A 57,671-nucleotide genomic window follows, 5' to 3' on the forward strand; every position below is an offset into this window, starting at 1 on the left:
GTGGGTGGGTGCCTACCGCCCGTACCCGGCCAACGGTCCGGGGTGGGGTGGGTGGGGCGGTTCCTCGCTTCTGCGGGTTCGTCGGTTGTTACGGGCCGCGCGGCCTGGCTCGCCGGCGCTGGGGCCTCGCTCTGTGAGTTTGCCGCCTCCCGTTCGTGCCTGGCTTGCTGCCGGTGGGGGGCGGCCCCCCTGTTTCTGGCGGCACGGGGGGTTTGTTCTTCGGAGTTTTCCACAGGCGGGAGCCGTCTGTCGGTGGGGCGGCCTAGACTCGGTGGGCGATGAGCAGCCTCTTTGACGACAGCTTCCTGGCGGACCTTGAGCCTTCGGGCGAGGAGCCCCCGCCGCCGCCCGAGGACGCCGCACCGGAGCCGGTGCCGGATGACCTCTTCGGGGGCGCTTTCGACGCGCCCGTACAGCGGTCCGGGCCGGCGGGCGGCGGGTATTACCGGGATGGCGCGCCGCGCGCCGTCATCGATCCCGCGGCGCTGCTGGAGGGGCTCAATGAGCAGCAGCGCGCGGCGGTGGTGCACAGCGGCGGGCCGCTGCTGATCGTCGCCGGGGCGGGGTCCGGCAAGACGCGGGTGCTGACGCACCGGATCGCGCATCTGCTGGGCGCGCGGGGCGTGCACCCTGGGCAGATCCTCGCGATCACCTTCACCAACAAGGCCGCGGGCGAGATGAAGGAGCGCGTCGGCGATCTGGTCGGTCCTCGGGCCAATGCCATGTGGGTGCTCACGTTCCACAGCGCTTGTGTGCGCATCCTGCGGCGCGAGTCGAAGAAGCTCGGCTTCACCTCGTCTTTTTCGATCTACGACGCCGCCGACTCGAAGCGGCTGATGGCGCTGGTGTGCCGGGATCTGGATCTTGATCCGAAGCGGTTCCCGCCGAAGTCCTTCAGCGCCAAGATCTCGAATCTGAAGAACGAGCTGATCGACGAGGAAGAGTTCGCCGGGCAAGCCGCCGATGGGTTCGAGAAGACGCTCGCCGAGGCGTACGCGATGTACCAGGCGCGGCTGCGCGAGGCGAACGCGCTGGACTTCGACGACATCATCATGACCACGGTCCACCTGCTCCAGGCGTTCCCGGACGTCGCGGACCACTACCGGCGCCGTTTCCGGCATGTGCTGGTCGACGAGTACCAGGACACCAACCACGCGCAGTACACGCTCGTGCGCGAGCTGGTGGGGCCGGGCACGGCGGAGGTGCCCGCCGCCGAGGTGTGCGTCGTGGGCGACGCCGACCAGTCGATCTACGCGTTCCGGGGCGCCACCATCCGCAACATCCTCCAGTTCGAGGAGGACTACCCGGACGCGACGACGATCCTGCTGGAGCAGAACTACCGCTCCACGCAGACCATCCTCAGCGCCGCCAACGCCGTCATCGAGCGCAACGAGAACCGCCGCCCCAAGAACCTGTGGACGGAGGCCGGGGCGGGCGCCACCATCACCGGGTACGTGGCCGATACCGAGCACGACGAGGCCCAGTTCGTCGCGGACGAGATCGACCGGCTCACGGACGCGGGCGAGGCCAAGGCCGGGGATGTCGCGGTCTTCTACCGCACCAACGCCCAGTCCCGTGTCTTCGAGGAGATCCTCATCCGGGTCGGGCTGCCCTACAAGGTCGTCGGCGGCGTGCGCTTCTACGAGCGCAAGGAGGTCCGCGACGTCCTCGCCTACCTGCGCGTTCTCGCCAACCCCGAGGACACGGTCCCGCTGCGCCGCATCCTCAACGTCCCCAAGCGCGGCATCGGCGACCGGGCCGAGGCGATGATCGACGCCCTGTCGCTGCGCGAGAAGATCACCTTCCCGCAGGCCCTGCGCCGCGTCGACGAGGCGTACGGCATGGCGGCGCGTTCCGCCAACGCCGTCAAGCGCTTCAACGTGCTCATGGAGGAGTTGCGCACGGTCGTCGAGTCGGGGGCCGGGCCCGCGACCGTACTGGAGGCGGTGCTGGAGCGTACGGGATATCTCGCGGAGCTCCAGGCGTCCACCGACCCGCAGGACGAGACCCGCATCGAGAACCTCCAGGAGCTGGCCGCCGTGGCCCTGGAGTTCGAGCAGGAGCGCGCCGAGGACAATCCGGGCACGCTGGCGGACTTCCTGGAGAAGGTCGCCCTGGTCGCCGACTCCGACCAGATCCCGGACGAGGACACCGACGGCGGCGGCGTCGTGACGCTCATGACGCTGCACACGGCGAAGGGCCTGGAGTTCCCGGTCGTCTTCCTGACCGGCCTGGAGGACGGCGTCTTCCCGCACATGCGGGCGCTCGGCCAGACCAAGGAGCTGGAGGAGGAGCGGCGGCTCGCCTATGTGGGCATCACGCGGGCGCGCGAGCGGCTGTATCTGACCCGGTCGACGATGCGCAGCGCCTGGGGCCAGCCGTCCTACAACCCCCCTTCGCGCTTCCTGGAGGAGATCCCCGAGGAGTACGTGCAGTGGAAGCGGACCGGGCCCGCGACGCCGTCGGCGTCGATGGGCGCGGTCGGCGGGTCCGGCCGGTCCGGTTCGGGCGGTTCCGGCGGCTCTGGCGGCGGGATCATGTCCTCGCGCTCCAAGGCGGGGCCGAGCGGCTTCGCCACGCGGCGCGCGGCCGACCGCCCGGTGGTCCAGCTCGCGGTCGGCGACCGGGTCACCCACGACTCGTTCGGGCTGGGCACGGTCGTGACGGTCAAGGGCAGCGGGGACAACGCGGAGGCCACGATCGACTTCGGCGAGGCCAAGCCGAAGCGGCTCCTGCTGCGGTACGCCCCGGTGGAGAAGTTGTAGCCGTCAGGGCGTTTCTGATGGATCTCTGTGGGTGAAGGAGCGACGTCCGGGGCGTGTGCCGGGCGTCGCGAGGCCGCGGAGATCTGTCAGAAACGCCCTACGTCGGGTCCAGGCCGTGTGAGCGGAGCCACGGCAGCGGGTCGATGGCCGCGCCGCTGCCGGGGCGGACCTCGAAGTGCATGTGCGGGCCGGTGGAGTTGCCGGTCTTGCCGGAGTAGGCGATGACGTCGCCCGCCTTGACCGTGCCGGACCGGATCTTGTTGCTGCTCAGGTGGCAGTACCAGGTCTCGGTGCCGTCGGGGGCGGTCACCATGGCCATGTTGCCGTAGGCGACGTTGAACTGCGTGCGTACGGTGCCGTCGGTCGCCGCCATCACGGGGGTGCCGAGGCCGACCGGGAAGTCGATGCCGGTGTGCACGGACATCCAGTTGACGCCCGCCTGCCCGAAGTAGGCGCTGAGCCCCTTCTGCTTCACCGGCAGGACGAACTTGGGGCGCTCGGCCTCCTTGCGGCGCGCTTCATCGGCTTTTCGTTTCTTCTCTTCGGCCTGGCGCGCCTTGAGGTCGAGCCGCTGCTGGGTGCGGCTGGCCCGGTCGGCGAAGTCGTCGGCGTCCCTGCTGACCCCGGCGAGCTGGGTGTCCAGCTTGCTGTTGGCGGCGGCCGGCGTGACGGTGGCCGGGTCGGGCGCCGACGCCTCGGTGTTCTTGGTGTCGCCGCCGCCCCCGGTCACGCTCGCCGCGGCGATTCCGGCGACCCCGATGGCCGCGACGGACGGGACCGCGATGGTCAGGAGCGCGGAACGGCGGGTGCGGTAGCCGCTACGGGCGGAGGCGCCCCGGCGCCGCCCGCGGTTCCCGCCGTCACGGCGGGGGCCGGGCAGGGGAGCGGGCGCCTCGTCGGGCGCCTCGTCGGTCACCACGGGTTCGAGCACCGACGTCTCTTCCGCGGACTGCCGCTCGGGAGCCGGGGGCTCTGGTGCGGTGTCTGGTTGAGCAGGCGGTACGGCCTCTGCGGCGATGCTCGTTTCCGCCTCGGCCTCGGCCCATTGGTCGGTCTCGCCCACCGCGCCGCCGATGGTGTCGTACGAGCCCGTCGTGCCGTACACCTCGTACGAACCGGTCGCGTTGCTCGCGCCGTACGCGCCCGTACCGCTCCAGGCCGTCGTGGACCACTGCCCGGTCTGCTGCTGCTCGTGGAGTCCGTGCGCCGCGTAGAGGGAGGTGTCCCAGGTCTGGGTGTGGCCGCCGGTCTCCCACTGGTCGGCCGCGGGCCACTGGCCGGTGGTGCCCCACTGGCCGGTCGTCTCGTACGTGCCGGTGTCGCCGTACGGGGCGGAGGTGTCGTAGGAGTCCGTTGTGCCGTACGTGGCGGTGGGTGCGTAAGTGTCGTACGGGCCGCTGTACGCGGCCCTTGTGTCCCACTGACCTGTGGTGTCCCACTGGCCCGAGTGGCCGGTGTCGTAACCGCTGTAGGCGATGCCGATGTTCTGGAACGTACCGGTGGAGTAGCCGTCGTACCCGGCATAACCCTGTTGTGCCGTCTGCTCCCCGTATGTCGCGCCGGGCGCGTAGGGGGCTTCTGGAGCGGGGGCGGCCGGAGTGGAGTTCCCCGACGGGTGACGGTCGTTCACCACCAACTTCTCTTTCGCCTAGGCAGCACGAGAATTAGCGGCGACTGTACCCGGCGGTATGCGGCAGCCACAATCTTCGGCGGTTATCGCCGCCTCAAGGACCGGTCATTTAGCCGCCTTTCGGTGGACTGGAGCCGATTCCTCGGCTCGGCGTTCGAATTATTTTCGATGAGAAATCGACCGGCTCACGCAACCGAAACGGCCCCCGACGCGTCGTCGGCCGCCTCCTCGGCCTCCAGCGCCTGCCGGATTCCGGCCGCCACCGCGCAGTGCACCGGCAGCGCGAGATGCCCCACCCCGCTGACCCGCACGCTGCGGCAGCGCAGGTCAGGATGGTCGAGCCGGGCGGTTTCGACCGGGATCATCAATTGGTCGAGATCGCTCCAGAAACTTACGAAGCGCGTACGGCAGCCTTTGGCGGGGCGTGCGAGTTCCGTGATGACCGGGGAATCCGGGCGCATCTGCCGAACGAGGGGATGCGCCGAAAGCAGCGGCACCGCGCGTGTCCCGCCATGCGGTGTGCCGAGCGTGACCAGCGTGCGGATACGGGCGTCCCCGCCGAGCCGCTGCGCGTAGTAACGGGCTATCAGGCCGCCCAGACTGTGCCCGACGACGTCCACCCGCGGGCTTCCCGTACGGGCGCACAACTCCTCGACATGACGGCCCAGCAGCTCCGCGGCCGTACGGATATCGCAGGTCAACGGCGAATAGTTGAGGGACTCGACGCGTCGCCGGCCGCGCTGGCGCAGATAGCGGCGCAGCAGGACGAAGACGGAGCGGTTGTCGATGAAGCCGTGCAGGAGGAGCACGGGAGGGTGCGGCGGGGGTGTGTCGCCGGCCGCCCCGGCCGGGGGCGCCGGGCCCTCGCGGGCGAGCGGCGCGCCGGGCGGGGGAGGGGCGGGCCGGCGCTCCTGGACGAGGCCCGTCGGGTAGAGGATCATGTGCCCGGCGAGTATCGCCAGCTCCAGCGCGCCGGCCCGGACGGCCTCGGCCGAGGAGCGGAGCAGTGAAAAAGGAAAGGGCAAGGCCACCATGGCCGACCTCCCGAATCGCACGCAGGAGACGGCTCTGACCCCCGTGTGCCCTCATGGGCAGCCGTGCCCGGCGCGCCCGCGCGGGCGGGTAGTGGCGTGACGCGCGGTAGCGGCGTACGGCCCGGCCTCGCGGCGGCCCCGGTACGGCGTCCCTCGCGACCGGGCCGACGGCTCCCCGGCGCGGGAATTCGGACACAGTGCGTAGCGAACGAATTGTCCCACGTGTGATTTCCCCCTCCCTCACCACCGTGAAACTGCCGGGTGCGGGATGCTGGCGATAACGTTCGTTCACACTTACGGCCGGTGACGGCAGTCGTACATGGAGGCAGTGATGGGAGTGACCGGTCCGATTCGCGTGGTGGTGGCCAAGCCGGGGCTCGACGGCCATGACCGCGGAGCCAAGGTCATCGCGCGTGCGCTGCGGGACGCCGGCATGGAGGTCATCTACACCGGACTCCACCAGACGCCCGAGCAGATCGTCGGTACCGCGATCCAGGAGGACGCCGACGCGATCGGCCTGTCCATCCTCTCCGGTGCGCACAACACCCTCTTCGCCAAGGTGATAGAGCTGCTGCGGGAGCGCGACGCCGAGGACATCAAGGTGTTTGGTGGCGGCATCATCCCTGAAGCGGATATCGCTCCGCTCAAGGAGTTGGGTGTGGCGGAGATTTTTACGCCGGGGGCTACTACGGCGTCCATCGTGGACTGGGTCCATGCCAATGTCCGGCAGGTGCCGGCCTGAGTCTTGGCCGGTCGGCCCCCACTTCGGCTGCGCCGTGCTGGTTGGGGCCTGCGGCCCCTTGACGGCGTAGCCGTCGCCTTTGGGCGGGTCGTCGGCCGGTGTTTCGGCTGCGGGTTGGTTGTGGTTGATCGCGCAGTTCCCCGCGCCCCTGGGGGGCTGGAGTTGTTGGTCCTCTGCGGCGTGATTGTGGCTTGTCGCGCAGTTCCCCGCGCCCCTGGGGGGGCTGGGGTTGTTGGTCCTCCGCGGGTTGGTTGTGGTTGATCGCGCAGTTCCTTGCGCCCCTCGGGGGCTGGGGCGGGATGGTGGCCGGCGTGTTCGTCGGAGTGGCGGGGCATCAGGGGCGTTGCCGGGGGGTGGGGGTGAGTTCGCGGCGCATGGTGGCGCGTAGGCGCAGGGTGCCGACGAGACGCTGGAAGGCTTCCGACCAGTAGCCGGCTGCTCCGGGGGAGCCGTTCTCGGGTTCGTCCGGCTGGGCGGTCAGGACCTCCAGCCGGTCGGCCTGTTCCGGGTCGAGGCAGCGTTCGGCCAACCCCATCACTCCGCTGAAACTCCATGGATAGCTCCCCGCGTCCCTGGCGATGTCAAGTGCGTCCACGACGGCCCTCCCCAGCGGCTCCGACCACGGCACCGCGCACACCCCGAGCAGGCGGAACGCCTCGGAGAGCCCGTGCACCGAGATGAACGCCGCGACCCATGCCGCCCGTTCACCGGGCGGCAGCGCGGAGAGCAGCTTCGCCGGGTCCTGCCAGGACGCCTCCTCGGCGGCGGGCGGCGAGGCCGGAGGGCCGAGCAGCGCCCGGGACCACTCGGCGTTCCGCTGCCGCACGGCCGCCCGGCACCAGGCGGCGTGCAGGTCGGGCCGCCAGCCGTCGGCGACCGGCAGCGCCACGATCTCGGCGGCGCTCCGGGACCCGAACCGCTCGCTCCACTGAGCCAATGGCGCCGCCTCCACCAACTGGCCGAGCCACCATGATCTTTCGCCGCGCCCGGATGGCGGCTTGGCCACGATGCCGTCGCGCTGCATGGCGCTGTCGCACTCGTGCGGGGCCTCGACGACGATGCGCGGCTCGTGGAAGTCCAGGGCGAGGCAGGACCGCGCCCGGCGGGCCATCCTGGCGGCGAGGGCGGAGCCCGGGAGCCCGGAGAGCAGTTCGGCCGAGGTGGCCCGTACATTGCGGCTGCGATCGGCGAGGGCCTGTTCCAGGAACGGCTCGTCCCGCGCCGACAGCCCCTCGCGCAAGGCGTCCACGAACATCAGCCGGTCCTCCGCCCGCTCCGTGGACCACGTGGTGGCGAGCAGGGCCCGCGCCGCGTCGGGGTCGCGGCGGCGCAGCGCTGTCAGCAGCGCCACGCGTTCCGCGAACAGCCCTTCCTGCCAGGTTCGTTCGGCCGCCTCGTCGTAGCCGGGGCCTGTGGGCAGGGCGGGTGCCGGTGTCCAGTCGACGGCCAGACCGCTCCGGAGGGCGAACTTCCACTGCGGGTTGAGCCGCGCCAGCCAGAGCGCGCGCGGCCCGGCCAGCGTCAGCGCCTCCGCCCGCAGGTCCGTACGGCCCCGGGCCGCGTCGAGCAGGGCGGGCAGCAGGGCGGCCGGGGCGCGGTAGCCGTGCTGGTTGGCGGCGGCCAGCCACTGCGGAAGCAGTTCCGTGAGGTCCGGCGCGGTGCCGCGTCGGCTGCCGCCGGCCGGTCCGGCACGGTCGGCGAGGAGCATGGCGAGCCGCGACCGCGCGGCGGGCGGCAGCGGGGGCCGCTGGTCCGTTGGGACGACGGGCGGGCGGTGGCGCACCACGGCGGGCAGCAGCCCGGCCCGGCGGCGCACCGTCTCGACGGCGGCGGCGTCCAGGAGCGCTGCCGCCCCGTCCTGGCCGGGGCGCGGTGGAACGGGCGGGGTGCGCCGTCCGGTGCCGAGCAGCGCGGCGGCGACGAGGTCCTCCCAGGTGGTGGCGGTCGTCGTGGTCTTGTCGGCCATATGCGAGTCCCTTCCGTGTACGGCCCGCCGGGGCCCGTGCGGCCGGCTGGGCGCGCTGGCGCGAGCCGGGGCCGCGGGCGCGGCTGGGGCGGATGGGGGGTGATGAGTGATGGGGGGTGATGAGTGGCTGATGAGGGCGTGTGGGGTGGCTGATGGGGCGAGTGGTGTGGAGGGGCGCGGCGGGGTTCCGGAGACGGCAGCGGTCCGGAGTGGCCGGGGGGTTGGTGCCGTGACCGGCAAAGCTTGCCGGGAGGCGCGCTAGAGCGGGACCGCCTCCGGTGCCCATGTGGTCAGCGGCGTGAAGCCGGCGTGGCCGCAGTCGCCGAAGACGGTGACCGGTTCACCGCCCGAGACCGCGGCGAGCTGCCACAGGCCCGTACGGTCCGCGCAGCGCGGGTCGACGGGCAGCGCCGATTCGGTGCGCGCGTCGGCCAACTGCCAGCCCAGCTCGGCGTCCGGGGCCGGTATCACGTCGTCCAGGACGACCGGCCAGGCGTCCAGCCAGGGGTCGTCGCGCAGCGCGTCCCCGTAGCGGGCGAGCGCGGTCGCGACATCCGTGCCGGGCGGCGGCCCGGCCGCGGCACGCGGTGGTGCGTGGCGGGTGGCGAGGGCGGCTCGCAGGGGGCGGGCGGCGGGGTAGTAGACGAGGTCGGCGTCGAGGGAGAGGCCGACGGGGAGGGAGAGTTCGGGGGCCCGGCCCGCGGCCCCGTAGGACAGCAGGAGCGCCATGCGGCCGGTGTTCCGGCCGTGCAGCCAGACGCGGCGGGTGGTGAGCCGGCCGTCGTCAGCGTCCCGCTGGGCGAGGATCAGCCAGTCGTCGCGGACGGGTTCGCCGGTGGCGAGCAGTTCGGCGGTGTCCGTGGTGAGTCCGACGCGCGAGCGGACCGTGGCGGCCAAGGGCTCCGGCAGCCCGTCGAGATGGAGGAAGCCCTGGGCGAGGGTGTGCAGCAGCGCGCACTCCGCCAGCATCCGGGACGGCCACCCGTCGCCGGACGCGGGGACGGCCGCCAATTCGCGTACGCGCGCGGCGAGGCCGGGGGCCTGCGCGTCGACCATGCGGGCCGCCGTCTCCTCCCACTGCCCGTAGCCGCCGCGGTCCGCCGAGGCCAGGCCCGCTCGCAGCAGGTCGGCGAGGCGGTGCTCCAACTCCCGCGCGCCGTCCGCCATGCGGCGCGCCCGCTGATCGGCCCGGCGGCGGGCCGCGGCCCGGCCCGCCTCGGCGCCGGCGGCCCCGGCCGCCTCCGCCTCCGCTTCTCCCTCTGCGGTCGCGGCACCTGGCTCCGCCTTGGCCGCGCGCTCGGCCCGCAGCCGTCGGCCGCTCAGCCAGCTCCGGGCCCACTCCGGCGGCTCGCCCCCGGCCCGTACGGCCGCCTCATCGGAGGCCCGCAGCAGGAGGAGGCCGAGCGCGTGCTTGCACGGGAACTTGCGGCTCGGGCAGGAGCAGTTGAAGGCGGGCCCGCTCGCGCCGGACAGATCGACGACCGTGCGGTACGGCGTGCTGCCGCTGCCCGCGCACAGACCCCACACCGCGCCCTCGCCGTCGCCCGTGTCCGACCACGGTCCGGGCGTCGCGAGCTTGCTGCCCGCCTTGCGTGATGGCGCGTCAGGTGCGAGCGCGAGCACCTGTTCAGCCGTCCGGAACTCCCCCTGCGGATTCATGTCGACGAAGCTACGGCCTACCACTGACAATCGCCCTGACCTGCGCCTTTGTTGGCCCCGAGGCGATCTTCGGACCGATTGTCAGTGGTGTGGTGCAGTGTGGGACCCGTAGCCCGAAGCCGCGTGACGAGGGGGGACCTATGACCGTGCCCGGATTCGAGAACGAGCCCGCGAGCGATGCCGTTTTCGCCGTAGGCGGGGGAGATGACGGCGGTGGGATCGGTACGGGCGCCGGGGTGGGTGCCGGGGCGAATGTCGGTGTGGACACCGGTGCGGGTGCCGGTGCGGATGCCGGTGTCGGGGCCGGTGCCGGCGATGAGCCGCTGCGGCCGCACGCCGAGGTCGCCTTCGCCGACGAACTCAAGGCGCTGGCCGCCGCCGACGACCGGCCGCGGCCCGTCAGGTGGCGGCTCTCGCCGTGGGCCGTGGCGACGTATCTCCTCGGCGGGGTGCTGCCCGACGGCACCGTCATCACGCCGAAGTACGTGGGGCCGCGGCGCATCGTCGAGGTCGCCGTCACCACGCTCGCGACCGACCGCGCTCTGCTGCTGCTCGGGGTGCCGGGCACGGCGAAGACCTGGGTGTCCGAACACCTCGCCGCCGCCGTCAGTGGGGACTCGACCCTGCTCGTGCAGGGCACGGCGGGCACGCCGGAGGAGGCCATCCGGTACGGCTGGAACTACGCGCAGTTGCTCGCGCACGGCCCGAGCCGGGACGCGCTCGTGCCCAGCCCCGTCATGCGGGCCATGGCCGGCGGCCTGACGGCGCGGGTCGAGGAACTGACCCGTATCCCCGCCGACGTGCAGGACACGCTCATCACCGTGCTGTCCGAAAAGACCCTGCCCATCCCCGAGCTGGGGCATGAGGTGCAGGCGGTCGGCGGCTTCAACCTGATCGCCACGGCCAACGACCGCGACCGGGGCGTCAACGAACTGTCGAGCGCCCTGCGCCGCCGCTTCAACACGGTCGTACTCCCGCTCCCGGCCACCCCGGAGGCCGAGGTCGACATCGTCGCCCGACGCGTCGACCAGATCGGCCGCTCGCTCGCCCTGCCAGCCGTGCCGGAGGGCGTGGACGAGATCCGACGGGTCGTCACGGTCTTCCGCGAACTCCGCGACGGCCTCACCGCCGACGGCCGCACCAAGCTCAAATCCCCCTCCGGAACTCTCTCCACCGCCGAGGCGATATCCGTGGTCACCGGTGGCCTCGCGCTCGCCGCCCACTTCGGCGACGGCACCCTGCGAGCCGGCGACGTCGCCGCCGGAATCCTCGGCGCGGTCGTCCGCGACCCGGCCGCCGACCGCGTCGTCTGGCAGGAGTACCTGGAGACGGTCGTCCGCGAGCGCGAGGGCTGGAAGGACTTCTACCGCGCTTGCCGCGAGGTCTCCGTGTGAGGGGAGGGGGCGGCGAGGCTGGTGCGCCTGGTGGGGAGGGCGTGCGGTAGGGGCATGGTGCGGGGCGGCGGAGGCTGGGGGCGTCGACGCGGGGGCGGGACTGGAGACGGCCGTGGAGGGGGCCGGAGGGGGAGTTGGGGGAGCCCATGACGGGGCGCGAGCGCGGGGCGGACGGCCTGCGCGGCGGCGGTCGAGTCGCCGCGGGGGAGGCCGGGTTGCTGGTGCGGTCGGCGACGGTGCGTACGGGGGAGGGCCGGCGGTGGCGAGTGGGTGGCGGGGGATGGTCGACAAGGTGGAGGCGATCGGTGTGAAGGCGCTCAAGAGGGCGGCGGGTGAGGTGGTGCTGTTGGGGGTACGGCATCACGGGCCCGGGTCGGCGCGAGCCGTGCGGGCGGCGCTGGACGCGTGCGAGCCGTCCGTCGTGCTCGTAGAAGGGCCGCCGGAGGCCGAGGCGGTCGTCGGCCTGGCGGGGGAAGAGGGCATGCGGCCGCCCGTGGCGCTGCTGGCCCACGCGGTGGACGATCCGGGCCGTGCCGCGTTCTGGCCGCTGGCCGGCTTCTCGCCTGAGTGGGTGGCGATCAGGTGGGCGCTCGCCCGAGGCGTCCCGGTGCGGTTCATCGACCTGCCCGCGGCCGTATCGCTGGCCATGGACGACGACGACCGACGGACGCGGGAGCGCCTATCCCCCGGCGCGCCCCGCGCCACGCCCCCCGACGCCGGCCACCTGCGCGTCGACCCCTTGGCCGTACTCGCCGAGACAGCCGGACACGACGACCCCGAGCGCTGGTGGGAGGACGTCATCGAGCACCGGGGCGGCGGCACCGGCGGCAGCGGGAACACCGGCGGCATCGGCACCACTGGAGGGGGCGGCGGCACTGGCCGCAGCAAGAACACCTGCGGCAGCGGCAGTACGGGCGGCAGCGGCGGGGCCGGCCGCACCGGCGGCAGTGGCATCGGCAGCAGTGGCGGGACTGGCAGCACCGGAGGCAGCGGCACCGGCAACATCGGTGGTGCTGGCGGGACCTGCGGCAGCGGCAGCACCCGAGGGGGCGGCGCCGGCAGGCTCGGCGGCACTGACGACACTGGAGGCATCGGCGGGACTGGCGGCAGCGGCGGGTCTAGCGGGATCTCCGGCACTAGCAGTACCGGAGGAGGGGGCACCGGCGGCACTGGAGGGAGCGGCCTCGGCGGTACTGGTGGCACCGGCAGTACCGAAGACGGCGGCACCGGCAGGCCCGTCGGCACTGACGGGCCTGGTGGCACCCGCGGCGTGGGCAACACCGGCAGCGCTGGAGGCATCAGCGGTACTGGCGAACTCGGCGGGTCTGGCGACACCTGCGGTAGCAGCACCACGGGCAGCGCTGGAGGCATCAGCGGTACTGGCGACAGCCGCAGTACCGGCAGCATCGGCGGCAATGGCGCGACGAGTGGCAGCGGAGGCGGCGGCACCGGCCACATTGGCGGTACTGGCGGCACCTATGGCAGCGGCGGCAGCGGCGGGGCCTGCGGCGCTGGCAGTACCGGAGGCGGCGGCACCGGCAGCAGCGGGGGGACTGGCGGATCTGGCGGCATCTGCGGCAGCAGCAACCCCGGCAGCACTGGCGGCACCGGCGGCACCGTCTGTGCTGTAGGAATCGGCGGCACCGACGGCACCGGGCCCACCGATGGGCCCCGTGGGTCCGATGGGCCCGGTGGGCCCGATCGACCCGGTGGGCCCGGGCGGCTCGGTGGGGCCGGGCGGCTCGGTGGGGCCGAGGGGGCCGGGGTCCGCGAGTCCGTGAGAGCGAGGGCGCTGGCGCCGTTTGAGGCGTTGGCCGAGGCTATGGGCGCGTTGCGGGCGGAGTACGGGCATGGGGGGCATGAGCGGGATCTGGTGCGGGAGGCGCATATGCGGCTCCGGTTGCGGGAGGCGCGGCGGGAGTTCGGCGATGGCGTGGCCGTCGTCTGCGGGGCGTGGCACGTGCCGGCGCTCGCGGAGGCGGTGCCCGTCTCCGCCGACCGGCAGCGGCTCAAGGGGCTCCCCAAGGTGAAGGCGGAACTGAGCTGGGTCCCGTGGACGCACCGCAGGCTCTCGCGCCACAGCGGTTACGGGGCCGGGATCGCCTCCCCCGGTTGGTACGGGCATCTCTTCGACGCCCCCGACCGCCCCATAGAGCGCTGGATGACCAAGGTCGCCGGGCTGTTGCGGGACGAGGACCAGCCCGTGTCGTCCGCGCACGTCATCGAGGCCGTACGGCTCGCCGACACCCTCGCCACGATGCGCGGGCGCCCCCTCGCGGGGCTCGCCGAGACCACCGATGCCATCCGGGCCGTGTTCTGCGAGGGCTCCGACGTCCCGCTCGCGCTCGTACAAGACCGGCTCGTGGTGGGCGACGTACTGGGCGAGGTGCCGGCGTCGGCCCCGGCCACGCCCCTGCAGCGCGACCTCGCCCGGGCCCAGCGCACCCTGCGCCTCAAACCGGAGGCCGCGGAGCGGAAGGTGGAACTGGACCTCCGCAAGGAGACCGATGCCGCCCGCAGCCGGCTGTTGCACCGGCTGTGTCTCCTCGGCGTCGACTGGGGCGAGCCGACCCGTTCGCGCGACGGCCTCGGCACCTTCCGTGAGACGTGGCTCCTCCGCTGGGAGCCGGAGTTGTCCGTCAAGGTCGCGGAGGCCGGGGTGTGGGGCACCACCGTGCTCGCCGCCGCCACCGCCAAGGCCGAGTCCCAGGCGACGAGGGCCCGGGCCCTGGCCGACGTCACCGACCTCGCCGAGCAGTGCCTGCTCGCCGAACTCCCCGACGCCCTCCCCGTGGTGCTGCGCGCCCTCGCCGACCGCGCCGCGCTCGACGCGGACGTCGGCAACCTGGCCCAGGCGCTCCCCGCGCTCGTCCGCTCGGTCCGTTACGGCGACGTACGGCGCACGGACGCGACCGCCCTCGCCGAGGTCGCCGCCGGGCTCGCCGAACGTGTCTTCGTCGGCCTGCCGCCCGCCTGCGCCGGCCTCGACGCGGACGCGTCGGCCGCCATGCGCGGCCACTTGGACGGCGTTCACACGGCGGTCGGCCTTCTGGCGGAAGCGACGGAGGGAGCGCCGGTACAGGCACCGGCGGCGCCAGCACCCCCAGCGCCGCCACAGGTACCGTCGCCACAGGCACCGGCGGCGCCAGCACCGGCAGCGCCGCCCCAGGCACCAGCGATACCGGAGACACAGTCGCCGCCGGTGCCGAAGGCCGCGCCGGGCGCAGGCCCAAGCGGCGCAGGCCCTGCGGGGGCCGGCCCGCCGATGGAGGCCGAGACCGAGACCGGGACCGAGTGGTCGCGGGGGCACGGCGAGGGCGGGCCGACAGCGGCGACCCCCGGGCTGCGGGAGCGCTGGTCCGCCGTTCTGCGGGGGCTCTCCCGGCGGGACGGGGTGCCGGGGCTGATACGCGGCCGGGCCGTGAGGCTGCTGCTCGACGACGGCCGGCTGGCGGACGGCGAGGCGGCCCGACTCATGGGCCTCGCCCTCTCGCCCGGCACCGAGCCGCCGGAGGCCGCGGCGTGGATCGAGGGGTTCGTCGGGAGCGGCGGCTCCGGCGGCATGCTCCTCGTCCACGATGAACGCCTCCTGGCGCTGGTCGACGGCTGGCTCACGCGCGTACCGGCCGACGCCTTCACGGGCGTACTGCCGCTGCTGCGCCGCACGTTCGGCTCGTACGAGGCCGGGGTCCGCCGCACCCTCGGCGAGCTGGTGCGCAGAGGCGGCCCGGACGCCCCGCCGCCGGGCCGCGCCGCGGGAGCGCCCGGCTTCGGCCCGGGGCTGGACGCCGAGCGCGCCGCGGCCGTACTGCCGACGCTGCACGCGCTGTTGGGGACGGGGGCAAGGCTGGGGGCGGGGGCGGGCCGCTGAGATCGCGGCGGCGGGAGGCCCGGCTCACACCGGCCCGTGCGCCGAGGCGCGCATCGCACGATCACGTACCAACTAACGGGAGGCGCAAGGCAGATGGGCGACACGAATGGCGCACGCGACCCGGACGGCGCGGGCGGGTCGGGCGGCGAGCGGTTGCGGCGGTGGCGGCTCGTGCTGGGCGGGGGGAGCGAGGGGGAGGGGACCGGGCGCGTCCTGGGCGGGAAGGACGCCGCCATGGACGCGGCGCTCGGCGCGCTCTACGGAAGGGACGGCGGCGACGCCAGGAGTGGTGACGGCAGGAGCGGCGACAGGTCCCGTACGGGCGGGCTGGGCGCGTCCGCGCCGAGCGTCGCGCGCTGGCTCGGGGACATCCGTACGTACTTCCCCGCCCCCGTGGTGCAGGTGATGCAGCGCGACGCGATCGACCGGCTCGGGCTGGCGGCGCTGCTGCTGGAGCCCGAGATGCTGGAGGCCGTCGAGGCGGACGCGCACCTGGTGGGGACGTTGCTGTCGCTCAACAAGGCGATGCCCGAGACGACGCGGAACACCGCGCGGGCCGTGGTGCGCAAGGTGGTCGAGGACCTGGAGAAGCGCCTGGCGACCCGGACGCGCGCCACGCTCACCGGCGCGCTCGACCGCTCCGCCCGCGTCAACCGCCCGCGCCACCACGACATCGACTGGAACCGGACGATACGGGCCAACCTCAAGCACTACGTGCCGGAGTACCGGACCGTCGTGCCGGAGCGGCTGATCGGGTACGGCCGGGCGGCGCAGGCCGTGAAGAAGGAGGCCATCCTCTGCGTCGACCAGTCGGGTTCGATGGCGTCGTCCGTCGTCTACGCGTCCGTGTTCGGCGCGGTGCTGGCCTCGATGCGTTCCCTCGCGACCAGGCTCGTCGTCTTCGACACGGCCGTCGTCGACCTCACGGAGGAACTCGCCGACCCGGTCGACGTGTTGTTCGGCACGCAGCTCGGCGGCGGTACGGACATCAACCGCGCGCTCGCCTACTGCCAGTCGCGCGTCACCCGCCCCGCGGACACCGTCGTCGTGCTGATCAGCGACCTCTACGAGGGCGGCATACGGAACGAGATGCTGGCGCGGGTCGCGGCGCTGCAGGCGTCGGGCGTGCGCTTCGTGACGCTGCTCGCGCTGTCGGACGAGGGCGCGCCCGCGTACGACCACGAGCACGCGGCGGCGCTGGCCGCGCTCGGCGCGCCGGCCTTCGCCTGCACCCCGGACCTGTTCCCGGAGGTGATGGCGGCGGCGATCGAGAAGCGGCCGCTGCCGGTCCCGGACGAGGCGGGACCCCGGGGCGCGGTGCGATGACAGTGAGTGACCGGGCTGGAGGTGAATCGGAGGCGGATCAGGGCGCGGCGCGATGACAACGAGTGACCGGGTCGGCGGGCGGATCAGGGCGCGGTCGGTGCGGCGACTCGTTCGAGCCCGGTCGGTCCGAGGAGGGGGTGGTCGGGGAGCGGCACCGAGCCGCGTGGCGTAGGCGGCCGTACGTATATACAAGCCGCCACGTAGCGATCTGTGAGGGTAATCACGGCTCCAGTGTGATCTGTGATTTAGGGACCTACCGCCCTCGGGGATAACCTGCGAGACGGACATGCCGCGTACCCGGCGCACGTGTGCCGCCCTCGTAAAAGATCGCGTCCTCACGCTGCTCCCGCGGCACGCCCGCGCAGACAACGAACCGCGATATCCATGGAAAAGGGACGGACGCGCGTGGACCTGTTCGAGTACCAGGCGAGGGACCTCTTCGCCAAGCACGGTGTACCGGTGCTGGCCGGTGAAGTCATTGACACGCCTGAGGCGGCGCGCGAGGTGACCGAGCGTCTGGGCGGCAAGGCCGTCGTCAAGGCGCAGGTCAAGGTCGGTGGCCGCGGTAAGGCCGGTGGCGTGAAGCTTGCCTCCGACGCCGACGACGCGGTCGAGAAGGCCGGTCAGATCCTGGGCATGGACATCAAGGGCCACACGGTCCACAAGGTGATGCTGGCCCAGACCGCGGACATCAAGGAGGAGTACTACGTCTCCTTCCTGCTGGACCGCACCAACCGCACCTTCCTCGCCATGGCGTCCGTGGAGGGCGGCGTGGAGATCGAGGTCGTCGCGGAGCAGAACCCCGACGCGCTCGCCAAGATCCCGGTGGACGCCAACGAGGGCTGCACCCCGGAGAAGGCCGCCGAGATCGTCGCGGCCGCCAAGTTCCCGGCCGAGATCGCGGACCAGGTCGCCGAGACGCTGCAGAAGCTGTGGACCGTCTTCATCAAGGAGGACGCCCTCCTCGTCGAGGTCAACCCGCTGGTCAAGACCGGTGACGGCAAGATCATCGCGCTGGACGGCAAGGTCTCCCTCGACGAGAACGCCGCCTTCCGCCAGCCCGAGCACGAGGCGCTGGAGGACAAGGCCGCGGCCAACCCGCTGGAGGCGGCGGCCAAGGCCAAGAACCTCAACTACGTCAAGCTCGACGGCCAGGTCGGCATCATCGGCAACGGCGCGGGCCTCGTGATGAGCACCCTCGACGTCGTCGCGTACGCCGGTGAGAAGCACGGCAACGTGAAGCCGGCCAACTTCCTCGACATCGGCGGCGGCGCGTCCGCCGAGGTGATGGCGAACGGCCTGGAGATCATCCTCGGCGACCCGGACGTCAAGTCCGTCTTCGTCAACGTCTTCGGCGGCATCACCGCCTGCGACGAGGTCGCCAACGGCATCGTCCAGGCGCTGGAGCTGCTGAAGTCCAAGGGCGAGGATGTCACGAAGCCGCTGGTCGTCCGCCTCGACGGCAACAACGCGGAGCTGGGTCGCAAGATCCTGTCCGACGCCAACCACCCGCTGGTGCAGCGCGTGGACACCATGGACGGCGCGGCCGACAAGGCCGCCGAGCTCGCGGCTGCGAAGTAAGGGACGAGGGACTCCAACACCATGGCTATCTTCCTCACCAAGGACAGCAAGGTCATCGTCCAGGGGATGACCGGCGCCACCGGCATGAAGCACACCAAGCTCATGCTGGCCGACGGCACCAACGTCGTCGGCGGCGTCAACCCGCGCAAGGCGGGCACGCAGGTCGACTTCGACGGCACCGAGGTCCCCGTCTTCGGCTCCGTCAAGGAGGCGATGGAGAAGACCGGCGCCGACGTATCGGTCATCTTCGTCCCGGAGAAGTTCACCAAGGACGCCGTCGTCGAGGCGATCGACGCCGAGATCCCGCTGGCCGTCGTGATCACCGAGGGCATCGCGGTGCACGACTCCGCGTCCTTCTGGGCGTACGCCGGCAAGAAGGGCAACAAGACCCGGATCATCGGCCCGAACTGCCCCGGCATCATCACCCCGGGCCAGTCGAACGTCGGCATCATCCCCGGCGACATCACCAAGCCCGGCCGCATCGGTCTCGTGTCGAAGTCCGGCACGCTGACCTACCAGATGATGTACGAGCTGCGCGACATCGGCTTCTCCACCGCCGTCGGCATCGGTGGCGACCCGGTCATCGGCACCACGCACATCGACGCCCTGGCCGCCTTCCAGGCCGACCCCGACACCGACCTGATCGTCATGATCGGCGAGATCGGCGGCGACGCGGAGGAGCGGGCCGCGGACTACATCAAGGCCAACGTCACCAAGCCGGTCGTCGGCTACGTGGCCGGCTTCACCGCGCCCGAGGGCAAGACGATGGGCCACGCCGGTGCGATCGTGTCCGGTTCGTCCGGCACCGCGCAGGCGAAGAAGGAGGCCCTTGAGGCCGCGGGCGTGAAGGTCGGCAAGACCCCGTCCGAGACGGCCCGCCTGGCGCGCGCCGCCCTCGCCGGCTGACACCGGCAGCGCCCACCGCGCCATACCGCGCCGCGGGGCCCGCACCCTCTACGGGGGTGCGGGCCCGCGTCGTTTCGGGGCGGGGGTGTTGGGGCGGGGGTGCTGGGACGGGCGCTCCGGTCGCCGTCGCGCTTCTGCTCGTACGGGCCGTACGGGCCGTACGAGGCGTACGAGGCGTACGAGGCGTACGAGGCGTACGAGGCGTACGAGCCGTACGGGCTGTTGGGGCTGTGCGGTCTGCGGGGCTGCGGTCGTACGGGACGGTCCGCAGGTCTGCGGTCGTACGCGGCGGGCCTCGAACCGGCAGGCGCGCGTACGCGCTCCGCCCCGCCACCCACTCGGGGGCCTCGGTCAGTGGGAGTCCGGGGCGAGTCGGCCCGTCGGGGGGAGGCCGGGCTGGTCGGGGGTGGTCTGGCGGGTGGCGGCCTTCTCGGCTTTGGCGCGGGAGGGGGAGGGCTTCGACGTCGCGGGGACGGAGGCGGCGGGCTGGACCTGCTTCGGCCGGGAGGGCGCCGGGCCCTGCGAGGTGAGCACGGTGAACGCCGTCGCCACCGCGATCAGCGCGGTGATCCCGAACGCCGCCCGGGTGGAGCGGCGGGTGAGGCGTTCGCCACCGGCCCGTACGAGCTGGGGAGCCGTCATGGTGACGGCCTGCGTGGCGGCGAGTGCGCCGAACCGTTCCCGCAGGGCCGCGCCCTGCTCGGCGGGGGCCAGGTCGCGCAGCTCCGGCAGCCGTTCGGCGACGGCGGCGCGGGCGTGCCGCAGCCGGTTCCGGGCGGCGGGGTCGGTCGCCTCCGTCTCGGCGGCGGTCTCGGCGAGGCCGAGCCCCACGCCGTCGTGGAGCAGCAGCGTGCGGCGGTACGGCCCGGGGAGGCTCACCATCGCGTGCAGCAGCGCGGCTTCCCGTTCCGTCTCCGGCGCCGCCAGCGGCTCGCCGCCGGGGCGCAGCCGGTGCCACGGCGACAGGGCCTGCTCGTACGCGGCCGCCCGCACCCAGCCCACCGGGTCCCGGTCCAGGGCGACGGCCGGCCACTGCTCCCACGCCAGTTGAAAGGCGCGCTCGACGGCGCGCCGCCCGTGCCCGGGCCGGCCGGTCAGCAGATAGGTCTGCCGGGCGAGCGACGCGGCATGGCGCTCGTAGAGGGCGTCGAATGCTTCGGCCGGGGTCAGGGAGGTCAGCCGGGTGGGGACCGTCTCGTTTCGGGTGGGGGCCTTGCTCCGGGCGGGAGCTGTGGTTCGGGCGGCCGCCGCGTCCCGCGCCCAGCTCGGCACCCGGCGCGTCTTCGGCCCGCGGCCCGAGCCGGCGAGCGTGTCGGTGAGTGTGGCGGTGAGGCTCACGACGGGGGCCGCTGTCGCGGGCCCTGCCGGTCTCGCTCCGCGGTCGGCCGGCTGTTCACGCGGGGACGGGCCGGAGGGCGGGCTGGGCGCGTCGGCTTCCGCGAGCGTCGGCGCGGGGGCGTTCGCTCCGCTCGCGGGAGGTTCCAGAGGGGAGAAGGCGGGGGAGCCGGGCGGGGCGGTGAAGGCTTGGATCAGGAGGCGCTGCACGGCGTGCGTCGCGGCCGAGGCGTCGGCCGGGAGGGGTGGCGGAGGCGTCTTCTCCCGGGAGGGCGAGGGTGTCTGCTCGCGTGTCGGCGGGGGAGTCTCCTCGGGTGCCGGCGAGGGGTCGTGCCTTGTCTCGGTGTCGGCCTTGGTGTCGCTACGGCCATGGGCGGCGGCACCATCACCAGCATCCGTACGGGCGCCAGCGTCTGTATGGGCGCCAGCATCCGTACGGGCATCAGCATCCGTACGGGCATCAGCGCCCGTACCCGCAGCCGCGCCCGTACCCGCGCCCGCTCCCGCGCTCAGGCCCGTACCGTCACTCCCCGCCGTACCCGCGTCCCCCGCTCCGCCCGCGTCCGCCCGGGGCGTTTCCAGCGGCGTTTCCAGCGGTAGTCCCGCCTCCAAGCGGGCCAGGGCCCGCGCGTACGCCTTGCGTTTGCGGCCGCGGGGGCTGGTGCGGCCGGTTTCCCAGGAGCGTACGGTCGCGGGGGTGACGCCGACCGCGGCCGCGAGCTGCTCGCGGGTCACCGAACGCGCCACGCGCAGCGCGCGGCCCTCGTACGCGGGCGGCAGGGTGGCACTGGATTCCTCGGGCCCCTCGGGGCCGGACCGTGTCATGCCTCTCCCCGCCTCTCCAGCCTGTTCAGCTAACAAAGCATCAAAAATGACATAACCATACATTGAGCGACACGGCGACCAAATGTCCGCTACAGGCAGGAATGGCGTGTTCTTGGCAGCATGACTACGTGATGCAATTGACCGAGCGCGGCGAGTCGCACCCGGCCCCCGGACGGGCCGCCGGGCAGGCTGCCCCCGGACAGACCGCCGCCGAACGGCCCGCCGTCACCACTCTTCCCATGTCCTCGCCCGGTGAACTCGCCTTCGGCGGAGCCGTCGCGGCCTGCCTCGGGCTCGGCGTGCTCGCCGTGGTCGTACTCCTGCTGTGGATCTCCTCGCCCTACCCCGGCGGCGGCCCCGGCACCGCCCTCCACCACGCCGCCGACCTGTGGCTTCTCGCGCACGGCGCAGACCTCGTACGGACCAGAACGCTGTCCGGCGTGCCCGCCCCCATCGGGCTCACGCCGCTGCTCCTGGCGGCCCTGCCGTGCTGGCTGCTCTACCGTGCGTCCTCGCACCTGCTCGGCGGGCGCGAGGACGCGCTCGCAGGCGAGGCCGAGGGCGACGCGTACGGAATGTACGACACATACGATACATACGACACGTACAACGGCGACGGCTGTGACGGCAGTGACGACTGTGACGACACCGCCGGCACCGCCGAAATTGATCACGCCGCTGAACAGCCGGGGTTCGTCGTCGAGCAGCAGCGGTTCGCCGCCGGGGCCCTGCTCGGCGGCTACCTCCTCGTCGGCCTGGGCGCGATCCTGTACTCCTGCTACGGCGCCCTGCACGTCTCGCCGCTCTCGGCGCTGTTCCACCTGCCGCTCGTGGCCGGGGCCGCCGTCGCGGCCGGCGCGTGGCGGGCCGCGTACCGGCTCGGCAACCCGTTCCCCCTGCTCGTCGGCCTCGTGGCGGCCTACGCCCCGCCGCGGCCGCGGGCCGTGCTCGCCCGCCTGTACCACAGCCCAGCGCTCCGCACCGCCCTCGACCGTGTGCGCTTCGGCCCCGTACTACGGGCCGGGGCCGCCGCCACCGCCGTCCTGCTCGGCGGCGGCGCCCTGCTCGTCGCGGTCTCCCTGATCGGGCACGCCGGCGCCGCGCGGGAATCGTTCGGGCAGCTCGCGGACGTGGCGTCCGGGCAGCTCGCGATCCTGCTGGTCAGCCTGGCGCTGCTGCCGAACGCCGCCGTCTGGGGCGCCGCGTACGGGCTTGGCCCCGGGTTCACGATCGGCGCGACCAGCGCGGTGAGCACGCAAGCCGCCTCCGGCTACCCCTCCTTGCCGCGCTTCCCGCTCCTCGCCGCCCTGCCGGGCGAAGGCGAGGCGGCGACGCTGACGTGTGTCGTGGCGGGGGCGATTCCCGTGGCCGCGGGGCTGGCGATCGCGTGGTTCGTGGCGGGGGAGTCGCTGCCGCGCCCGCTTCCGCCGTCGCCGCCGCGTTCCGGTGGCGGGAAAGGAGCGCCGGAACCAGCCACCGAGGCGGCTTGGCCCTGGTGGGACACCGCTCTCACGGCGGCCCTCGCTGCCGTCGCCTGCGGCATCGCGGTGGCCTTCCTCACCGCCGCCGCGTCCGGCCCGCTGGGCGATGGCTCCCTGGCCCGCTTCGGCCCCGACTGGCTGCTCACCGGGCCGTTCGCCACCGCGTGGACAGTGACGATCGCACCCCCGTTCGCGCTCGTATTCCGCTGGTGGCGAGCGCGCCGCGCGGCGTCGGCCGCCGCCAGGGCCCGGAGGGGGGCGGCGGGCCGGTGCCCCCGGGGGCTCGTCGGACGGCTCCGCCTGCGGCTCACCCGGCGGCTCACCGATTGGCTCGTTACGGTGGAGGGAGCGGTGGCCGCCCGGCGAGCCCCCCGCACCCCGTACGAGCCCCCGCCCACCGACGCACTCCTTGCCGAACGGGCTCCCGCCCCGTCCGTAGCGGCTCCGCCTCCGGTGGCTCCGCCTCCGGTCAGTTCGCCCCCGGCGGCCCCGCCCCGGGTGGAAACCTCCTCGGGCAGCTTGCCCCCGGTTGCCCCGGCTCCGGCTGCCCTGCCTCGGGTGGAGACCTCCTCGGGCAGTTCGTCGCCGGTTGTCCCGTCCCCGGCCACCCCATCCCCGATCACTCCGTCGCCGGCCGACCCACCTCCGGCCGACCCATCTCCGGCCGCCCCGTCCCCGGTGGCCCAGCCGCAGGTCGGCAACTTCTCGGGCGGCTCGGCTCCAGCCACCTCGCCCCCGGGCGTCCCGTCCCCGGACTCTCCAGCTCCGGCCGCCCCACCGCCGACCGTGCCGCCCTTGGTGGGCCCGCCCCTGGCCGGTCCGTCCCCGGCGGGCACCTCCTCCGCGGGCCCATCGCCCGTCGCCCCGTTCCCGGCCGGCCCGCCCCCTGCCGGCCCACTCCCGGCCCACATGACCTCGGCCGACCTGCCGCCAGCGGACAGCCTGCCGCCGTCGAACGCTCGGCCGCCGGCCGACGCGCCTCCCTCGGGCAGGCCCTCGGACCACTCGTCTCCGACCGCCACCCCGCCCCCACCGCCGACCGTTCCCCCGTCGGTCGGCGCGCCGCCGGGCGACTCCTCGCCCGGCACCGAGGCCGCGGGTCGGCAGCGGCAGCGGCCGCGGCGGGCTCGCGTCGGGGGCTGGGCCGGGGTACGGCGCTCCTGGAGCGGGCACGGCCCGGCCGTGCCGGCCGACGCGAAGCGGGGCGCGGCCACGCGCGCCCGGCACCGCCGGCCGGCCGCTGCCGCCACCCGCGCCGCCGAGGTCGCCCAGTGGTGGCGCGAGCGCCACCCGCGCCCCGACCACGACCACGAACACGGCTCTTCCGAACGCTGGCAGCTCACCCCGCATACGACCTGGAGCCCCCCGCCCGTGGGTCGGCCCCCGGAGGGTTCCTGGCACGCGACCGCGGCCCGCCAGACCCGTTGGGCAGCGCTCAAGACCTCCGGCGGCGGCCTGATGCCGGACTTCGAACCACTCGCCCCCACCACCCCAGACGACCCCGACTGACCCGCCCGTAGACGCCCCACCCGTACACGACCCGCCCCGTACGAAACCCCAGACGGCTGTACGAGCCCGGCCCGTACCCTCGCGAGGCTAAGCGCCGCGCTTGTACGAGCCCGGGTCCCGCGCACTGGGGCCGTACCAGCCCTACGCGCTCCGGGGTGTTCGGGCCCGGGACCTGCGCCCTCGGCTCGTACCTCCGAAGCCCGCGCTCAGGCCGTACGAGCCGCTAACCCTGCGCACTGAGGCCGCCTGAGCCACCGACCCCGCGCGCCCAGCTCGCAGGGCCCGCCCCCACACCCCTCAGTTCTGCGTGCTCAGCAGAGGACGGAGTTGCTTGGGGAGGAGGTCTTCGCAGGAGTGGCGGGAGGTTTGGGTGAGGGCGTCGTCGACGCAGGTGTAGTAGTCGCTGTAGACGGCCTGGAAGGCGAAGGTGGCGGCGACGATGGCCAGGGCTACCGCGCCCGCGACCAGGCCGCTGATCGCGGGGGCCGTCTGCGGCTTGCGGGTGGGGGCGGGGGCGGTGCCCGGACGCTCGGCGGCAGGCCGGGGAGCGTCGGGGTCGCCGGCCGGCGACTTCGGCTTCGCGCGGAGGGAGCTGATCGCCCAGTAGACCGACAGCGCGCCCAGCAACAGCGCCACCTGCGGAATGCTGAACAGAGCGAAGAAGAAGGCCCACATGCCGGCGAGCAGCGAGTACCGCGCGCGCCGCTGCGCCGGGTCGGTGGGGTCCCAGCGCAGGCCGCCGGGCCCGCCGCCCGGGCCGCCCTGGTTGCCCGGGCCTCCCGAGCCCTCCGGGCCCCCGCCCGGCCGCTGCTGCGGGCTGCCGCCGAAACCGCCGCCCTGGCGGCCCGGCTGGCGGCTGCTCCACTGGCTGCCCCACGCCGGCGGCTGCTCCCGCTGCCCGTCCCGGCCCTCTTCGCCCCCTTCGCCGGAGTCCTCTGAGCTGCCGGAGCCTTCCGGGGACGAGCCTTCCGCCGACGAGCCCTCGGACGAGGCAGGCGTGCGGCGGGGCTGCCACGGCTGGTCCGCGCTTCCCTCCGGCGGCGGTGCGAAGGGGTTGTCGTCCTGGGGCGAGGACGACGACGACTTCCGCTCCGACATGCGGGCGTGCCTCATCGCCGCCCTCCGGTCGATGCGGCGGGCAACAGGCGGCGGTGAGCCGCGGTGCGGCGTCGGTCCGGCATGTGGAGTGTGTCTTCCCCTTGTGTCGTCTTCCGGCTGGTCTCCCACCAAGTGTCGTGCCACTTCATGAGTCGTGCCCGGAACCCGGCCATGGATGCGCTGTGTCCAGACGCTACCTCCCGCGTCGGCCCCCGTCCCGTGGGGGCCGTTCGGTGTGCCGGTATCGTTGCTGACGGTCGGCGGCTTCGTAGAGTTCCCCGGTTCCGAGGGCGCCGGGCATTCGTACGACCATACAAACTCGCACCGCCCGCGAGCCCGGGTCTGTCGCCAGAAAGGGTCCCGCCGTGGCCTCCCCACCCCCCGCCCGCATCGTCGTGCTCGTCTCCGGCTCCGGTACGAACCTGCAGGCCCTCCTCGATGCCATCGCCGCCGACCCGGACGGCTACCGGGCCCGGATCGTGGCCGTGGGCGCCGACCGGACCGGCATCGCGGGGCTGGAGCGCGCCGAGCGCGCCGGGCTGCCGACGTTCGTCTGCCGGGTCCAGGACCACGCCCGGCGCGAGGAGTGGGACCGCGCGCTGGCCGAGGCGACGGCCGCGTACGAGCCGGACCTGGTGGTCTCCGCGGGGTTCATGAAGATCGTGGGCAAGGAGTTCCTGGCCCGCTTCGGGGGGCGGCTGATCAATACGCACCCCGCCTTGCTGCCCAGTTTTCCGGGCACCCATGGCGTACGCGACGCGCTCGCGTACGGCGTGAGGGTGACCGGCTGCACGGTCCACTTCGTCGACGACGGCGTCGACACCGGCCCGATCATCGCCCAGGGCGTGGTCGAGGTGCGGGACGAGGACGATGAATCCGCCCTGCACGAGCGGATCAAGGAAGTCGAGCGCACGCTGCTCGTCGATGTCGTGCGGCGCCTCGCGCGCGACGGCTATCGCATCGAGGGAAGAAAGGTACTGATCCCGTGACCGCCGAAGGTACGAAGCGGCCCATCCGCCGCGCTCTCATCAGCGTCTACGACAAGACGGGGCTTGAGGAGCTGGCCCAGGGCCTGCACGCGGCGGGCGTCCAGCTCGTCTCCACCGGCTCGACCGCCGGGCGGATCGCCGCCGCCGGCGTGCCGGTGACCAAGGTGGAGGAGCTGACCGGCTTCCCCGAGTGCCTCGACGGGCGCGTGAAGACCCTGCACCCCCGCGTGCACGCCGGCATCCTCGCCGACCAGCGGCTCGACGACCACCGCGCGCAACTCGCCGAACTGGGTGTGGACCCCTTCGAGCTGGTGGTCGTCAACCTCTACCCGTTCAGCGAGACCGTCGCCTCCGGCGCCTCCGCCGACGAGTGCGTGGAGCAGATCGACATCGGCGGCCCGTCGATGGTCCGCGCCGCCGCCAAGAACCACCCGTCCGTCGCGGTCGTCGTCAGCCCCGACCGTTACGCCGATGTCCTGGCGGCCGCCGCGGACGGCGGGTTCGACCTCGACGCCCGCAAGCGGCTGGCCGCCGAGGCGTTCCGGCACACCGCCGCGTACGACGTGGCCGTCGCGGGCTGGTTCGCGGGCGAGTACGCCGGTGACGGCGGGGACTTCCCGGAGTTCATCGGCGCCGCGTACGAGCGCAAGCACGTCCTGCGCTACGGCGAGAACCCGCACCAGGGCGCCGCCCTCTACACCGGCCGCCGCGGGGGCCTGGCCGAGGCCGAGCAGTTGCACGGCAAGGAGATGTCGTACAACAACTACACGGACACCGACGCCGCGCGCCGGGCCGCGTACGACCACGCCGAGCCGTGCGTCGCGATCATCAAGCACGCCAACCCGTGCGGCATCGCGATCGGTTCGGACGTCGCCGAGGCGCACCGCAAGGCGCACGCCTGCGACTCGCTCTCCGCCTTCGGCGGCGTGATCGCCGTCAACCGGCCGGTGTCGGTGGAGCTGGCCGAGCAGGTCGCGGAGATCTTCACCGAGGTCATCGTCGCGCCCGACTACGAGGACGGCGCGGTCGAGGTGCTGGCCCGCAAGAAGAACATCCGGGTGCTGCGCTGCCCCGGCGCGCCGCAGGCGCGGGGCGAGTTCAAGCCGATCGACGGCGGCGGGCTGGCCCAGGTCAAGGACGTCCTCCAGGCCGACGGGGACGACCCGGCCAACTGGACGCTGGCGGCCGGCGAGGCGCTGGCCGCCGACGAGCTGGCGGAGCTGGCCTTCGCGTGGCGCGCCTCGCGCGCCGTGAAGTCCAACGCCATTCTGCTGGCGCGGGGCGGGGCCACGGTGGGCGTCGGCATGGGGCAGGTCAACCGCGTCGACTCCGCCAAGCTGGCGGTGCAGCGGGCGGGGGAGGAGCGGGCGCGGGGCTCGTACGCCGCCTCCGATGCCTTTTTCCCATTCCCGGATGGGCTGGAGGTGCTGCTTGAGGCCGGTGTGAAGGCTGTGGTGCAGCCGGGCGGGTCGGTGCGGGATGAGGCGGTGGTGGCCGCGGCCAAGGCCGCCGGGGTGACGATGTACCTGACCGGTACGCGGCACTTCTTCCACTGACGGTGGGTGGGCTGCGGCCCGCCAGGCCCTCAAGCGCCGGGCGGGCTGTGTCCTCAAACGCCGTGTCCTCAAGCGCCGGACGGGCTGATTGGGCCGGGACGTGTCCTCAGGCGCCGGACCGGCTTTGTCCTCAAGCGTCGGACGGGCTTGATCCGGCTGCCCGTTGATGGCAGTTGGTGGAGAAGAGAGCGGCCGCTGCCCCCATCCACGTGGGCAGCGGCCGCGCTTCTGTTTCGTGCGGTTTCGTGCTGTCGGCCGGACGGCCCCAGGCTCCCCCGTTGTGGCCTGGGGGCGTCCGCCTTGGTCGTCTGCTTCCCCCGTTCAGCAGGCGATGGCTCTACTGTGGCCCCTCGCCCGGGCTTCCGCATACCTCGCACCTCTCAGGGTGGCGACAGCGGGAACCTCACACTTCTCAGGGTCACGAACTCGCCGCGGGGGTGTACTCCTTCAGATAGCGCGCGAGCCGGTCCGTGATCGGACGCTGCTTGGGCGGGACGCCGCCGGCGTTGTTCACCTTCGCGAACGACGTGAGGTAGGCGGCGGCGACGAGCACGCGGCGGTCGCCGGGAAGGGTGGTCCACAGCTGGGGTGCGATGGCGCAGAGGTAGCGGCCGACGGCGGGGATCGAGACGTCCGGCGGGAACGGCGGGCGCGGGTTGCCGGTCTTGGGGCGCTGCGCGTCCGGCAGGTAGTAGCGCAGGACGCGCGGGGTCCAGCGGGCGATCCCGTACTCGTCCTTCGCGGGGTCGGAGAGGTTCGGGTCGAAGTTGCTCTCGACCTTGAGGAGCGCGGCGATCAGCGCCGGGGTGACGGCGGATTCGGAGCAGTCATGGGCGGAGTCCACGATCAGCTTGCGGTACTCGACCGGAATGCCCTTGTCCGTACGGAGTTCGCTCGCGCCGTACGAGGCCGGGTCGACCCGCTTGCCCTTGCCGGCGTCGCCGGAGCCGGTGTCGGTCAGGGTGCTGACGCCGTAGCCGATGGAGGCGACGACGACCGCGGCGAGCGCCGTCGAGAGGATCTTGCCGGGTTTGCGGCGCGGGCGCAGCCGGGGGAGTTTGGGCGCGGGCTCCGTGCCGGCCGCCGCCTCCACCCGCCGCAGCAGGGCCGTACCGCTGTGCTCGGCGCGCTCCTCGTGCGTACGGGAGAGGCAGTCGGCGATGATCTCGCGCCAGGCGTCGGGGAGTTCGGGGGACAGGCGCAGCTCCTCGTCGCCGCGCGCGTACCGCAGCAGCGTTTCGCGGCGGGCGGCACGGCTCGCGCCGGGGAGCGGGAGGGCGCCGGTGAGCAGCAGGTGGGCGACGGTGCCGAAGGCCCAGATGTCGGCGGTGGGGCGGATGAGCTGACCGCGCTCGCCGACCTCGGACCACAGCAGCTCGGGCGGCGTGTAGTCGGGGGTGGAGAAGGCGGGGGAGTAGGCGTGGGTGCCCTCCATCTCGGCGGCGAGGTTGAAGTCGCCGAGCCGGACGCCGCCGTCGGGCATCAGCAGGACGTTGGCGGGTTTGAGGTCGCCGTGCACCCAGCCCGCGTGGTGGAGCTGGGTGAGCCCCTCGCAGATCTGGGCGAGGAGGGCGGGGGCGCCGGGGACGGGGCCGGGCGCGGAGCGCTCGACGAGCTGGTCGAGGGAGCCCTCGGCGCGTTCGAGTACGAGCACGGTGGCGCCGTCGAGCGCCGGGTTGCCGGGGTCGTCGACCGTGACGGCCTCGTACATGCGGATCAGGCGCGGGCGGCTGAGCTTGCGGTGCAGGGTCAGCTCGCGATGGGCGAGGTCCTTGAGGTGGCGGAGCTGGCGGGGCGTGCGGGTGCCCGTGGGGAGGAATTTGAGCGCCGCGCGCTCGGGCAGGTCGTCGGGGTCGCCCGGTTCGGGCGGCCCGACGCGCCGGGCCTCGTACACGCTGCCGAACGCGCCCGTGGCGAGCGGTTCGCGCACCTCCCAGCGGCCGACCCGGTAGCCGCGGCTGACTTGAACGGTGAAGGGCCGTGGCCCCTCTTCACTCACGGCTGCGGCCCCTTGTCGATGATGTCGAGTTCGTCTTCCCGTACGAGGTCGAAGCGTAGCGCGAGCGAGACGAGAGACTCCTTCTTGCCGTTCAACCTGCCGCCGGACAGGGCGACTTCGGGGGGTGGTTTGAGCCGCAGCTTCACCGCGAGGTAGTCGATGTTCCACTGCACGGAGGTGCGGCTGATGGCCGGCCAGATGGGGCGCAGCCGGTCTATGACCTGCTCAACGGTGGGCAGCGGCGCGTGCGGTTCGCCGCGCAGGCGCGGCTCGCAGAGCGCGGCCAGGACCAGGAAGTAGCGTTTGGAGCGGTCGAGCGGGAAGGAGAGCGCGGTCGGCTCGCCGGTGTCGGCCTCGTGGTCGTCGAGGTAGTCGTGGCGCGGCGCCCAGACGTCGAAGCCCAGCAGCTCGTCGCCGGCCGGTATCACCAGCCGCGAGAACTCGAACGGTACGGGCGCGTCGACGCGGCCGGGCGCGATCTTGATGTGCTCGCCGGCGCCCTCGGGGTTCTCCACCACGTACGTCTGGTGGCGGCTGAGATTGGTCAGCGTCCAGAAGGTCGCGGTGGCGGTGATCTGTCCCGCGGAGCGGGAGACTCCGGGGTGTGCGATGGCGAGGCCCGGCCCTTGACGGCCGAAGCGCAGGCTCTGACCGGGTTCCAGGCGGAACTGCCCGTCCGGACCACGACAATCGGCGGGTACGACGATGACGCTGAACACTTAGGGTTCCTCCCCCAGGATCGACCAGAATCGACCGCGTTCAGGCTACGTACGGAATGTAGCGCTCCGCAACGGACCGGCACACAGAGGCACGGGGAAGCGTCGACTCCGGCAACCGGCCGGCGTGGCCGCCCGGCGACGCCGCCGCGGCCGGGGACCTGATTGGAACGAGCGGCGCCCCATCCGCGAGGATGGCCCCATGACCGCCCAGATTCTCGATGGCAAGGCCACCGCATCCGCGATCAAATCCGAACTCGCCGTCCGCGTGGAGGCGCTGAAGGCCAAGGGCATCACGCCCGGCCTGGGCACTCTCCTCGTCGGCGACGACCCCGGCAGCAAGTGGTACGTCGCCGGAAAGCACCGCGACTGCGCCCAGGTCGGCATCGGCTCCATCCAGCGCGAGCTGCCCGACACCGCCACGCAGGAGGAGATCGAGGCGGTCGTACGGGAGCTCAACGACAACCCCGACTGCACCGGCTACATCGTCCAGTTGCCGCTCCCCAAGGGCATCGACACCAACCGCGTCCTGGAGCTGATGGACCCGGCCAAGGACGCCGACGGGCTGCACCCCGTCAGCCTCGGCCGGCTGGTGCTGAACGAGCGCGGCCCGCTGCCGTGCACCCCGTACGGCATCATCCAGCTCCTCCGCCACCACGGCGTGGAGATCAACGGCGCGCACGTGGTCGTGGTCGGCCGCGGCATCACCGTCGGCCGCTCCATCCCGCTGCTGCTGACGCGGAAGTCCGAGAACGCCACGGTCACGCAGTGCCACACCGGCACCCGCGACCTGGCCGCGCAGCTCCGGCAGGCCGACATCATCGTGGCCGCGGCGGGCGTGCCGCACATCATCAAGCCGGAGGACGTGAAGCCGGGCGCGGCCGTGCTCGACGTGGGCGTCAGCCGGGACGAGAACGGCAAGATCGTCGGGGATGTGCACCCGGGCGTGGCCGAGGTGGCCGGCTGGCTCTCCCCGAACCCGGGCGGCGTCGGCCCCATGACGCGGGCGCAGCTCCTGGTCAACGTGGTCGAGGCCGCCGAACTCGCCGCCGAGGCCGAGGCCGCTGACGCGGCCGGTACCGGCGCCGGAGAAGCGGCCGACGCCGCCGCCGCGGGCTGAGCGCCGAGTGGGAAGGGCTGTCCCCGTGTCGTCCGCCAGTGCTCGTACCCCTGCCGGCATCGGCGCGCTCGCTCTCGTACGGCCAGGGGCCGCTCTCGTACGGCCCGGGGTCAGGCTCGTACGACCTGGGGTCGCGTTCGTACGACCTGGGGTCGCGTTCGTCGAAACCCGGACCGCGGCGGCGGCCGGCGGTACCGCTTGTGAGAGGACGGCTGGTCATGGGCGCTGAGACCCATTCGGGGGCGGGGAAGGGCCCGGAGGCGGCTGCGGCCGAGGCTCCTGAGGGAACAGGGGCCGCCCCCGAGGCAGCGGAGCCCCCCGCGGCTTCGGGAAGTTCGTCGGTGGCAGGCGCGTCAGCGACTGGCGCGACTTCGGGAAGCGCGACTTCGGGAAGCGCCGTTTCCGGCGAGGCCGGGGCGGGCGCGGAGCCCGCGGACCGGCCGGTGAAGGCCGGGCCCCGGCTGGGCTCGACCCGCGTCGCGCGCCTCACGCGGCGCTTCCCCTCCCTGACGCGGGACACCGCCCGGCCCGAGGGCGGCGGGCGGGCCGCCGGCGGGGACGCTCCCGCCCCGGCGCGGCAGTGGCCGCTGCTCTCCGTGCTCGGCGGCACGGGCCTCGGGCTCCTGATCGTGTCGTTCGACGCCTTCCGGGCGGGGACGATCATCATCGGGCTGGCCCTGATCGCGGGCGCGGCCCTGCGCTGGGCGCTGCCGTCCGTCGGCATGCTGGCCGTACGGTCGCGCTTCACCGACATCGTGATCTACGGGGCGCTCGGCGCCGCCATCGTGCTGCTGGCGATGATGGCGCAGCCGCATCCGTGGCTGAAGATCCCGTTCCTGGAGGACCTGCTCCACTTCACGGTGAAGTGACCGACGCGCCAGCGGGGCCGCCCGGCATCCCGGGCGGCCCCGCACTGCTGTGGCGGACCCGTTGCGCGTGTGCGCCGAGGAGATGCGCGCCGAGGAGTCAGGGCTGTGCACCGGCAATGTGGACGTGGCGGGGGGATGTCCGGTCCCCCCGCTCCTCGGCGTAGTACGTCTTGCCTGATCAGGCCGGCAAGGTGATCAGAGGACGAGCACGAGCTTGCCGCCGGGCCGGCGGGACTGGCTGAGCTTGGCCGCGTCGTGGATCTGGTCGAGCGGATAGGTGCGGGCGACCGATACGGCCAGGACGCCTTCGCCGGCCAGCCGGGCGAACTCGGTCATCCGGTCGTAGCGCATCTCGATCTGGGTGATCCGGGTGCCCAGCTCGGCCGCCGCGGCGAAGTCCGAGATGGTGAGGACGCGGTCGGGGTCCCCGGTCAGGCCGATCAGGGTCGGCAGCGCGCCGCCGGCCGGGCTGGCCTGGTCGGCGCGGTCGATCCGGCCGCCGGTCGGGGCCGCGTCCAGGGCGCGGTCGACGCGGCCCGCGGCCAGCGCGCCGACGCGTTCGGCCATGCCGTCGCCGTAGCCGGTCACCCGGGCGCCGATCTTTTCGAGGGCGGCGGCCCGGGCCGGCCCGGCGGTGGCGATCACCCGGACACCCCGGTGCAGCGCCAGGCGCACCGCCGCCTCGCCCACGGTGGAGCCCGCGCCGTGGACGAGCAGCGACTCGCCCGGCTGGACGCCGAGATCGTCGAGCGCGTGCCACGCCGTCTCGGCCGCCATCGGCAGCGCGGCGGCCTGCTCGGCGGTGACCCCCTCGGGCGTGTGCGCCCAGGCCGTCATCAGCGCGTACTCGGCGGCGCCGGCCGTCGGGCCGTCGAGGGGCGCCGGGCCGAACACGCGATCGCCGACCCCGACGCCGGTGACGCCCTCGCCGAGCGCGTCGACGACGCCCGCGACCTCGGTGCCGAGCCCGCGCGGCAGGGGCGGCAACTGATCGGCGAAGAGGCCGTCGACCAGCGCCCAGTCGCCGGGCGTCAGGCCGCAGGCCCGTACAGCGACGCGGATCTGGCCGGGCCCCGGCTCCGGCTTCGGGACCTCGCGGACCACGATCACGTCCGGGGATCCGAACCGGTCGAACTGGAGAGCCTTCATGGCGACCTCTTGAGTGATCTGATGACAGCATCTGTTGTCATCGACCATAACACCGCGACGACAGCGTCTGCTGTCATATGCTGGCCGGTATGCCGAGATGGGAGTCAGACGCACAGGGCCGGCTGGAGCGCGCGGCGCTTGAGCTCTTCGAGACGCAGGGGTTCGAGCGCACCTCGGTCGCGCAGATCGCGCGTGCCGCGGGCCTGACCGAGCGCTCCTTCTACCGCTACTTCCCCGACAAGCGGGAAGTCCTCTTCGCCGGCTCCGAGCTGGAGGCCCATCTCGTCGCCCAGGTCGAGGCGGCCGACCCGGGCCTCACGCCGATCGAGGCGCTGCTGACCGCGCTGGGCACCGCCGACGAGGTCTTTCGCTCGCGCGAGTTCCTGCTGCGCCGCGTCAAGGTGATCGCCGCCAGCCCGGCGCTGGCCGAGCGCGATCTGATCAAGCTCGCCGACATCGCCGACGCGCTGGCACGAGCGCTTGAGCACCGCGGCGTCGAGCCCGGCGCAGCACGATTCATCATCGACGTGGCGATGGCGATCACCCGGCGCGCCACCTCCCGCTGGCTGGCCGACCCGGACGCGGCCTTCCCCGACCTCGTCGCCCAGGCCACCGCCGAACTGCGTGAAGCGCTCGCGCCGCCGGCGCCGAGGGTCCGCTGATTCCGCCGAGTCCGCTGATTCCGCCGAGTCCGCTGATTCCGCCGAGGCTCCGCTGATTCCGCCGAGGCTCCGCTGAGTCCGCCGAGTTCGCTCCAGAACGCGATGGAGGGCACCGTGCTCCACCTGCTCCACCTGCTCCGCCTCCGCTACACCGGGGCCGAAGACGAGGTCGCCCCCTACATCGCCGGTCACGTCGCCTACCTTGAGCGGCACCATGCCGCCGGGACCTTCCTGGTCTCCGGCCAGACCGTCCCCACCTCGGAAGGCGGCGCGATCATCGCCCACGGCGTCGACCGCGACGCGATCGAGCGGATCACCGCCGAGGACCCCTTCGTCACGAGCGGCGTCGCGGAGTACACCGTCACCACCATCGCCCCGGGCCGGGCCCACCCCGCCCTGGCCGATGTCCTCGCACCGGGTCTCTGATCGCTCGTCCGGGCCGCCGCGGGGCACCGCACATAGCGGCGGCCCCTCCTCTCCCCCGTGAGAGGAGGGACCGCCGCCGTTTGTTTCAGCCCCCCGGCCGCCTAGCGAGTGGTCAGCACTTGATGGACTGCATGGAGACGGAGGTGAAGTGCTGTCCGCGCGGCGCGGAGAGCCTGACCGGCGAGGAGTCCCCCTTCGGGCCGGCCCAATCACTGTCGACGTGACCGCCGCGGTTCAGGCGGCCCCGGACGAACGGGCAGCGGCCGTCGGACTTGGTGTCGTGGACGGTCCCCTTCACCTTGGTGTCGTTGTTGCACCACTTGCCGTTGGCATAGCCACGGCCGTCCTTGATGGACCAGTTGTTGGTGCAGGAGTCGGCTGCCGGGGCGGCGTGCGCCGCAGGGGCGACGGCCAGACCGGTGCCGAGGGCGGCGGTCGCGGCGGCGAGGGCGAAAGTCTTCCGTATGTTCACGGTTCGGGTTCCTTCCCAGTGGATGGCGGGCGGCGCGGGGTGGACCGCGCCGCCCGTTGGTGCTGAACCACAGGTTGCTCGGGGGGCCGCCGAACCCGCCAGAAAGATCGAGTAGTTGGGGAGACCCTGGGACGGGCCCCGCTCTGACCTGCTGGGATGCGGATGATCGTGGGATGTGTTGGGACGCGCCGGCACGGCGGGCGGGCCGGGAGGGGGTGATCGGTGCGCGGGAGGGGGCCGTGAAGACGTCGACGAAGATGGTGAATTACCGGGGACCGCCACCGGAAATCGGCCCATCATGGCTCTGAGGGAGGCCGTGACGCCTCGGGGGACAACAGGACGCGGATGGGGTGGACATGTCGCGTTGGAAGAAACTGCCGGAACCGCTCGACCAACGGGTTCGGCAACTCGTCGTGCAGATGCGGAGATTGAAGGACCACAGCGGGCTGAGCCTGGAGGCGTTAGCGGCGCGCACCGCGTACAGCAGCTCCTCGTGGGAGCGCTACCTCAACGGGAAAAAGCTTCCGCCACGGCAGGCGGTGGTGGAGCTGGCACAGATCGCGGAGACCGACCCGACGCGGCTGCTGGTCCTGCACGAACTGGCGGAGGAGGCATGGGGACGGCCGGACACGGCGACGGCCTCCGGCCCGGCATCGGCATCGGCATCCGAAGTGGGGGCGGGGGACGCGGGCACGGGTCCGGCTGCGGGTGCGGGCGACGGATCCGACCAGGCCCCGGGCCTGGTCTCGGGCCCGTCCGCGGGCGGCCCCGCCGAGCCTCGCCGCCGCCGGGCCGGGCTGCTGGTCGCCGCCGGGGTCGCCCTCGCGGCCGTACTCGCCGTCGTGCTCGTCGTCACCGAACCCTGGTCGAGCGGCGGGAGTTCGCACGCGAAGGACAGCCCCGCTCCCACCGTCACGGACGATGCCCCGCACTACGAGTGCGACGTGAAGCGCCAGGACGGCCGGCTGTACGCGGGCAACAGCCGGACCAGCGTCGCCATCATCCAGCTCGGCATGGTCGGGCCGGAGGTCGCCGAGGCGCAGTGCCTGCTCAAGCACGCCGGTTACGAACTCGGCAAGGTCGACGGGAGGTTCGGCAACATGACCGAACGAGCCGTCAAGCGCGCCCAGAAGAAGGGCGGCGTCGTGACCGACGGCAAGGTGGGCCCGGACACCTGGCCGGTGCTGCGCCGATGACCGGGCCGGAGCGGGGGCCGGGGTCGGGAGTGGGGTCAGGATCGGGAGTGGGGTCGGGAGCGGGCAAGGGTACGGGTGCGGGCGGGCGTATGGGTTCCGACGTGGGTACGGGGCCTGGCGCGCGTACGGGACCTGGCGTACGTACGGGGCCTGGTGTACGCACGGGGTCCGACGCGCGTACGGGGCCCGGTGGCCGTACGGGGGCCGACGCCCGTACGGGGCCCGGCGTACGTACGGGATCTGACGGGCGTACGGGACCCGGCGTTCGTACGGACGAGGGCGGGGGCAAGGGCGGTGGCGTCGGCGCCGTGCCCGGCGCTGCCCCGGAATGCGCGCGGCTCGCGGAGTCCCTGCGGCGGCTCAAGGAGCGTACGGGGCTGAGCCTGGCGGGGCTCGCGGCGAAGACGGCGTACAGCCGTTCCTCGTGGGAGCGGTATCTCAACGGGAAGAAGCTCCCGCCCCGGCAGGCCGTGGAGGCGCTGTGTCGGCTGGCGGGCGAGCCCTTGGGGCGCACGGTCGCGCTGTGGGAACTGGCGGACCTGGAGTGGAGCGGCCGGGCCGCGCGCGCGGAACCCGCGGCGGGTGCGGCGCGGGCCGATCCCGGCCCGCGGCGGCCGGCGGCCACGGAGGCCGAGCCGCCCGCCACCCGCCGTCGACGCCCGCTGGCGCGCCTGCTCCTGGGGGCGGCGGCCTGCGGTGTGCTCGGCTTCGCGGCCGTCGCCGCGTGGCCGACATCGCAGGAGGGCGGAACGGGTACGGGCGGGTCGGCGCGGGGCGGCGCGTCGGCCGCGAGCACGCTCCCGTACTCCGACGCCTTTCCCGACCCGGAGAAGGAGGCGCGCTGCCGGGGAGCGGCGTGCACCGGCCAGAATCCGGAGGCCATGGCGTGCGTGAGCCCCAGCACGGTCGGCACCTGGCGGGCCAGGAACGGCGAGCACGTGTCGATCCGCTACAGCAAGGCGTGCGGCGCGGGATGGGCCAAGATCTGGTCCTCACGGGTCGGGGACCGGATCTCGATCTCCTTGGTCAGCCGGCCCGCGGGGCGCTCGGGGAGCGATGAGCGGAGCGCCGCGCCCGGCGGAGAGGGGAGAGGGGCGGGGAGCGGGTCGGCCGCCGCCCGGCCGTCCGGAAGCCCCGCGACGAGCTCCGCGACAAGCCCCGCGACAAGCTCCGCGACCGGGCAAGCGGAGGGCGCCACTCAGCACGCCGTCGTGCAAGACGAGCTGGATTCATCGAATTATCTTTCAACTCCCATGGTCGCCACCAATGCGCCGTCCGACCTCCGGCTCTGCCTGGAGCCCGCGGGGGGCGGGGCGAAGGAGTGTTTCGGCCGGTGACGGCGGTGGTGGCGGTGGTGCGCGCGGCGACCGCGGTGCCGCGGCGCTCGGAGGCGAGGGGCGTACGGAGGGGGCGCATTCCTACCCCGGTTGCGCCCGCTCGGCGTCAACTCGGGAACTGACAGGGTGACTTGGGGCATCTCCATGGGTAGCCGGTACTGGCCGTAGCGGGGGCGGCGCGGTACTGCGCTCGGCGTCCGGTGCTTGATAACCATGGGGGACGACCGCAGTCCGTTCGGGGGGACAGGGGGAGGCAATGCCTCGTTGGAAAGCGCTTCCGGAGGAACTCGATCCGCAATTACGGGAGTTCGCGAACCAGTTGCGCAGGCTGGTGGAGCGGAGCGGGCTGAGCCTGGCCGCCATCGCGGACCGTACGGGCTACAGCAAAACGTCCTGGGAGCGCTATCTGAATGGGCGGCTCCTGCCGCCCCGAGGCGCCGTCGAGGCGCTGGCGGAGGCGACCGGGGCGAGCGTCGTCCACCTCGGGACGATGTGGGAGCTGGCGGAGCGGGCCTGGTCCCGGTCGGAGCTGCGGCACGACGTGACGATGGAGGCGATGCGGGTCGCCCAGGCCCGTGCCGCGCTGGGGGAGTTCGGCCCGCCACCGCCTAAACCGGCCAAGAACGGCGGCAAGCGTCAGGCATCGCCGCCACCGCCCGCCCCGCCGTCCGCGACGGAACGAACTCCTGGCTCCGCCGGGCCTTCTGGGTCTCCTGGGCCTTCTGGGTCTCCTGGACCTTCTGGGGCTGCTGGGCCTTCTGCGCTGGCTGGTTCTTCCGCCTCTCCCGGCTCCTCCGCCCCTCCCAGCTCCTCCAGTCCCGCTGCCCCCTCCAGCCACTCGGGCTACACGCCTCGCTCCGGCACCCCCCACCCCGGCCACTCGGACGATTCGAGCAGTTTTCCCGGCTCGTTGACCGGGCCTGGCTCCGACTCCCGTGCCCGCTCGGGCTCCGGCTCGGGCTCCGGTTCTGGTTCCGGCTTCGGTTCTGGTTCCGGCTCCGGCCCTGGTTCCGGCTTCGGCGCGGGCGCTCCGCCGGACGGTTCGCGCGGCGGGGGCTCGTACGGCAGCGGCTCGTACGGCGGCGGTTCGTATGGCGGAGACTCGTCGGGCGGCGACTCGTCGGGCGGCGGCTCGTCCGGGGGCGGTCCGGCCGGCAGCGGCCCGTACGGCAGTGGCTCGGCGCCCGCCGCCCCCGACGCGCAGCGGCGCCGCCGCCGGGTGTCGATGTTCCTCGCGGGTCTGGTCGGGACGCTGCTCATCATCGCCGCCGCCGTGCTCCTGATCGGCGTGGGCGGCAACAGCGGCGACGATGCGAAGAAGCCGGCCGACTCCGCCGCCTCGCCGAGCGCGAGCGGCAAGGCGAAGCCGCCGGCCGGGGTGAAGTGCGTCGGCCAGGACTGCACGGGGAAGGACCCGGAGGCCATGGGGTGCGGCGGCGCGTCCGCCACCTCGCCCGCCTCCGCGACGATCGGCTCCGCCTACGTCGAGGTCCGTTACAGCAAGGTGTGCGGCGCGTACTGGGCCCGTATCACGCAGGCGGCGCCGGGGGACGCCGTGCAGGTCGCGGCGGCTGGCGGGGACGCGGGGTCGGCCCGTACCGAGAACGGGAAGGTGGAGCGGGACGCCGACGCCTATACGCCCATGCTCGCGGCGAGCGCGCCGCTCCGGGTGAAGGCGTGCGCGACGCTGGCGACGGGGGAGAAGGGGTGCACTCCGGCGACTGCGGCACCCGCCTCACCTGCGGGTTCCCCGGTTGAGTAAAGAATCGGCAAATCCGTGGCATGGGGGCCGCCGCGGCGGGCAAGCGGAACTTCAACCCCCCACGGGTGTGGCGCACACCGGGCGGGTACCCGCGCTCCCCCTCCTGGAGCGGGTACCCGCCTGGTGCTGCGCCTGAAGCCGTTGGGGGGCGGGTTGGGGTCCGTTCGGGCGGCCGGTTCGGGGCCCGTTGGGACGCGGGCGGTCCCGGAGGCCGGTTCGGGGTCCGTTCGGGCAGCCGGACCCGGCGGGCGGTCCCGGCGGCCGGTTCGGGGCGGTGAGCAGCCACACACAGGGGCGGCGTACCGGGCTGGGCGGGGTCCGATAGCCTGACGCAGGGTCTCTTGACAACGAGAGATCTCGGATAAAAAAGGGCAGGGACGCCCACCGCCGCCTTGGGGGTCTGGGGACCCGCCCCCGGCAAACACTGCGCAGGAGATCGCCATGACCCGCACTCCCGTCAACGTCACCGTCACCGGCGCGGCCGGCCAGATCGGCTACGCCCTGCTCTTCCGCATCGCCTCGGGACACCTGCTCGGCGCGGACGTGCCCGTCAAGCTGCGACTGCTGGAGATCCCGCAGGCGGTCAAGGCCGCCGAGGGCACCGCCATGGAGCTCGACGACTGTGCCTTCCCGCTGCTCCAGGGCATCGACATCGCCGACGACCCGAACGTCGCCTTCGACGGCGCGAACATCGCCCTGCTCGTAGGCGCCCGCCCGCGCACCAAGGGCATGGAGCGCGGCGACCTGCTGGAGGCCAACGGCGGCATCTTCAAGCCGCAGGGCAAGGCCATCAACGACCACGCCGCCGACGACATCAAGGTCCTCGTGGTCGGCAACCCGGCCAACACCAACGCCCGCATCGCCCAGGCCGCCGCGCCGGACGTGCCGATCGAGCGCTTCACCGCCATGACGCGCCTCGACCACAACCGCGCCGTGACGCAGCTCGCGAAGAAGACCGGCGTCTCGGTCTCCGACGTCAAGAAGCTGACGATCTGGGGCAACCACTCGGCCACCCAGTACCCCGACATCTTCCACGCCGAGGTCGCGGGCAAGAACGCCGCCGAGGCCGTCAACGACGAGGCGTGGCTGGCCGACACGTTCATCCCGACCGTCGCCAAGCGCGGCGCCGCGATCATCGAGGCGCGCGGCGCGTCCTCCGCCGCCTCCGCCGCCAACGCCGCCATCGACCACGTCCACACCTGGGTCAACGGCACCGCCGCCGGCGACTGGACCTCGATGGGCATCCCGTCCGACGGCTCGTACGGCGTGCCGGAGGGCATCATCTCCTCCTTCCCCGTCACCACGAAGGACGGCAAGTACGAGATCGTCCAGGGCCTGGAGATCAACGACTTCTCGCGTCAGCGCATCGACGCCTCCGTCGCCGAACTCGTCGAGGAGCGCGAGGCCGTGAAGGGTCTCGGCCTCATCTGATCGGCTCTGCATCTGGTCGGCTCTGCATCTGACTGGCTCTGCCTGAGCCGGCACCGCCATTGGGCTCCGCCCCGACAGGACCTCCTGTCGGGGCGGAGCCTTTTTCGCTTCCCTCCACCTAGCAACGTGAATAGACGATTGCGCAAATAATCGATTCTTCGTGCTACGGTCGATTCATCAGGTGATAGCCGATAGCCGACGAGGACTCTCCTCGTCCGGAAGGAAACAACCGCATGCACGCCGACGACCTCTTCGTCAACGACCCCTTCGCCCGTCTCCCCGAGGCGGCGTCCTTCACCGTGACCAGCGCCAACGTCGCCGACGGCGCGGCCTGGCCGGCCGAGCAGCGCGCCTCCGGGACGCCCGGCGGGCAGGACCGTTCGCCCCAGCTTTCCTGGAGCGGCGCTCCGGAAGGCACCAAGAGCTACGCGGTCACCGTCTACGACCCCGACGCCCCCACCGGCTCCGGGTTCTGGCACTGGGCGGTCGCCGACATCCCCGCCACCGTCACCGAACTGCCCGCGGGCGCCGGCGACGACACCGGTTCCGGCCTGCCCGAAGGGGCCTACCAGCTCCCCAACGACGCCCGCGTGGCCCGCTACATCGGCGCCGCCCCACCGGCCGGGCACGGCCCGCACCGCTACTACACCGTGGTCCACGCCCTCGACGTCCCCGCCATCGGCGTCCCGGCCGACGCCACCCCGGCCGTACTCGGCTTCACCATGGCCGGCCACATCCTCGGCCGCGCGGTGCTGACCACCACCGCCGAAACCCGCGCATGACAGCGCTGCCCCAGCCCCGGAGAACAACCACGATGCACCAAGACAGCACCCCCGCGTCCGCCGATGCCGGCGAGGGCTCGATGGACCTGGAAGCCGTACGCGAGATCAGCCAGGCCATCAGCGCCGCGCACCTGTTCATCTACCTCGCCCCCGAGACGGCCCAGGAGGCGGCCGCTCTCGGCGTGACCGAGCGCGGGCCGGCGTACCTGGCCTTCCGGTCGGCCGCGATGGGGGCCGTACCGTGGCAGGTCACCCTCGCCGCCTTCTACAACTTCAGCCCCCGGGCCGTACGGGCCATGGACGGCGTGTGGGACGCCGCGCCGCCCGCGCGGTGGCAGGACGCCCGCTTCCGGGCCGCCGGACGGGCCATGCGCCGCGTCGGCGTGCGCCTCACGGACGGCGAACTCGCCGAAGCGCGCTCGCTCCTCGACCCGGTCGTCGCCGGAGCCGACTACGCCGGCAAGGTGCTGGCGGCCGCGAACGCCTCGGTCGCGCTGCCCGCCGACCCTCTCGTCGCGCTGTGGCAGCAGATAACGGTGGTGCGCGAGTGGCGCGGCGACGCCCACTCCGTCGTACTCGCCGACAACGGCCTCGGGCCGTGCGACTGCCTCGTCCTGCACACCGCGATGGGCCGCCTCCCCATAGCCCTCGCGCGCACGACCCGCCAGTGGAACGACGAGGAATGGGCCGCCGCGACGCAACGCCTCGTCGCACGCGGCTGGCTCGACGCCGACGGCCGTATCACCGCCGCCGGCACCGCCGCCCGCGAGCGCGTCGAAGCGCAGACGGACGAACACTGCGCCCCCCTCTGGTCCCCCCTCGGCCCCACATCCACCCGCCGCCTCGCCGCCCTCATCGCCCCCATCACCGAAGCCTTCACCGCCGCGGGAACCTTCGACGCCATCGGCGGCGGCTGACCGCACGCCGCCTGACAACCGGCCACTGCCCGACGCCTTCCGCGGCGCTCAGGCCGAAACCAACTGGCCGCGTTCACGCTGTCATCGGCCAGCGAAGCGATTCAGCGATTCAGGGGCGGGCCGATCGGCGAACCGCGCGAGTTCCTCGCCGCCGCCACGCGGCAACCCGTCGATCGCCGACTCGGGCAACTCCGCGATGGCGGAGCGCAGCCGCGCCTTGAGCCCCGGGTGCGGGGCCCAAGCCGCGGCGGGGAGCCCTACGACCGCGAGCAGCAAGTCCCCCTCGTAGAAGGCGGCGTCGAGGAGCGGGTCATCGAGCAGCAGACGCACCGCGAGCGGCACGACGTACGCCAGTGCCACCCGCTGGGCGACGAGGACGCGCAGCTCCGCCGGCCCGAGTTCACACAGGGGAACACGGCGCAAGCCGTGCACCTCGCGGGCCAGACGAGTGGCGTCAGGCGCGGGAGGCGCCCAACGGGGCGGGTCCAGCTCATCGAGCGTGCGGTCGAGGTGCGGAGGCATAGAGGCATTGTCGCGGCGGCGGGCTGTGCCGCTGGAACGATTGTCGTCGACAGAACGGTCGTCGCCACTGGAACGGGCTTCGTCATCGGCCCCCGGCGCGGACCGGGCGCACCGCGGCGCTCGGCCCAAGCGCTCAGCTCAGCGCGTCCAGCGCGATCAGCCCTGGCCGGCGCTTGGGTCGAGCCTCACTGACCCAGTGCGACCGTGCCCGTGGTGCCGTCGCCCGGGCGGGCTCTAGTCGGTGCCTCGGCAGGTGCGGCAGCGGCCGGGTTTGGGGGAGCGGAAGGCTCGGTCGCAGCCGTTGCAGTTCTGGAGGGGGTTGGGGTGGTGGGTGGGTTCGGGGGGCGGGAAGGCCTGGGTCGCCGCGTTCGGGTTTGGGGGGGGGGAAGGCCCGGGTCGCGCCGTTTGATGTTGGGGGGGGGGTGGGGGTGGGGGGGGGGTTGGGGGGGGGGGGGGCTGTAGGGGGTCTTGGGCAGGACTGGGGGAATCCATTCCCGCAGGCGGTGTTGAAGCATCCTCGATGGCCAGGGGATCGCGCCGGGCGGGAGAGAGCCGGAGAGCGTACGGAAGACCTGCTCGGGCGGTACGCCACGGTCCAGCCACTTCGCGACGCCGGGGACGAGGTACTTGACGTCGCGTTCGGACAGCAGCAGGCGGGCGTCCTTGGCGCGCAGACCGGCCAGGAGGGTGGTGGCGGTGCGGCGGAGGAGGGGGGAGATGGCGGGGGAGGCGGGAGGGATGGGCTTGGCCGGTGCCGGTGCCGGTGCCGGTGCCGGTGTTGAAGCCGTGGACGGAGCCGGGGGTGGTGGTGCGGGGCGTACGGGCTCCTTCGCCAGCGAGACAGGCGTCGGCACCAACGGCGGGCCCGGCGGCAGGGGCTCGGGAGCGGAAGGGCGCGGGGGGTGTGAGGGGCGGGGCTTGGGGGCGTGGGGGTGCTCGAAGTAGGTCGTGCGCGTCACGATGCGCTGCCCTGGGGCCCGTTCCTTCTTGCGGGACAGGTAGCCCGCCTGCTCCAACTCCCGCAAGGCCCGCGCGATGCGCGCCTCGCCCTCCGGGAACTGCGCCGCCAGGACCTTGACCCCGACCAGTGCCCCGTCCGGCAGCGACTGGATCCGTACGGCCAACCCGATCGCGACGGCGGACAGCGTCGGGTGCTGGGCGAGATGGTTACCGACCACGGTGAAGTGCGACTCATGGCGGTGTCGGCGGTGCGTCACTCCGGCGAGCGGACGGCGGACGACCGGGGGCCGGGTCAGTGGGCGTCGGGGGCGCGAAGTACGGCGCGCGCTAAACTGCCTTGAGGTCATTGGGAAGCTCTCTTCTTCCTGGTGATTAGGCCCTCGGAGTTGGGACTGCCATCCCGCCGGGGGCCGACGTCTATGTCGATGAATGTGCCGACGCGCGCGCCGATGTCTGGCGACGTGCATGCCGGGGCGTGCCTGGTGCTGCTGTGTGGTGCTGCTCGGCGCGACCGTACCCCGCCCGCTCGCATGCCTGCCACCTCGTCACCCGATGGAGTGACAAGGACAGTTGCGAGATTGGTCAGGTACTTTCCCCAATCCTGAGGAGGGCATCGAGCCCCACCGCGACGCGGCCCACCGGGTCGCGAAAACCACGATCCGGCGCACGTCATTTCGGACCCTGGCCCCGGGGTGACCGTCCCTTCGCCGGAATCGGCGAACCCGCCCTGGCCGTAGCCGATGAGCGGCGCGGGCTGCTCGCCGTGGCGGGGGCTCCAGCCCGGCGGGTCGTTCGTCGTTCGGCGCGAGGCGGCCACCGTCGTGCCGACCGCTCTCACGGTCACGGCCCCCGGCCGTCTCCTCATCGGTACGGACGACGGGCGTGTCCTCGCGTGCTCGACTGCGAAGTGACCCGCTTGAGCGGCACCCCCTGACCTCATCGAGACCGAATACCGCCGCCGTTGTCGTACCCCAGTGCGATGGTGGGGGAGTGGCAAGGGGAGGCGGCCGGAGCGGGGAGGGGACGGCGTGGGGGGATTGACGGGTGAGCTGCGGCTCAGCGTCGCAGGGATGATCAAGGCGTCGATGGGGATGGTCGACGTCGTCATGAAGGGGGCGCGGGACACCACGATCGCGTTGGGCCATGAACTCGGCCGGCAGAAGGGCATGGCCGGGGACGACGACGCGGGCCGCGCGTTCGCCAAGGCGTACGGGCCCGCCGCGGCCGCCGCGATCGACCAAATGGGGTTCAGCGCCTACGTGATGGGGGCCACCGGCAAGGCGCTGATGCGCACCGCGCGCGAGGTCATGGCCACCGACAAGCACATCGCCGCGCTCATGGGACAGCAGGACGACCTCACCGAGGGCATGGGCGACCCCGGGAAGGACTGCGCGGAGTCATTCCTGGGGCTGGGCGAGGAACTGCCCGAGGTCGTCGGGGACACGACCTGGTACCGGCAGTACGTGCCGGGCGGCGGCGACCGGTACCGCGGGGACGCGGGCCGCGTCCGCGAGGTCGCCGGGACGTGGCGGCACGCCGGGCGGCTGATGGCGCGGCTGCTGGAGGACGCGCAGGTGTACGCCACCACGGCCAACCAGGCCCACGCCGGTGAGGCGGCGACCGCCTTCGACCAGTACTTCAGGCGGACCGTGGGGTTCGGCGACCCTCCGGAACGGGCGCAGGAGGACGAACCCCTCGTCGCCAACCTGGTGGCCGCCTGCACCCAACTGGCCAAAGCCTGCGAGCAGTACGCCGACCACATCGACGCCGCACTGCGGGTGGCCCTCGCCCACAAGGCGGACTTCTTCCGCATCGACGCCCCCTGGGACGCGCCGATGTTCGGCGGCAACGGCGACGACGGAGGCTTGCACCTGGCCGTCACCGGAGACCCGCACATCCACGCGCTCGGCGACGTTGCCCACGCGCTGGACGCGTCGCGCGGGCGCGTCACGGTGCCGGGCGGCGGGCCGCCGTCGCCGTGGTGGCATCCGCCGATGATGCCGGCGCTGCCACCGCTGCGGCCGGTGCCGCTGCTGCTGGCCTCGGCCCCCGCCATGGTCCCCATGGGGAGCCGCGTCGATCCGTCGATCCCGTCGAGCGATCCGATACCACCGGAGCCGGGCACGACGACGCTTCTCGGCGCAGCCGACCAGGCCCGGTTCCGGGCCTGGCGCGACGCGTTGCCCGCGTCCGGCTTCATGGGCGGCGGTAACCACCTGGTCCCCGAGAACGCCTACCAGGTGCGCGTCGCCGGATACCCCGAGCGGGAAGTGCCGCTGCCTGCGGGTGTCGGCGCTCCGGGGAAGGGCATCACCGTGGACGGCTTGCGTCCGTCCGACGGCTATGCGATCGAGGCGAAATACGTCCGCGAGCCCGACTGCGAGAACCCGAAGACCTTTCGCCGGCTGTCCGTGGTCAACAGGATCTTGGCGACTCCGCCGAAGCTGGACGAGAAGGGCCGGACGAAGTTCGACCCGCACCGTGATGGCATGTTCGTCAAGGACGAGGGCGGGCTCATGCGTTATAAGGCGGCCCTGGAATACCCGCGGAACAATCAGATTCGCGGCTTTGAAATCATCACCAACGACAAAGAGTCCGCCCCCTATTGGCAGAGCATGATGCTCATGACCGGTGTCAAGGGCACCGCGCGATACGTACCGTGAGGAATGGGAACACCGTGACAGGACACAACCCGACCCACACCACCTTCAGCTTCGCGCCTCCCACGGACGATGCCCTGGCCTGGCACCTGCGGCTCGACGACCTGGCGGAGAAGATCACACAGAGTTTTCCGGGGGCTTTCACGCAATTGCAGCATGAACTCGGACCGCGTGACGCGGACGCGCTCTCCTTTGCTGTGCAGGTCTCCGACGGGGAGTGGCTGGAAGGGCTGGCGACCACGCCGTACGAGGGCATGGGGTCGGTGATGGTCCTCGACGCTTCGGCGGCCGAGGCTGCCGTATTCGCCGTGTGGCTGCGGGACTCCTTCATTCCCTCGCCCGAGCTGATCGAATTCACCAGTGAGTTCGCGTTGAACAACGGGGACACGTCGACGTGGAAGCTGCCGCGCAGCGGCCCCGCAGGGGAGATCGCCGAGGCGCTGCAGCAGCACATCGACTCGGTCGGAGCCTCCTAGACCGGGCGAACCACGCAGAGTCGGCATGGCGGGCCGGCCGCAGGCCGTATGGCTCAGGGCGCGTCCACGTCCACGTCCTCGAAGAGTTCCAGCATGCGCGTCAGGACCCTGACGCACGTGGCGACGTCCGCGTCCGTGAGGTCGCCGCCTACCTGGCGGAGGATGGCGTGTTCGCGGGTGGTGACGGCGGTGATGGCTGCCTTGCCGTCGGGGGTGAGGGTGATGAGGGGGGAGCGGCGGTGGGCCGGGTTGGGGGTGGGTTCGACCAGGTGCTGGGCGGCGGCGTCGTTGACCATGCGCTGGACGAACTGGCGGCTGAGGGCCTGGGCGCGGCCCATCTGGGGGACGGTCATGGGGCCGTGTTCGCGGAGCAGGTCGAGCACGGCGCGTACGCCGACGGACAGGCCCTCGACCGGCGCGGTCTCCTCCACCTTGCGCTGTACGCGCCGGTAGAGGGGGCCCACCAGGGCGAACACCTCCATCAGGCGGGGGCCCAGGGCGTCGGGCACAAGCGGGGCGTCGGGCGGGGTCGGGAGGGGGGAGTCGGTGGAGTCGGTGTCGTCGTTCACGGCACCAGGATGACATCCACAATGACAACCTAGTTGCCAACCCCGCCGTAAAGTGACACCTTGGTTGTCATGACTCAGGCTTCTGACGTGCACTACTTCGAGTCCGGGGACGGCCGCCTCGCCTACCGCGACATCGGCTCCGGCCGCCCGCTGGTGCTGCTGCACGGCGGCTACCTCGACCACCGCATGTGGGACGACCAGGTCGCCGTCCTCGCCCCCGTCTACCGGGTGATCGTGCCCGACGCGCGCGGCCACGGCCTGTCCGCCAACGCGAGCCGCCCCTACCGGCAGGCCGACGACCTCGCCGCCCTGCTGCGCCACCTCGGCACCGGGCCCGCCGTCCTCGTCGGGCTCTCGATGGGCGGCGGCATCGCCGTCGACACCGCGCTCGAACACCCCGACCTCGTACGCGCGCTGGTCGTCAGCGGCGTCGGGACCAGCGAGGCCGAGTTCCACGACCCCTGGGTCACCGGCATCCAGACCGAGCTGGCCCGCGCGGCGGCCGAGGCCGACGCCGAGGGCTTCGTCGACGCGTTCGTCCGCTACACCACCGGCCCGCACCGCACCCTCGACGATGTCGACGGCGAAGTCCTGCGCCGGATCAGGGAGATGACGCGGCGTACGGTCGCCAAGCACACCGGCGAGGCGGCTCCCGTGCTGCCTTCGCCCGTCACCGACACCTGGGCCCGCGCCGCGAAGATCGCGGTCCCGGTGCTGGCCATCAACGGCGGCCTCGACTCGGACGACTGCGTGGGAATGGCCGAACGCCTCGTCGCCACCGTCCCCGACGGCCGTACGGCCACCGTCGAAGGCACGGGCCACTACCCCAACATGGAGCGGCCCGGCCTCTTCAACGAATTCCTCTGGGAGTTCCTCTGCGACCTCTTCACCGAGCGGGGGTGAGAACGAGGCTCCTCACAGCCAGCGCTCCGCCGCCTCCACGCTCGTGTCGCCGCTCGTGTTGAAGGCGATGGCGGCCTGCGGCGCGTGCTTGCGCACCAAATTGACGATCCGCTCGAAGAACTCCAGCAACTGCTCCGGCTTGCGGATTCCGCCGCCGATCACCACCACGTCCCACGCGCGTCCGGCCAGCGCCTCGGCGGCCGTGGGCTCGGCCGTCCCGTCGATCTCCAGCAGCGTCATGGCCGCGTCGATGCCGCGCTCGGCGAAGCGGGCCAGCTCGTTGTCCAGGACCGCGTGGAAGGCGGGCACATCGGCACCGGGCACTACCTTGGGGTCAAATCCGGGTACAAGAACAGAAGGCATTCGATCAGATTACTTCGGCCGGCTGCTGGAGGGGCGGCAACCGTCGCCGGGCCGCCTCAGCCTGACACCGACACCGTTCGCGGCTCTCCCGCCCGTACCGTCAGCGTCGTGCCCGTACGCCCGCCCGCCGCCTCGAACGTGTCCGCCGGCAGCTCCGCCCCGTCGACCAGCACCCGGCGGTACGTACCGGGGAACCGCGCCTCCCACCGGTAATGCGTCCCGGGGGCCGCGCGCAGGGTGAGGGTGGTGCTGGTGTTGCCGTCGTGGCGCAGTGTGAAGCGGTCCTCTCCGATGGGGACGTCCGCCGCCTCCACCCACTGGACGCTCCCCTGCCCGTCCCCCTGCGCGCCGTCCCCCCGCGGGCCATCGCCCACGGGCAGCCGCGGCAGCGTGGTCAGGGCATGCCGGGGCGCGTCCGGTTCGACGCCCATCATCCCCTCGACGAGCTGGGAGATGAGGGTGAAGGACAGCTCGGGGTAGTCGCCGTTGACGAAGCGCCGGGTGGCGTGCCGCTTGTCGCGCTCCGCGTAGAGGTGCCGCATCCACTGCCACGCCCACTCGTTCCGGCCGTGCCGGAAGAAGACGTCGGGCAGATAGGTGAGGGCTTCGGCGTTCACGGGCCGGCCCTCGGCGGACAGCGCCTGGCGCTGTACGTAGTCGAGGTAGGCGTCGTTGTGCGCGCCGCTCTCCAGCACGCCCTTCAGCGGCATGAACCAACTGTTCTCCTTCCCCCACCCGGCCACTGCCGTGCCGTCCGCGTGATAGCCGCGGTTCATCGCCGCCCCCGAACCCGCCCCGGTCCAGCCGCCGTTGACGTACGCGCGCAGCCTCGCGGCGCGGGTGCGGTACGCCCGTACCAGCTCGGTGTCGTCCCGGGCGTCGGCCAGCGCGGCCACCGCCAGATAGGCCCGGTACTGCGTCGCCACGGCGTCCCCCGCCTCGACCAGCCGCTCGCCGCTCTCGTTGTACGTGGCCACCTCGTCGAAGATGTGCGTGCCCGCCGCCCCCGCGACCGGCACCGGCCGGCCCGCCAGCCGGCCCGCCTGCTGGGCCACGAACTCCTCCGCCGTCCGGCGGCAGAAGTCCCACAGCACGCCGTCGAGATAGCGGCGGTCCCCGCTCCAGCGGAAGGCCGCCGCGCACTTCTCGACCAGCTCGAAGGGGGCCGGCAGCTCCCGTACGAACTCCCGCGCGCTGTGGTAGTCGATGCTCAGCGGCGTACGCGCGTCGAAGTTGACGGCCCACACCGGCCAGCGCCGGTGCTCCGCGGTCGCCGACGCCGCGAAGGACCGCAGCATCGTGAGGTTCTCGGCGTCCAGGCCCAGGATGTGGGCCCCGCCGACCTGGTGGGCGGTGTCCCGCGCGTAATAGCCCGTACGGTCCGGATAGCCCGCCCAGTACGACGCGGCGTACGCGGCCTCGGCGGTGGGCGGGCGGTGGCTGGTCTCGTCCATGTTCAGCGGGCCCGGCGCGCCGCACTGCTGGACCCAGCCCGCGGCCTTGCCCCGCGCCCATTCGAAGATCTCGACCACCTCGCGGCTGGACGAGGTGATCCTCGGGCGGGCGGGCAGCCCCGGCGAGACCATGACGCCGTCCACGGCGACCCACCCCGCGTCCGTGTCGCCGCCGTACGCCTCGAACGCGATCTCCAGCCGGTCCCCGGCGCGCAGCTCCACATCGGTCAGGGTCCAGCGGCGGTAGTCGCCGTCGAAGACGGGGGCGACGGCGGCCACGGGTCTGCCGTCGCGGCGCAGCACGAAGCGGGCGTCCGCGTCCTGGCCGGCCACCCAGGCGGAGAGGGAGTAGACGCCGTTCGCGGGGGCGGTCACCGTCTGGGCGACCGACGTCATCCCGCGCTGGCCGATACGGGCGTCCAGGAACGCGTGCAGCGCGCCGCCGAACGGTCTGCTCCGGCCGACCCCACTGCGCGCCTCGCCGCCGCCCTCGACCGGGGCCCCCTTGAACGTCCAGCCCTCGGTGCCCTTCTCGAAACCGGGATTGACGACGATGAGCGGAGCGGTCTGCCGGCCCATGAGTTCCCCCTTGCCCACACCCCGCGCCCGGCCACGGAGGCCGGGCTCCTAGGAGCAAGCTAAGAGCGATCCCCATGGAGCGAAAGGCCGCCACCACGCGGAACGGACCGCCCCCGACCTCCGGGCCGGGAACGGCCCATGATCGGAAACGGTCCGCCATGTCGTAAACCGCCGTCTGTAACGGTCCGCCGTCCGTAACGGTCGGTCGCCCGTAACGGTCCGCCGCCCGTAAACGGCCCTCCGTGACGGCCGCCGTTCCGGAAACCGCCGGCCGTACGCCGAAAAAACGTCAGCCCTTCTGCACGGCCTTCTTGAACTCGGCCACGCTCATGGACTGCTTCTCCGACGGCGGGTTCACCGCGACCGGCTTGCCGTAGTCGGTGAATTCCATGGTGCTGGACTTGCCGTTCTGCTTGGAGGCGATCTTCAGGAGCTGCGGCCGGCCCTCGGCGGCCACGTAGATCGTGGTCTTCGTGCCGTCCTCGCCCTTGGCGGTGAGCGGCAGGACCCGCTTGCCGTCCTGCGTGGTCTCCTTGCCCTTCTTGAGCTTCTCGTCGCCCGCGTTGTCGCCCGCGATCTTCTTCTGGAAGGTCTTCAGCTCGTCGCAGGCGGAGGCCATCTGCTTCAGCAGGGTCTCGCTGGTCTTGCCGTGGAGGTAGCGGTCGCCCGCGGCCTTGGCGGCGACCGCGCCCTTCTTCGGGTCGCCGGTGGCGGCGGTCCACACGTCGGCGTCCGGCTTCAGCCAGACCTCGTCGCCGCGCTTGACGACCTCGACGGAGCCCTTCCCGGTGGGCAGGCTCGTGGTGCCCGCGCAGTTGTTCTTGTCGTCGGCGGCGATGTCCATCTTCGAGGCCGCCGCGCCCGAGTCGGTGTCCGCCTTCAGGCGCAGCGCCGAGGCGGAGCTCAGCTCACCGCGCGCCTTCTTGGAGATCTCCTGGGCGGAGAGGCCGCCCAGCGCCCCCTTGTCCCCCTTGCCCTTCGCGTCGTCGGAGTCCTCGGATCCGCAGCCGGCGAGGCCGACTGTCGCGGCCGTACAGATCGCTGCGGCCCACATGCCGTATCGCTTGGTCATTCAGCTCACGCTAACAAAGTGGACGCCGCAAATCGGGCGGAACGGATGGCGACAGTGACTCGGACCACTCTTGGTGACCAATGAGGCATACGTTCGGAGGTTCCGGTTAGGGGTCCTTGTCGCTGGCGTGACCAGTGGAATTTTTCAGTGATCGGAAGGCAGTAACGACGTGTCGGCAGCAGTCGAGACCATTCATGTGGACGGGGTGTGGCGGGAAGCCGCGTCCGGCGCGCAGCGGGAGGTCCTCGACCCCGCAGACGCCCGGCCCTTCGCGACCGTGGCCGAGGGCGGGACGGACGACACGGACGCGGCCGTCGCCGCGGCCCGGCGGGCCTTCGACTCCGGCCCGTGGCCCACAACGCCCGTCGCCGAGCGCGCGGCCCTGCTGCGCCGCGTCGCCGACCTGCTCCAGCGCGACCGCGAGGAGATCGCGCTGATCGAGAGCCGGGACACCGGCAAGACCCTGGAAGAGGGCCGGGTCGACGTCGACGACGTCACCAACGCCTTCCGCTACTTCGCCGACCTCGTCATGAACGAGAGCGGCGGGCGTGTCGTGGACGCCGGCAGCGCCGCTGTGCACAGCGTCGTCGTGTACGAGCCGGTCGGCGTGTGCGCGCTGATCACGCCCTGGAACTACCCGCTGCTACAGGCGAGTTGGAAGATCGCCCCGGCGCTCGCCGCGGGCAACACCTTCGTCGTCAAACCGAGCGAGGTCACCCCGCTCTCCACCGTGCACCTGGTCAAGCTGCTGGTGGAGGCCGGGCTCCCGGCGGGCGTCGCGAACCTCGTCACCGGCGCGGGCGTCCCGGTCGGGCAGCGCCTCGCCGAACACCCGGACGTGGACCTGTTCTCCTTCACCGGCGGCCTGGCCAGCGGCACCAAGGCGGGCGCCGCGGCCGTCGCCGGGGCCAAGAAGATCGCCCTGGAGCTCGGCGGCAAGAACCCGAACGTCGTCTTCGCGGACGCCTGCGCCACCGAGGAGGGCTTCGACACCGCCGTCGACCAGGCGCTGAACGCCGGATTCGCGCACAGCGGCCAGGTCTGCTCGGCCGGCGCCCGGCTGATCGTCGAGGAGTCGGTCAGCGACCGGTTCGTCGCCGAGCTGGCCCGCCGCGCCGAGAAGATCAAGCTGGGCCGGGGCACCGAGGAGGGCGTCGAGTGCGGCCCGCTCGTCTCCGAGCAGCAGCTCGCCAAGGTCGAGGCGTACGTCACCTCCGCGCTGTCCGAGGGCGCGGCCCTGCGCTGCGGCGGCTCCCGCCCCAAGCCCTCGAAGGTCCGGCCCGAGGGCGGCTACTTCTTCTCGCCGACCGTCCTCGACCAGTGCCACCGCGGGATGCGCGTGGTGCGGGAGGAGACCTTCGGGCCGATCGTCACCGTCGAGACGTTCCGCACCGAGGACGAGGCCGTCGAGCTGGCGAACGACACCGAGTACGGGCTCGCCGGCGCCGTGTGGACCTCCGACGCCGGGCGCGCGCGGCGCGTCGCGGGGCGGCTGCGCCACGGCACCGTGTGGATCAACGACTACCACCCCTACCTGCCGCAGGCGGAGTGGGGCGGCTTCGGTAAGTCCGGCATAGGCCGGGAGCTCGGCCCCGCCGGGCTCGCCGAGTACCGCGAGTCCAAGCACATCTACCAGAACCTCGACCCGAAGGCCGTGCGCTGGTTCGCCGGCTGAGCACGCCCGTACCCGTCCCCACGCCCGTACAGCGCGTTCCACGGCCCGTTCGAACCGGTTCGGTCCAGCCCACTCATCTCGCGCAGAACCTTCAGCAGTAGCAGCAGAGGAGCACCCCCATGCCCGTGTACGACTACGTCGTGATCGGCGGCGGCACCGCCGGTTCCGTCATCGCCTCCCGCCTCACCGAGAACCCCGACGTCACCGTCGCCGTCATCGAGGGCGGACCGACCGACATCGACCGGGACGACGTCCTCACGCTGCGCAGATGGCTGGGGCTGCTCGGCGGCGACCTCGACTACGACTACCCGACGGTCGAGCAGCCGCGCGGCAACTCCCACATCCGGCACAGCCGGGCGCGCGTGCTGGGCGGGTGCTCCTCGCACAACACCCTGATCTCCTTCAAGCCGCTGCCCGGCGACTGGGACGAGTGGGCGACCGCCGGGGCCGAGGGCTGGGACGCCGAGTCCATGGACCCGTACTTCTACCGGCTGCGCAACAACATCGTCGCGGTGGACGAGAAGGACCGCAACGCCATCGCGAGCGACTTCGTGAACGCCGCGCGGACCGCCACCGGCGTGCCGCGCGTGGAGGGCTTCAACAAGAAGCCGTTCCACGAGGGCGTGGGCTTCTTCGACCTCTCGTACCACCCCGAGAACAACAAGCGCTCCTCCGCGTCGGTCGCCTATCTGCACCCCTTCCTCGACCGGCCGAACCTCCACATCATGCTGGAGACCTGGGCGTACAAGCTGGAGCTGGACGGCACCCGCGCGACCGGCGTGCACGTGCGCACCAAGGACGGCGAGGAGATCCTCGTCGAGGCCGGCACCGAGGTCCTGGTGTGCGCGGGCGCGGTCGACACGCCGCGGCTGCTGATGCACTCCGGCATCGGCCCGCGCAAGGACCTCGAAGCGCTCGGCATCCCGGTCGTCCACGACCTGCCGGGCGTCGGCGAGAACCTTCTCGACCACCCCGAGTCCGTCATCGTCTGGGAGACGAACGGGCCCATCCCGGAGAACTCGGCGATGGACTCCGACGCCGGCCTGTTCATCCAGCGCGACCCCGCGGCGAACGGCCCGGACCTGATGTTCCACTTCTACCAAATCCCGTTCACCGACAACCCGGAGCGGCTCGGCTACGAGAAGCCCGAGCACGGCGTGTCGATGACGCCCAACATCCCCAAGCCGCACAGCCGCGGCCGGCTCTACCTCACCAGCGCCGATCCCGAGGTCAAGCCCGCCCTCGACTTCCGCTACTTCACCGACGAGGACGACTACGACGGCCGCACCCTCGTCGACGGCATCCGCATCGCCCGCGAGATCGCCAAGACCGAGCCGCTGGCCGGCTGGCTCAAGCGCGAGGTCTGCCCGGGCCCGGAGGTCACCTCCGACGAGGACATCAGCGAGTACGCGCGCAAGGTCGCGCACACCGTGTACCACCCGGCGGGCACCTGCCGAATGGGCGCTTCCGATGATGAACTCGCCGTTGTGGACCCCAACTTGAACATCCGTGGCATGCAGAACATCCGTATCGCCGACGCATCGGTCTTCCCGACGATGCCCGCCGTGAACCCGATGATCGGAGTCCTGATGGTGGGGGAGAAGTGCGCCGAAATGCTTGCCGCGGCCGCGACACGCGGGGGTGATGACGCGTGACCAGTACCGTACCGGCGCCCCGCGCAGCGGCGGACCGCCCGAAAGGCGGACCGGAGGGCGACGGCGCGCCCGTCTTCTCCGTACGCAACCTGTGGAAGGTCTTCGGCCCCAAGCCGGAGCGCGTGCCGGGCGGCCCGCTCGCCGAACTCCCCGCCGACGAGCTGCGCCGCGAGGCCGGCTGCACCGTCGCCGTCCGCGATGTCTCCTTCGACGTCCGCCAGGGCGAGGTCTTCGTCGTCATGGGCCTCTCCGGCTCCGGCAAGTCCACCCTGGTCCGCTGCCTGACCCGGCTCATCGAGCCGACCAGCGGCGAGATAGCCATCGACGGCGAGGACGTGTGCGGCATGGACCGCGGCCGGCTGCGCGACCTGCGCCGGCACCGCGCCGCCATGGTCTTCCAGCACTTCGGGCTGCTCCCGCACCGCACCGTCCTCGACAACGTCGCGTACGGGCTGGAGATCCAGGGCGTCGGCAAGGCCGAGCGGCGCGCCAAGGCCCACGAGATCGTCGCCAAGGTCGGCCTCGCCGGCCTCGAATCCCGCCGGCCCGGCCAGCTCTCCGGCGGCCAGCAGCAGCGCGTCGGCCTCGCCCGCGCGCTCGCCTCCGACCCCGAAGTCCTCCTCTTCGACGAGCCGTTCAGCGCGCTCGACCCGCTGATCCGCCGCGACATGCAGGAAGAGGTCGTCCGGCTGCACCGCGACGAGGGCCGCACCATGGTCTTCATCACCCACGACCTCAGCGAGGCGCTGCGCGTCGGCGACCGCATCGCCCTGATGCGCGACGGGCGCGTCGTGCAGTGCGGCACCCCCGAGGAGATCGTCGGCTCGCCCGCCGACGACTACGTGCGCGACTTCGTCCGCGACGTGCCGCGCGAACAGGTGCTGACCGTGCGCCGCGCCATGCGGCCGGTCGCGAAGACCGACGCCAAGGACGGCGCGACGCTCGCGCCCGACACCACCGTCTCCGACGCCATCGAGGCCGTCGCGCGCAGCGGCGGCCCGGTGCGGGTCGTCGACGAGGGGCGGTGCGTGGGCGTCATCGATTACGAGTGCCTGCTGGGCGTAGTGGCGGGACTGGACCGGGGAGAGGTAGCGGCGGCATGAGCGCGATGTACGACAGCACGGTGGCGGCGGCGAGCGCCGCCGTCGCGGCCGAGGAGGCCCGCGCGGCCTCCGGCGCCGTCACGGACCGGGTGGGGGAGGCCGCGGCCGGCGCCGTGGGCGCCGCGCCGCGCTCCGGGGCGGCGGCCGTCGGCGCCCTCGCGAGCGCCGCCCTGCGCGTGGGAAGCGCCTCCCGCCGCGCCGCGGAGGCCGAACGGCCCGGCGCCGGGCGGGCCGACGGCGAACGGTCCAATGCCGGACGGTCCAATGCAGAGCGGCTGAACGCCGAGCGGTCCAACGCCGAGCGGCCCGAGGCCGGGCAGCCTTCCGCCGGGCGCAGGCTCATGGCCTGGGCCGCGCGCGCCGGGTCCGCCGTCGCCGACGCCCTGCGGCCCGAGGTGGCCACCGTCGGCTCCGCCGCCCGCACCGCGCCGCTGCCCGTCGTCCGCCCGGTCGGCGGCTGGTCCACCGTGGCCGGCCGCACGGCAGCGACCGCCGGTCCGCCCGGCCGCGCCGCCCGCGGGAGGCGCGTGTGAGCGTCGCCACCCCCACCGCCCCCGAAGCGGCCCCGGCCCCGGCCCTCAGAACGGCCCTGCGACATCCCGCCGTCCGTAAACTCCTGCTGCTCGCCGTCCTCGCGGCGATCCTCGTGCCCATCGTCAACGCCAAATGGGCGAGCGGCAGTTGGCCCCACGCGCTGACCGTCGACGCGTCCGGCCCGCTCGGCAAGGCCAGCGACTGGATCATCGACAACCGCGACAGCCACTGGCTGTTCCTCTACTTCTTCGGGCACATCAGCAACGCCATCGTCATCTCGGTGCGCGCCGTCTACCTCGTGCTCCTCGCCCTCGGCTGGGCCGGCGTCACCGCCGCCGCCACCCTCGTCGCCTGGCGCGTCGCGGGCGTGCGGATCGCCGTCACCGCCCTCGTCTCCTTCGCGGTCACCGGCCTCCTCGACATGTGGGTGCCGGGCATGCAGACCCTCGCCCTCATGGTCGTCGCCGTCCTCGCCTCCGTCGTGATCGGCGGGCTCCTCGGGCTCGCGGGCGGGCTCTCGGACCGTACGTTCCGGATGCTGCGGCCCGTCCTCGACACGATGCAGGTGCTGCCCGCCTTCGCGTACCTGCTGCCCGTCGTCATGGTCTTCGGCATCGGCGTGCCGTCCGCCGTCATCGCGA

At 72.8% G+C, this 57,671-nt stretch carries 43 protein-coding genes (1 of these 43 running past the window's edge); 28 read left to right on the top strand and 15 right to left on the bottom strand.

Annotation, left to right across the window (positions count from 1 at the left end):
- Positions 1 to 278: 278 nt before the first annotated feature.
- Positions 279 to 2,765, top strand: coding sequence for a DNA helicase PcrA (gene pcrA / locus IF55_RS30490; RefSeq protein WP_030891609.1), 2,487 nt, complete (start codon positions 279 to 281; stop codon positions 2,763 to 2,765).
- 97 nt (positions 2,766 to 2,862) lie between these two features.
- Here pcrA and IF55_RS30495 read toward each other — a convergent pair whose 3' ends face one another.
- Together IF55_RS30495 and IF55_RS30500 are read right to left on the bottom strand one after the other, a co-directional pair.
- Positions 2,863 to 4,395: a peptidoglycan DD-metalloendopeptidase family protein gene (locus tag IF55_RS30495; RefSeq protein ID WP_030891606.1), complete on the bottom strand. Its 1,533-nt coding sequence runs from the start codon at positions 4,393 to 4,395 to the stop codon at positions 2,863 to 2,865.
- Positions 4,396 to 4,580: 185 nt separating this feature from the next.
- The gene (locus IF55_RS30500; protein ID WP_030891604.1) at positions 4,581 to 5,429 is read right to left on the bottom strand and encodes an alpha/beta fold hydrolase; all 849 of its coding nucleotides are present in this window, start codon (positions 5,427 to 5,429) and stop codon (positions 4,581 to 4,583) included.
- A gap of 331 nt (positions 5,430 to 5,760) precedes the next feature.
- Here IF55_RS30500 and icmB point away from each other — a divergent pair, with 331 nt between their 5' ends.
- Complete coding sequence (gene icmB / locus IF55_RS30505; RefSeq protein ID WP_030891602.1) at positions 5,761 to 6,171, top strand: coenzyme B12-dependent isobutyryl CoA mutase small subunit; 411 nt, start codon at positions 5,761 to 5,763, stop codon at positions 6,169 to 6,171.
- Between the two features lie 334 nt (positions 6,172 to 6,505).
- Here the strand turns inward: icmB and IF55_RS30510 are convergent, their stop codons facing one another.
- Together IF55_RS30510 and IF55_RS30515 are read right to left on the bottom strand one after the other, a co-directional pair.
- Positions 6,506 to 8,137: a DUF5691 domain-containing protein gene (locus IF55_RS30510; RefSeq protein ID WP_030891599.1), complete on the bottom strand. Its 1,632-nt coding sequence runs from the start codon at positions 8,135 to 8,137 to the stop codon at positions 6,506 to 6,508.
- A gap of 258 nt (positions 8,138 to 8,395) precedes the next feature.
- Entirely contained in the window at positions 8,396 to 9,796 is a 1,401-nt protein-coding gene (locus IF55_RS30515) for an SWIM zinc finger family protein (protein WP_030891596.1), read from the bottom strand.
- A gap of 140 nt (positions 9,797 to 9,936) precedes the next feature.
- On the opposite strand from IF55_RS30515, the gene IF55_RS30520 reads away from it, so the two are divergent.
- The 5 genes from IF55_RS30520 to sucD all read left to right on the top strand — a co-directional run bounded on the left by IF55_RS30520 (position 9,937) and on the right by sucD (position 18,874).
- The gene (locus IF55_RS30520) at positions 9,937 to 11,190 is read left to right on the top strand and encodes an ATP-binding protein (RefSeq protein WP_245661520.1); all 1,254 of its coding nucleotides are present in this window, start codon (positions 9,937 to 9,939) and stop codon (positions 11,188 to 11,190) included.
- Between the two features lie 280 nt (positions 11,191 to 11,470).
- Positions 11,471 to 15,061, top strand: coding sequence for a DUF5682 family protein (locus IF55_RS40935; protein WP_245661522.1), 3,591 nt, complete (start codon positions 11,471 to 11,473; stop codon positions 15,059 to 15,061).
- Between the two features lie 93 nt (positions 15,062 to 15,154).
- Complete coding sequence (locus IF55_RS30530; RefSeq protein WP_030891585.1) at positions 15,155 to 16,387, top strand: VWA domain-containing protein; 1,233 nt, start codon at positions 15,155 to 15,157, stop codon at positions 16,385 to 16,387.
- A gap of 405 nt (positions 16,388 to 16,792) precedes the next feature.
- The gene (gene sucC, locus IF55_RS30535) at positions 16,793 to 17,968 is read left to right on the top strand and encodes an ADP-forming succinate--CoA ligase subunit beta (RefSeq protein WP_030891582.1); all 1,176 of its coding nucleotides are present in this window, start codon (positions 16,793 to 16,795) and stop codon (positions 17,966 to 17,968) included.
- 21 nt (positions 17,969 to 17,989) lie between these two features.
- Positions 17,990 to 18,874 (top strand): succinate--CoA ligase subunit alpha, encoded by an 885-nt coding sequence (gene sucD / locus IF55_RS30540; protein ID WP_030891579.1) that lies wholly within the window; start codon positions 17,990 to 17,992, stop codon positions 18,872 to 18,874.
- A 351-nt stretch (positions 18,875 to 19,225) separates the two neighbouring features.
- Here the strand turns inward: sucD and IF55_RS40940 are convergent, their stop codons facing one another.
- Positions 19,226 to 21,034, bottom strand: a complete 1,809-nt coding sequence (locus tag IF55_RS40940; protein ID WP_245661524.1) for a helix-turn-helix domain-containing protein — start codon at positions 21,032 to 21,034, stop codon at positions 19,226 to 19,228.
- A gap of 239 nt (positions 21,035 to 21,273) precedes the next feature.
- On the opposite strand from IF55_RS40940, the gene IF55_RS40945 reads away from it, so the two are divergent.
- Positions 21,274 to 24,024, top strand: coding sequence for a cell division protein PerM (locus tag IF55_RS40945; RefSeq protein WP_245661528.1), 2,751 nt, complete (start codon positions 21,274 to 21,276; stop codon positions 24,022 to 24,024).
- A 297-nt stretch (positions 24,025 to 24,321) separates the two neighbouring features.
- On the opposite strand, the gene IF55_RS30560 is transcribed toward IF55_RS40945, so the two are convergent.
- The gene (locus IF55_RS30560; RefSeq protein ID WP_342668358.1) at positions 24,322 to 25,122 is read right to left on the bottom strand and encodes a hypothetical protein; all 801 of its coding nucleotides are present in this window, start codon (positions 25,120 to 25,122) and stop codon (positions 24,322 to 24,324) included.
- 365 nt (positions 25,123 to 25,487) lie between these two features.
- On the opposite strand from IF55_RS30560, the gene purN reads away from it, so the two are divergent.
- Both purN and purH read left to right on the top strand, forming a co-directional pair.
- Positions 25,488 to 26,111 carry a phosphoribosylglycinamide formyltransferase gene (gene purN / locus IF55_RS30565; RefSeq protein ID WP_030891564.1) on the top strand — a complete coding sequence of 208 codons (624 nt, stop codon included), beginning with the start codon at positions 25,488 to 25,490 and terminating at the stop codon, positions 26,109 to 26,111.
- Entirely contained in the window at positions 26,108 to 27,667 is a 1,560-nt protein-coding gene (purH, locus tag IF55_RS30570; protein ID WP_030891559.1) for a bifunctional phosphoribosylaminoimidazolecarboxamide formyltransferase/IMP cyclohydrolase, read from the top strand. The genes purN and purH overlap by 4 nt, the downstream gene beginning before the upstream one ends.
- Positions 27,668 to 28,085: 418 nt before the next feature.
- On the opposite strand, the gene IF55_RS30575 is transcribed toward purH, so the two are convergent.
- Together IF55_RS30575 and IF55_RS30580 are read right to left on the bottom strand one after the other, a co-directional pair.
- Positions 28,086 to 29,666 carry a serine/threonine protein kinase gene (locus tag IF55_RS30575; RefSeq protein ID WP_030891556.1) on the bottom strand — a complete coding sequence of 527 codons (1,581 nt, stop codon included), beginning with the start codon at positions 29,664 to 29,666 and terminating at the stop codon, positions 28,086 to 28,088.
- The gene (locus tag IF55_RS30580) at positions 29,663 to 30,385 is read right to left on the bottom strand and encodes an FHA domain-containing protein (protein ID WP_030891553.1); all 723 of its coding nucleotides are present in this window, start codon (positions 30,383 to 30,385) and stop codon (positions 29,663 to 29,665) included. Before IF55_RS30580 ends, IF55_RS30575 begins: the two co-directional genes overlap by 4 nt.
- Positions 30,386 to 30,584: 199 nt before the next feature.
- Here IF55_RS30580 and IF55_RS30585 point away from each other — a divergent pair, with 199 nt between their 5' ends.
- Both IF55_RS30585 and IF55_RS30590 read left to right on the top strand, forming a co-directional pair.
- Complete coding sequence (locus IF55_RS30585) at positions 30,585 to 31,502, top strand: bifunctional methylenetetrahydrofolate dehydrogenase/methenyltetrahydrofolate cyclohydrolase (protein WP_048832805.1); 918 nt, start codon at positions 30,585 to 30,587, stop codon at positions 31,500 to 31,502.
- Between the two features lie 443 nt (positions 31,503 to 31,945).
- Complete coding sequence (locus IF55_RS30590) at positions 31,946 to 32,371, top strand: DUF3017 domain-containing protein (protein WP_030891550.1); 426 nt, start codon at positions 31,946 to 31,948, stop codon at positions 32,369 to 32,371.
- Positions 32,372 to 32,566: 195 nt separating this feature from the next.
- On the opposite strand, the gene IF55_RS30595 is transcribed toward IF55_RS30590, so the two are convergent.
- A complete protein-coding gene (locus tag IF55_RS30595; RefSeq protein WP_030891546.1) occupies positions 32,567 to 33,520 on the bottom strand; it encodes an NADP-dependent oxidoreductase in 954 nt (317 codons plus the stop codon).
- A gap of 89 nt (positions 33,521 to 33,609) precedes the next feature.
- Here IF55_RS30595 and IF55_RS30600 point away from each other — a divergent pair, with 89 nt between their 5' ends.
- Both IF55_RS30600 and IF55_RS30605 read left to right on the top strand, forming a co-directional pair.
- Entirely contained in the window at positions 33,610 to 34,182 is a 573-nt protein-coding gene (locus tag IF55_RS30600) for a TetR/AcrR family transcriptional regulator (RefSeq protein ID WP_030891543.1), read from the top strand.
- Positions 34,183 to 34,296: 114 nt separating this feature from the next.
- A complete protein-coding gene (locus IF55_RS30605; RefSeq protein ID WP_245661526.1) occupies positions 34,297 to 34,608 on the top strand; it encodes a YciI family protein in 312 nt (103 codons plus the stop codon).
- Between the two features lie 112 nt (positions 34,609 to 34,720).
- On the opposite strand, the gene IF55_RS30610 is transcribed toward IF55_RS30605, so the two are convergent.
- Complete coding sequence (locus tag IF55_RS30610) at positions 34,721 to 35,080, bottom strand: hypothetical protein (RefSeq protein WP_030891537.1); 360 nt, start codon at positions 35,078 to 35,080, stop codon at positions 34,721 to 34,723.
- Between the two features lie 356 nt (positions 35,081 to 35,436).
- Here IF55_RS30610 and IF55_RS30615 point away from each other — a divergent pair, with 356 nt between their 5' ends.
- The 6 genes from IF55_RS30615 (at position 35,437) to IF55_RS30640 (ending at position 42,505) form a co-directional block, all read left to right on the top strand.
- The gene (locus IF55_RS30615; protein WP_030891534.1) at positions 35,437 to 36,276 is read left to right on the top strand and encodes a peptidoglycan-binding protein; all 840 of its coding nucleotides are present in this window, start codon (positions 35,437 to 35,439) and stop codon (positions 36,274 to 36,276) included.
- A gap of 308 nt (positions 36,277 to 36,584) precedes the next feature.
- Entirely contained in the window at positions 36,585 to 37,613 is a 1,029-nt protein-coding gene (locus tag IF55_RS30620) for a helix-turn-helix domain-containing protein (protein ID WP_037967096.1), read from the top strand.
- A 256-nt stretch (positions 37,614 to 37,869) separates the two neighbouring features.
- Positions 37,870 to 39,375: a helix-turn-helix domain-containing protein gene (locus IF55_RS37805; protein ID WP_078645552.1), complete on the top strand. Its 1,506-nt coding sequence runs from the start codon at positions 37,870 to 37,872 to the stop codon at positions 39,373 to 39,375.
- A 441-nt stretch (positions 39,376 to 39,816) separates the two neighbouring features.
- Complete coding sequence (locus IF55_RS30630) at positions 39,817 to 40,806, top strand: malate dehydrogenase (RefSeq protein WP_030891525.1); 990 nt, start codon at positions 39,817 to 39,819, stop codon at positions 40,804 to 40,806.
- Positions 40,807 to 41,039: 233 nt separating this feature from the next.
- The gene (locus IF55_RS30635) at positions 41,040 to 41,588 is read left to right on the top strand and encodes a YbhB/YbcL family Raf kinase inhibitor-like protein (RefSeq protein WP_030891522.1); all 549 of its coding nucleotides are present in this window, start codon (positions 41,040 to 41,042) and stop codon (positions 41,586 to 41,588) included.
- Positions 41,589 to 41,620: 32 nt separating this feature from the next.
- Positions 41,621 to 42,505, top strand: a complete 885-nt coding sequence (locus IF55_RS30640; protein ID WP_030891519.1) for an SCO6745 family protein — start codon at positions 41,621 to 41,623, stop codon at positions 42,503 to 42,505.
- An 81-nt stretch (positions 42,506 to 42,586) separates the two neighbouring features.
- On the opposite strand, the gene IF55_RS30645 is transcribed toward IF55_RS30640, so the two are convergent.
- Positions 42,587 to 43,027: a contact-dependent growth inhibition system immunity protein gene (locus tag IF55_RS30645; protein WP_037967094.1), complete on the bottom strand. Its 441-nt coding sequence runs from the start codon at positions 43,025 to 43,027 to the stop codon at positions 42,587 to 42,589.
- Positions 43,028 to 45,015: 1,988 nt separating this feature from the next.
- Between IF55_RS30645 and IF55_RS30650 the strand changes: the two genes are divergently transcribed.
- Both IF55_RS30650 and IF55_RS30655 read left to right on the top strand, forming a co-directional pair.
- Positions 45,016 to 46,650, top strand: coding sequence for a restriction endonuclease fold toxin-2 domain-containing protein (locus IF55_RS30650; protein WP_030891508.1), 1,635 nt, complete (start codon positions 45,016 to 45,018; stop codon positions 46,648 to 46,650).
- A gap of 14 nt (positions 46,651 to 46,664) precedes the next feature.
- Positions 46,665 to 47,123: a hypothetical protein gene (locus tag IF55_RS30655; protein ID WP_030891507.1), complete on the top strand. Its 459-nt coding sequence runs from the start codon at positions 46,665 to 46,667 to the stop codon at positions 47,121 to 47,123.
- 53 nt (positions 47,124 to 47,176) lie between these two features.
- Here IF55_RS30655 and IF55_RS30660 read toward each other — a convergent pair whose 3' ends face one another.
- On the bottom strand, positions 47,177 to 47,605 hold the full coding sequence (locus tag IF55_RS30660; RefSeq protein WP_048832834.1) for a MarR family winged helix-turn-helix transcriptional regulator: 429 nt from the start codon (positions 47,603 to 47,605) through the stop codon (positions 47,177 to 47,179).
- 156 nt (positions 47,606 to 47,761) lie between these two features.
- Here IF55_RS30660 and IF55_RS30665 point away from each other — a divergent pair, with 156 nt between their 5' ends.
- A complete protein-coding gene (locus IF55_RS30665; RefSeq protein WP_030891504.1) occupies positions 47,762 to 48,595 on the top strand; it encodes an alpha/beta fold hydrolase in 834 nt (277 codons plus the stop codon).
- A 12-nt stretch (positions 48,596 to 48,607) separates the two neighbouring features.
- Here the strand turns inward: IF55_RS30665 and IF55_RS30670 are convergent, their stop codons facing one another.
- The 3 genes from IF55_RS30670 to IF55_RS30680 form a co-directional block, all read right to left on the bottom strand.
- The gene (locus IF55_RS30670; protein WP_030891502.1) at positions 48,608 to 48,958 is read right to left on the bottom strand and encodes a hypothetical protein; all 351 of its coding nucleotides are present in this window, start codon (positions 48,956 to 48,958) and stop codon (positions 48,608 to 48,610) included.
- Between the two features lie 56 nt (positions 48,959 to 49,014).
- Entirely contained in the window at positions 49,015 to 50,991 is a 1,977-nt protein-coding gene (locus tag IF55_RS30675) for a carbohydrate-binding protein (protein ID WP_157854585.1), read from the bottom strand.
- A gap of 289 nt (positions 50,992 to 51,280) precedes the next feature.
- A complete protein-coding gene (locus tag IF55_RS30680) occupies positions 51,281 to 52,063 on the bottom strand; it encodes a hypothetical protein (RefSeq protein WP_030891498.1) in 783 nt (260 codons plus the stop codon).
- 205 nt (positions 52,064 to 52,268) lie between these two features.
- On the opposite strand from IF55_RS30680, the gene IF55_RS30685 reads away from it, so the two are divergent.
- The 5 genes from IF55_RS30685 to IF55_RS30705 form a co-directional block, all read left to right on the top strand.
- Positions 52,269 to 53,738 (top strand): aldehyde dehydrogenase family protein, encoded by a 1,470-nt coding sequence (locus IF55_RS30685; protein ID WP_030891495.1) that lies wholly within the window; start codon positions 52,269 to 52,271, stop codon positions 53,736 to 53,738.
- Positions 53,739 to 53,857: 119 nt separating this feature from the next.
- A complete protein-coding gene (locus tag IF55_RS30690) occupies positions 53,858 to 55,393 on the top strand; it encodes a GMC family oxidoreductase (RefSeq protein WP_211270060.1) in 1,536 nt (511 codons plus the stop codon).
- A complete protein-coding gene (locus IF55_RS30695) occupies positions 55,390 to 56,496 on the top strand; it encodes a quaternary amine ABC transporter ATP-binding protein (protein WP_030891490.1) in 1,107 nt (368 codons plus the stop codon). The genes IF55_RS30690 and IF55_RS30695 overlap by 4 nt, the downstream gene beginning before the upstream one ends.
- Positions 56,493 to 57,029 carry a hypothetical protein gene (locus tag IF55_RS41275; RefSeq protein ID WP_157854583.1) on the top strand — a complete coding sequence of 179 codons (537 nt, stop codon included), beginning with the start codon at positions 56,493 to 56,495 and terminating at the stop codon, positions 57,027 to 57,029. Before IF55_RS30695 ends, IF55_RS41275 begins: the two co-directional genes overlap by 4 nt.
- Positions 57,026 to 57,671, top strand: the 5' end (the start) of a protein-coding gene (locus tag IF55_RS30705) for an ABC transporter permease (RefSeq protein ID WP_030891484.1). It continues 1,328 nt past the right edge of the window; only the first 646 of its 1,974 coding nucleotides appear in the window; it begins with the start codon at positions 57,026 to 57,028; its stop codon lies beyond the right edge, outside the window. Before IF55_RS41275 ends, IF55_RS30705 begins: the two co-directional genes overlap by 4 nt.

Source organism: Streptomyces varsoviensis (assembly GCF_000718635.1).
GTDB classification, from domain to species: Bacteria; Actinomycetota; Actinomycetes; order Streptomycetales; family Streptomycetaceae; genus Streptomyces; species Streptomyces varsoviensis.

What these genes read in the sequence shown, in the direction of transcription:
- pcrA (WP_030891609.1), top strand. Translation starts at nt 279, where the DNA reads ATGAGCAGCCTCTTTGACGACAGCTTCCTGGCGGACCTTGAGCCTTCG.
- IF55_RS30500 (WP_030891604.1), bottom strand. Translation starts at nt 5,429, where the DNA reads ATGGTGGCCTTGCCCTTTCCTTTTTCACTGCTCCGCTCCTCGGCCGAG.
- icmB (WP_030891602.1), top strand. Translation starts at nt 5,761, where the DNA reads ATGGGAGTGACCGGTCCGATTCGCGTGGTGGTGGCCAAGCCGGGGCTC.
- IF55_RS30510 (WP_030891599.1), bottom strand. Translation starts at nt 8,137, where the DNA reads ATGGCCGACAAGACCACGACGACCGCCACCACCTGGGAGGACCTCGTC.
- IF55_RS30515 (WP_030891596.1), bottom strand. Translation starts at nt 9,796, where the DNA reads ATGAATCCGCAGGGGGAGTTCCGGACGGCTGAACAGGTGCTCGCGCTC.
- IF55_RS30520 (WP_245661520.1), top strand. Translation starts at nt 9,937, where the DNA reads ATGACCGTGCCCGGATTCGAGAACGAGCCCGCGAGCGATGCCGTTTTC.
- IF55_RS40935 (WP_245661522.1), top strand. Translation starts at nt 11,471, where the DNA reads ATGGTCGACAAGGTGGAGGCGATCGGTGTGAAGGCGCTCAAGAGGGCG.
- IF55_RS30530 (WP_030891585.1), top strand. Translation starts at nt 15,155, where the DNA reads ATGGGCGACACGAATGGCGCACGCGACCCGGACGGCGCGGGCGGGTCG.
- sucD (WP_030891579.1), top strand. Translation starts at nt 17,990, where the DNA reads ATGGCTATCTTCCTCACCAAGGACAGCAAGGTCATCGTCCAGGGGATG.
- IF55_RS40940 (WP_245661524.1), bottom strand. Translation starts at nt 21,034, where the DNA reads ATGACACGGTCCGGCCCCGAGGGGCCCGAGGAATCCAGTGCCACCCTG.
- IF55_RS40945 (WP_245661528.1), top strand. Translation starts at nt 21,274, where the DNA reads ATGTCCTCGCCCGGTGAACTCGCCTTCGGCGGAGCCGTCGCGGCCTGC.
- IF55_RS30560 (WP_342668358.1), bottom strand. Translation starts at nt 25,122, where the DNA reads ATGTCGGAGCGGAAGTCGTCGTCGTCCTCGCCCCAGGACGACAACCCC.
- IF55_RS30585 (WP_048832805.1), top strand. Translation starts at nt 30,585, where the DNA reads ATGACCGCCCAGATTCTCGATGGCAAGGCCACCGCATCCGCGATCAAA.
- IF55_RS30595 (WP_030891546.1), bottom strand. Translation starts at nt 33,520, where the DNA reads ATGAAGGCTCTCCAGTTCGACCGGTTCGGATCCCCGGACGTGATCGTG.
- IF55_RS30600 (WP_030891543.1), top strand. Translation starts at nt 33,610, where the DNA reads ATGCCGAGATGGGAGTCAGACGCACAGGGCCGGCTGGAGCGCGCGGCG.
- IF55_RS30615 (WP_030891534.1), top strand. Translation starts at nt 35,437, where the DNA reads ATGTCGCGTTGGAAGAAACTGCCGGAACCGCTCGACCAACGGGTTCGG.
- IF55_RS37805 (WP_078645552.1), top strand. Translation starts at nt 37,870, where the DNA reads ATGCCTCGTTGGAAAGCGCTTCCGGAGGAACTCGATCCGCAATTACGG.
- IF55_RS30630 (WP_030891525.1), top strand. Translation starts at nt 39,817, where the DNA reads ATGACCCGCACTCCCGTCAACGTCACCGTCACCGGCGCGGCCGGCCAG.
- IF55_RS30635 (WP_030891522.1), top strand. Translation starts at nt 41,040, where the DNA reads ATGCACGCCGACGACCTCTTCGTCAACGACCCCTTCGCCCGTCTCCCC.
- IF55_RS30640 (WP_030891519.1), top strand. Translation starts at nt 41,621, where the DNA reads ATGCACCAAGACAGCACCCCCGCGTCCGCCGATGCCGGCGAGGGCTCG.
- IF55_RS30645 (WP_037967094.1), bottom strand. Translation starts at nt 43,027, where the DNA reads ATGCCTCCGCACCTCGACCGCACGCTCGATGAGCTGGACCCGCCCCGT.
- IF55_RS30660 (WP_048832834.1), bottom strand. Translation starts at nt 47,605, where the DNA reads ATGGAGGTGTTCGCCCTGGTGGGCCCCCTCTACCGGCGCGTACAGCGC.
- IF55_RS30665 (WP_030891504.1), top strand. Translation starts at nt 47,762, where the DNA reads ATGACTCAGGCTTCTGACGTGCACTACTTCGAGTCCGGGGACGGCCGC.
- IF55_RS30670 (WP_030891502.1), bottom strand. Translation starts at nt 48,958, where the DNA reads ATGCCTTCTGTTCTTGTACCCGGATTTGACCCCAAGGTAGTGCCCGGT.
- IF55_RS30675 (WP_157854585.1), bottom strand. Translation starts at nt 50,991, where the DNA reads ATGGGCCGGCAGACCGCTCCGCTCATCGTCGTCAATCCCGGTTTCGAG.
- IF55_RS30680 (WP_030891498.1), bottom strand. Translation starts at nt 52,063, where the DNA reads ATGACCAAGCGATACGGCATGTGGGCCGCAGCGATCTGTACGGCCGCG.
- IF55_RS30690 (WP_211270060.1), top strand. Translation starts at nt 53,858, where the DNA reads ATGCCCGTGTACGACTACGTCGTGATCGGCGGCGGCACCGCCGGTTCC.
- IF55_RS41275 (WP_157854583.1), top strand. Translation starts at nt 56,493, where the DNA reads ATGAGCGCGATGTACGACAGCACGGTGGCGGCGGCGAGCGCCGCCGTC.